The sequence below is a fragment of the Photorhabdus thracensis genome, from assembly GCF_001010285.1.
GTDB lineage: Bacteria > Pseudomonadota > Gammaproteobacteria > Enterobacterales > Enterobacteriaceae > Photorhabdus > Photorhabdus temperata.
The window spans coordinates 3744380-3802050 of record NZ_CP011104.1; the positions used below are offsets into that span (position 1 = coordinate 3744380).

Below are 57671 nucleotides of genomic sequence, written 5' to 3' on the forward strand. Positions count from 1 at the left end.
TCTTTCTTTGCCACAATCTGTTTCTCTGTCTTATCAGGTAGTCATTACTACTCATTGCCAAGGTATAATATTTTTACCAAGTTACAAAAAACATTGTCTCAGATTTCCTCAGGTAAATCTTTACCGAATGCATTAATAGAAGAGCCTAAAGAATAAAATATCAGAAAAGGAAAAACGAGAAAATATTATATTTACAACAACTAATTTATGAAAGCCATTCATTTTAATCAGTTTTTAACTTGTATTCGCATAATAACAATCCCTCTCATCAAAATATCGATTACTTATATTTCCGTTAATCTTGGATGTTCAGATCGCAAAAATTGGACTGAGTTCCCTCCAGATGATCTATTATCTTGAAATCCATAGGGTATAGAGATTTATTTTGCAGGACGTTGTTGACGTGATAATAATTTATTCTATTTTTTCCGACTAAATCTAGCCATGCCCGGCTTTTATGGATTGGAAACGAATCCGGGATTTTCTGCGCCTGGTTTCCAGCTCACTTTCATTAATCTGAACCCGATAGAAAGGCTGTGGAAGGTGATGAATGAACAAGTCAGAAATAACCATTATTTCGCCTCGACGACCTTGTTCAGGCAGGCAATACATCGCTTTTTTACGGAAATATTACCGGAACTTGCTGGCAACTTGTCGTGTCGTATTAATGACGACTTCCAGGTTCTGAATCCTGCATCTTCAAGTTAAGCGGGTATACACGTGATGGTCAAACTACCCTTAGCTCAGTTAAATTGAGAAACACAGATCCATTAAACGTATATAATTTCGTGTTAGAAAAAACAGATGATAAAAGTGAATTGTTACCTGAAGATGCTTTACTTTTCGCTGGTGGCATTTTAGTCGGTGATAATAACCTGCAAAGAAAGCTATCGATATCAAATTGATATCTCAGACCGTTAATAAACCCTATTGAAAAGATAGGGTTTGTTTTTTAGTCATAGAAAATTTCAAACATCGTTTTTAGCAGTTGACGAGTTTCTGGTGGCTTCAAAATCCTGCTCAACGGTTTTTCCAGCATTAAGTTGGTGGATTTTATCTGCCGATAATAGGACAGTATCCCACCCCCATTATTTACCAAAATGTGATCTGTGACAGACATAGAACAACAGTAACGCTTAACAACAACCTCGCTAAATAAATTAAAAAAATTTATAAATAATCATTTCTAACTAATTGACAGAATAAAATACTTTGGTTTTTTAATGAGCTATATCATCAGTTTTAATCGATATTCACGATGAGAATTAATATACTTGATAGTTTTTAACGATCAATAGTGTGATTTTTGAACGTTTTAAACAATTTTATTTTTCAAATTATAACTTATAATATTAGTTTCAATTTGAAATATTACAATTTTATGAATATTTTTATATGTGTGATTATAACGTGTATATTTTATTTCTTTTTGTAAGCATGTGAGTTTTCAGTTTAGGCGGCAGTTCTGAAGTCGCGTGTTGGAGTGCGTCTATCATTTTGATTTTGGAGTTATCAGCATGAATAAGAAAGTCAGTGTGTTGCTCAGTGCCAGGCGTCAAGCGGGTTTTACTCTGATTGAAGCGTTGGTTGTGATGATTGTTGGTATTGTGATATTAGCCGCAGCCGCAGCGGGGATTGGTAAGTTGTTCCGGGCGTCGGAAATTTCAACAGAATCGTCGAATATTACTCAGATGGCAGCAAATTTGAAATCAATTAAAAACGGTGCCAAAGGTTATGACAGTTTGGATAACAAGATTGCCATCCATTATAAGGTTGTTCCGGCCAATATGACTCAGGATGGGACAAGCGGAATTATTTTTAATAGTTGGAATGGCAAGGTGCTTATTTCGCCGGGAGATGCTACCGCTCAGACGTTTAAGATTGAGTATCAAAATGTGCCTGATGAAGCTTGCCAGCAACTTTCGTTGAAGTTGCGGGTGGCGGGTTGGTCGAAAATGACCGTCGGTGGTGGCGGAAAAGGGCAACAGTCGGCGACGGAAATTAAGCCGGATTCGACTTTGGCTCAAATTAATACCGCATGTAATGCCAATGATGCCAATACCGTGACGTTTATTTCTGCCAGTTAGGTCGTTTATTGATTTTTTTATGTGGTGTGTAGCTTGGTTGTCTTGTTGAAGGCTTCTCAAGCTGCATTTCCTGTGGTGCAGGAGAATGGCCGGTCTGCTCTGGTTTTGTTGGTGTTTCCTCACTGCTTATTTTCCTTACTGAATGGGGCGCTTTTTGCGCTAAATGTGTCGGGAGATCATCATGGTAATGGAATGGCTGCAATCTTCTGCGGGGTGTTTGGTCCTGACGTCGGGGTTGCTGGGGCTGTGTGTCGGCAGTTTTTTGAATGTGGTGATCTGCCGTCTGCCGATCATGATTTTCTCTGAAATCAATAATGAGGCGGCTGGCTTTAATCTCTGTTTTCCCAGTTCACATTGTCCACGTTGCAGTCATGTGTTAGCGGTCCGCGATAACATTCCGCTGTTGAGCTATTTGTGGCAGAAAGGGCGCTGTCGATATTGTAACGGGATGATTTCAATACGCTATCCGTTAGTTGAAGGAATGGTAGCGGTGCTTTTCTCTTTGCTGGCTTTGGATATGGGCTGGAGTTACTCGTTGTTGGGGCTGTTGGTACTCAGTTCTTTGTTGGTGGCGCTGGCGGTAATTGATTTCGAATATTTGTTGCTGCCTGATCAACTGACACTTTCTTTGTTGTGGTTGGGGTTGCTGTTCAATCTGCAATCCGCCGGATTTGTGACACTACCTTTGGCCGTGAGTGGCGCGGTTTGTGGATATCTGTTTTTCAGGCTGGTTGAGTGGATCGCCCGGCGATTGACTCAGCGTGATGCATTGGGAATGGGGGATGCCAAATTCCTGGCGGCGCTGGGTGCCTGGTTGGGGGTGGAAGCGCTTCCAGCAGTGGTTTTGCTGGCGGCAGAGTTCACGCTGATAAGTTATCTGGCGATTCGGTGGCTACGCAGAGTTAAGACGGTACCACAGATACCTTTCGGGCCAGGTTTGGCGATGGCTGGGTTAGTTGTGGCGTTTTTCCATAGATAGCCGGATATGAGTGCAGCACGCTTGGGCGGAATTTTCTTTTGGGTAAATCTTTTGGGTAAAGAGTCCATCGGATGAAATAGATGTTGATACTTTTAAGAAGGGCTGTTTATGCATGATGAATCTGTGTCCATATTAACGATACGCCGCCGTAATGCCGGTTTCACTTTACTGGAAGTGACGGTTGCACTGATGGTGCTGACGTCAATGATGGTGGTTGGTGTGGTTTATCTGAACAGGCAGAGTGATATGCTGGTTAATCAGGTAGTTGCCGGGCAGATCCAGCATCTTGGCGATGCAGTGGCGGATTATGTGAATGATAATTACACCGCTTTAAGTCAGGGGCCCACGCCGACACCTATCAATTGGGCAGAGATGCTCCCCTATTTCCCCCCGGGACTGGACCAGAATACGGTCAATCCACTGGGTCAGAAATATGATGGCGTATTACGTGTCGTCATGTTGCCCAATGGCAAGAAACGCATTGATCCGTTGATTTACACCGTTCCAGCAATGGCTGACGGCAAGCCGCCGGATGTTGCTGGTCATTCGATGAAGATCGCGCAGTTGATTGGTGTTGGCGGTCTCTACCTGGATTACCGGAATCGTGACAGTAATAATCCAGCCACTTATTGGAACAGTTATGGTCAGGTCAATGCGCCTGAATCTTTTGCCGGTTTTTTCAATGAGCAACCTAATGAAATCGGACGCATTTTTTATGCTCCATTCATCCGGGACGCAGCAACCTATGGGCCAGGTACATTAGCCGGTGATTTGCTTCACCGGCAAAAAACAGACGGACATCCAGAGTGGAATAGGATGGAAACCAGCATCAATATGGGCGGCAATAGACTCGATCAGGTGGATACGTTGTCGATGAAAGGTGCCGGTGTTGTTGATGGTGTGAATAAGATGGCTTTCTCTTCCCGTTTTCAGGAAAAACAATCCTATGTCTCGCAAGGTGATGATGGGGAAATTGTTGTCAATCCGGCGCACGGTACGTTGTTTATCCTGGATGGTAATGCCAGTTTTAATAAGAAAGGTACCTTGGCCGTCGGTGATGTTCAGGCAGATAAGGATGTGGTGGTTGGCAACAATTTAGTGATAAATACCAAAACCGGCAGTTTTGCCGGTGGCAGTTGTCCGGCTTTGGGGAATGTCTCCATGAGTAAGCAGGGAGAACTGCTGGTGTGTCAGCACATAAGTGCCATTATTCCGGTTTTGCAATGGAAAGAGGCTACCGGAGGCGAGAGGTTGTTTGCGGGCAGTGGCTATTGGCCTGCGGCGGGGGGGAAACCTGAGTTGGCGGGGGCGATAACGACCTATTATGTCAGCAGTGGCGGTAAGGCAAACAGTCAGCCTTTCTTCAATAATTCAGATTCTCCGGTGTTGGTGACTGCGTCCACACCGCCGCTTTCCGATGGCTATCATATGCGTTGTGTGTTAGCGGTATATGAAGCGGATAAGAATGGTAACAACCGGGAATATGATTTACCGCTGGTTTTTCAGGGATCTGGACTGACCGATTATCTGGAAGGCAGTGCCAATATTAACCTACAGAATGCCGGGACTTGTGCGGTGACATTTATTGCCGGACCGCATCGCAAATATAACATTACCAGCGTGTTCCATTCTTCTAAAAACAACTCCCATATTCGGGAAGTGATAACTGATGATCAGGCGCATTCTGTGCATCTTGTTATTTGGAATTGATCAATCCGGTTTAGTGAATTTCTGCTGTCTTTAACTTGCAGGAGAACAAAAATGTGGTCATTAGCTATTGTTGGGATCGTCATTGTATTTTTCATGCAACTGATTTTCGGCGAGTTATTGCATGAAGTCCGTGTGCAATCGGTGCGGGCCAGAACAGATATAGCTGCGATGTTTCGTAGTTATGCTTCAGCCAGTGAGCAATTGCTTAATCGTCATGCTCAGGGAGAGATCAGGCGTCGGAAGATGCGGCAGGTATTGACTGCGATGCACATGGAGTGGGTAAACACTGATGCGTGGTGTGACAACGCTTCTGGCAAGTGTCTTTGGGGAGCATTTATCTCAGGGGCGCATGTCTATATTTTCCGCAAAAATATCAGCTACGGTGACAATGTGCTGCTGCATGGCGCCTTCGCCGAGTTGCTGAGATGGGGGGCGGAACCCGATCAGATCGGTTTCAAGAGCGGTTCCAGGCTGATCGACGGTCGGGGAAAACGAATAGGCAGCCCACTTGCCAGACAATTACCCGATGGTGTCCGGAAATTTGTGTCTGACGGCGCGCTGGTGGAAATACTGTAGTTACTGCTCGGCAAGTGGGTTTTTCTTTTGGGTAACTGGCTGCTTCTTTTTCTTTGGGAAGATCTCATGAACAAAATAATCGCATATATTTTTACGACACTCGTCTGCATATCAAATATCGCCGTTTACGCAATGCCTGTGCCAACACTGGTTCCTGTGGCGGCGGTGTGGACAGCAACTCCAGGGCAAACTCTGCGTGATGTTACGCAAGCATGGGCGAGCAAGTCCGGCTATGAAGTGGTATGGGATGCCTCCTATGATTTTCCGATCCGGGCAGGGCTGCGTTTCGATGGTACGTTTATTCAGGCGATGACCGGGTTGTTCAACGCCTATGCGATGGCACACCGTCCTTTCACCGTTGATATTTATCAGGAACAGCGGCTTGTCCATGTGCAGGCTCAGGGGTAATAACCATGTCTATTCAGTTTTTGACGTTTTCCAGATTGATATTGTTGTCCTGCATAGCTGCTGGTTTGCCAGGTTGTGCGGCAATCAACAAAGTCGATCATCAGGCGGATAATGAGATGACGAATGCGACCGAAATTATTAAGGGATTACGCAATAGCGCCGCTTCCACCGCGGTGCATGTTCATCAACATGGTTATTGGGTGTCAACCAAGGAGATCCCATCGAAGAAGGAGAGTGAAACAGTCTCCTGTAACTTGACTTTGCAGGAAGCAGAGCCGATGACGTTGAGTGAGTTTGCCGGCAAGATCAAACGTATTTGTGGTGTACCGGTAGTGATCAGTGCTGATGCGCGGCTAGCCACGTATCCCAGTTCGCCATCGGGTGAAAAAGGAGGTGAGCGAGGAGTGGTGGTTGTCAATTCAGGTTCGCAACCCGTATCTGAAAACGGTGAACCGGAAGTGTTGAAAATCAATGTGAATTGGCATGGATCACTGGCGGGTTTGCTCGATTCAGTCATTTTATCGTCAGGGTTGCATTGGAAAGTCCATAATGGCGCAGTGCATATTTTCAAAACAGAGACGCGGGTGTTTCAGATATATGCATTGCCGGGCACCGATGCGTTGTCTTCCAGCGTGACCGCGACGACCAGTGCGACGTTTGGCGGTGGCGCGGGTGGGGGCGATAGTGGTAACAGCGGTAATACGCAAACCCTTGCCACTTCTTTGACACGTTCGGTGATGGATGAGATCCAGAAAACGGTGTCAGGGATGCTGACGCCGGGTGAAGGTAAGTTAACCTTGTCGATGGCGACGGCATCATTGGCGGTAACCGACTCCCCTGAAATACTCGACAGAGTTAAGGATTATATTGATCAGCAGAATAAATTGCTGACCACGCAGGTGGTGCTAAATGTCAAGATCCTTAATCTGACGTTCGATCGGGATGATCAGTATGGCGTCGATTGGTCGTTGGCTTATAAAAGTGCTCATATAGGATTGGCTGATAAGAACTCGACTGTTATTGATGAGGGAGGTATCAATACCAATATCCACATTCTTAAAGGACCATTCAGTGACAGCACTTTGCTGATTAAGGCGTTATCGGCTCAGGGCAAAGTATCCATAGTGACGCAACCCTCTGTTACCACGTTGAATTTGCAGGCGGTACCGATGCAGGTGGCAACTCAGACCGGTTATGTTTCATCAATTTCTAACACGTTGACACCACAAATCGGTACTTCGGTGGGGATTGAGCCCGCGACAGTGACGACCGGTTTTAATATGTTGATGCTGCCTTATGCCATGGCTGATAAGCAAATATTGTTGCAATACAACATTAGTTTGAGCGATTTGAAGAAGCTGGCGAAATTTGGCAAGGAAGAGACCGGTCAGGTGCAATTGCCGACGATAGACTTGCGTGCGTTCAGCCAGAAAGTGCGGCTGCACTCAGGTGAAACTCTGGTGTTGTCGGGGTTTGAGCAACAGTCGGATACCAGTGAACGCAGTGGCTTGGGCAGCCCGGATAATCAGGTCCTGGGAGGAAGTCGCGAGGGTAAAACAAATCATAATGTGATCGTGGTCATGATTACCCCTATAGTGGTAGATTAAAAGATGATCCGGACCGGGACAGACGTGGAGCACGTCATGCAAATCAAGCTATATGGTAAAACTCTGGTGGCTGGCATCATCTGGCGACCACCGGTAACTGGGTTAGCGCGTTCTAACATGCGCAGAAATGGGATTGCGGCGGGGTTTACCCTGGCTGTCCGGCATCGTGTCGGGCAAGGTATTCAGATCGGTTACGTACCAAAGGAGGCTGGTGCGCAGGGTGATTATTCATTGGCCGCTGCCCTTGCCAAAGCGGTGGATAAACCTAACTGGATCGGCGCGTTTCGTTTGTCTGATGGGCATTATGCGTTAGTCGCGGTACATCAGGGCGCAATCATGGCTGGACGTGACGTGATCGGCGCCCGCGAAGAGATCGAGGCGAAGTTGCGTGATACTGTACAACTGGTAGAGGGCGCCAACGGGGTATGGAATGTGATTTATGCGCCGAAGGAGTTTGAATCGTTGTGGCCGGAGATGCCATTGGTGCAGTTGTTGCCGAAATCTGCATTGAAAAAATCTATCGGTCAGTTGGAAAGCTTAACGGGTGAAATGTCGAAGCATCAAATTAAGCTCTTTGGCATGAGCGCGGGTTTGGCCATTTTGCTGGCCGGTGGTTGGTGGGGGTGGCACATCTATAAGCAGAATACGGTATTGATCACACCGGATTTATCCAACGAAGTCGAGGAAATTCCGCCGCCGCATCCGTGGCTTGCACAACCGCAAATAGCATGGCAATTCTCCACATGGAACAGAGCGTTAGCCAGGATCCCTTTGTCCCTTGCGGGTTGGCAGGTTGACTCCATTCTCCTGGATGCTGATACGATTTCCGTGAGCTACCAGCGTCATGAAGGCATGCCGATCAATATTTTTCAGATTGCCGCTATCAATATATTCCAGTCTGACCCTGTGATTTCCAATGGGGGAGAGCAGGCACAGGTATTGATACCGTTCAATCAGCAAAGTGAGGATTTGCCGGAAGGCGACGACGACGTATTGCCGTCGTCAGATCAGGCGCTGATTGAGTTAACGTCTTATTTCCAGGCGCTGGATTTGCCGCCTCCGGTTTTGACTGAGAGCGCCTCTGTTCTGCCACCACCACCGCCTCCTACGGCAGAAGGGGAGACTCGCGTGTGGGCGAACCCTGACTGGCAGACTTATAGCTGGACGCTCTCTTCCCAATTACCTCCAGATGCCTTGTTTTCAGGTAAGCCGCTTCCTGGATTGAGGGTCACCAGTGCCAGAGTTGTGTTATCTGACGGTTTTCCTCAGTGGGAGCTTAGTGGAGTTTTCTATGCAAAAAATTAGTCAATTTATAATCAGTGTATTGGTGGTGTCGGTATTTTCCCTGGCATATGCACAAACATCACCTGCTGAGATCCCGGCGGTTCAGGCAAAACCTGTGGCGCAGAAACCGGCATTGCCGGCGGCAACGACTGACAGTGTTGCTGAACAATTGGCAAAGTTACAGACCGAGGTGATGTTACTTAAAGCTGAAACCGCCAGGGCAAATGCGCAGGCTGAACTCGATAAAATTTCCAGCGTCGTGAATAAAAGTGGCGCGATCAATAATGATCTGCCTTTAGTTAAGTCAATCTTTGGGCGCAACGGTGCGCTGATTGCCACGCTGCGGTTTCGTTCGGGTGGCATCATGGATGTGAAAGCCGGTGATCGGTTGCCGAATGGTTACAGAGTGGTTCGCATTAATAACGGTGTGGTCACTTTTACCAAACAGGGACGATTCTATGATGTAGGGCTGACTGCGACTAACGATGCATCGTTATTGGATAGCCTGGATTTAATGGTTGCACCGCCGTTGCCGTTAAGTCGTTAATTGCTGATAGGTGGAAATTCCTATGGTAATAACAAGTTCCGATCTGCTGTGTATGGTCAGGCAGGGGGCGAAAGTGTTATCCGTCCTGAGCGGCGCACTTGAAATAGAGTTGGCGAATCGCAGTTTGATATGTCTTATTGAGTTACCCCAGCAAAAAGGGCAATGCGTGCTTGCTGTGTCCGCTTCTCACCGGCTCGATCCCCATGTACTGGCCTATGAGGAAACGGTTAAAAGGCACGGTTTCATTTATCAGATTGTCACCTGTGGGATGGGGAACATATTGGAGTTGTACCGTCTCAGCAAGAGCCATCATCATCGTCATGGGCTGGGAGGCACTGAATCCGATGTTCAGCGTTATATCACTCGCTTAATCGGTGAAGCCACGCAGGAGCGTGCGTCGGATTTACATATCGTTGCCCGGCATAATTATTGTGAGATCCGTTGCCGTGTTGATGGTTATTTGCGGCCCGTGGAGCAGCTGCGTCCCGAAGAAGGATTACGACTGTGTGCGACGATTTACCAAAGTATGTGCGACGTGGCAGAGCCGACTTTTAAGCCGATGCAGGCACAGCGTGCGCGAATGAAGGATGAATTTCTTACCGAATGCGGGCTTTCCGGGGCGCGGATTAATACCCGCCCGCTTGATCGTGGCATGTTAATGGTACTGAGATTGTTGTATGCGGATAGCCCCGGTACGGTGTGCACCCTGAGTGATCTTGGCTATTTGCCGGAACAGTGTCAGATATTGGAAGAGCTGATGGACCACCGGGCCGGGGTCGTTCTTTTGTCCGGTGCGACCGGTAGCGGCAAGAGCACTACCCTGAAAGTTGTAATGCAGAAGCTGATAGCGGAACAAGCGGGTATTCATTTGCTCACGCTTGAAGATCCACCTGAATATGAGATTGAAGGCGCTAATCAGTCGCCCATAACCGGCGATCGTGGTGATAGCGTGGTTGTTGAACAAGAATGGGCAATGGCAATCGCTGATGCTATGCGGCTCGATCCTGATGTCATTATGGTCGGCGAGATACGTGATGCGGTTACCGCAAAGATGACGTTCCGCGCCGCAATGACAGGCCATCTTATTTGGACCACGATACATGCAAACGATGCTTTAGCGATCCTGCCCCGTTTGCAGGATGAGGCGGTAATGGGATCACTGTTGATGGATTCACGGTTAGTGATCGGTTTAGTCAGTCAATCGTTGGTTCAGGTGTTATGCCCTCATTGCAAAGTTCCCTTGCAAGGGCATGAGCAGGAAATTTCCGGGCGTCTGTTAAAACGGTTGAATCTTTATTGCCGGCCGGAATCGGTTTGTTTACAGGGAGAAGGCTGTGACTATTGCAAGCAGAGCGGCATCGTGGGCCGAACGGTAGTTGCTGAAGTGGTACGTACTTCTCCGGGTTTAATGCAAGCTTATCAAGCCGGTCATCATCACGGGGCAACCCGGTATTGGATGATGGAAATGGGCGGATTAAGCAAGATTGACGCACTTATTCACAAAATAAATGACGGAATCATCGATCCCCGTGCTGGAGAACGCGTCATGGGGCCGATTATCCCCACGATCCATCAAATAGAGTAAAACACCATGTTCCTGACCGATTTTGTTGAAAGACTGAACTATCGAATGGCGAAGATACAGTTCGGTAAGAAAGCGCGGATTCGTTTCTACGGGCATCTTATTATGATGCTGGAAAATCGTGTCATGCTGATTGATGCGTTACGTGAAATGTATAATGTCGCCAGCAATGAAGGCCAGAAACCCAACGGTGGTTATGCGTTGGTCTTGAGTCGTTGCTATGAATCTGTGAGCCAGGGCAGCACGTTGGCAGAGAGTTTGCAGCAATGGATTGGTCCTAATGAAGTCGCTGTGATTGCCGCGGGTGAGCGCTCCGGCGACATACATAGCGCTTTCATGGATGCGATTGCCATGATTGAGGCGGGTAGCAAGATCCGCAATGCGGTTGTCGGCGCCTCTATTTATCCGGCGGTGCTGATTGGCATGATATGCGTCTTGTTGCACATTGTGGCGGGTAGTTTGGTTCCCAAACTGGCGGCGGTTTCTAAGCCGGAAACCTGGGATGGCGCGGCTTATACCCTTTATGTGATGGGAACATTTGTTAATGACTATGGGCTGTATTCGCTGATATTCCTGGTGATATTGATCATTCTGTTGTCATTGTCGTTACCTTTTCTGGGCGGGCGGTTGCGAACCGTGCTTGACCGGTTTCCGCCGTGGTCACTGTACAGAACCATTCATGGCAGCATGTTCATACTGAATGTATCGTTGCTGATCCGCTCAGGGATGATGTTGCAATCGGCGCTGGAATTGCTGTTGGAACAGGCGGGTTCGCGTTGGTTGTATGTGCGTATCGCTGCCACGCTCGAACATATTTCAATGGGGGCTGGTTTTGGCGAGGCGCTGCGCGATACGGGTTATCGTTTTCCTGATAACGAGGCGATCAGTTATCTGAGGCTATTATCACGATTGCAGGGGTTTGATCAGTCAATGGCGAAGTTTGCACGACACTGGCTGGATGAAACGATAGTCAAAGTGCAGATAGTCACCCGTGGATTCCTGCTGGCTTCGATCCTGATGATTGGTGGCATGTTGATGCTGGTTGTTACGGCGGTGTCTGGTATTGAAAATGCCATTGAACAGTCGTTATCTCTGCCATCTGCTTAACGTTGAAATTAATGATGAAAACCAGACAGGACATTGAAATTGGAACCCGTGAAGTTCAGGGAACGGAGGGAATGGATAGTGCATGTCGTGAGGAAATGCTGGATGAGCTTAGACAAGCTTGTGGGCCTGTTATCCTCCAGGCGCTTGCTGATAAGAATGTGGTGGAAATCATCATTAATCCTGATGGAAAACTGTGGATTGAATCGCATAACCAGAACATGAATGAAGCTCAATCCGATTTTCCGGCAGAGGCGGCGGAGCGGATTTTGCTTATTTCTGCTTCATTGCAAAAATCGGACATTGGTACCGATGTGGGCCTGATTGAAGGTGAATTCCCGTTGGGGCGCGCCCGTATTGCCGGCGTACTGCCTCCGTTGGCAAATGCGCCTGCTATTGCCATTCGCAAACACTCTCCTATTGTATTATCGCTGTCTGATTACCGGAAAAGCGGCATTATTAAGCCGATAGGCGCTGCCGCTATGCGGCAGACTTCCGGGCTGGCGATCCACAAACGCAGCTTTGAGCACCCGATTGAGGCAATCCGTGAAGCAGTGGTTATGCGCAAGAATATCTTGATCGTTGGCGGTACTGGTAGCGGGAAAACGACGCTGACGAATACTATTTTGCATGAGATTAGCCTGCAATGCCCGTGTGACCGTATCGTGGCGATTGAAGATACGATGGAATTGCAGCTTAACAATGCTAACCGTGCACTGTTGCGAACCAGTAAAGATGTGGATATGCGCCGTTTACTGCGAACGACGATGCGTTTGCGTCCGGACCGTATCGTGGTAGGAGAGATTCGTGGTGGTGAAGCTTATACTTTGCTCAAAAGTTGGAACTCCGGGCACCCTGGAGGAGTAACGACAACGCATGCCAACTCATCTGAGGAGGGGTTGCAAAAATTGGCGCATTACATTTATGAAGATAAAGCCGCGCAGGGTTTTACTCCCGGGACGATTGGCTGGATGATCGCCAAGAGCGTGAATCTGGTGATCGTGATAGAAAAGATTGCAACGGAACCCGGGCGAATGGTGACGGAAATCTGTGAAGTTACTGGGTTTATGAATGATCGTTACAACATGAATGTCTTGTGCTTGCAGAGTAATGGACACTGTGAATTCAGGCCACGTATTTGAGGTTGGGTTTGATGTTACAGGTTTTTCAACGTACAGTTTTAAATAAAAGGTTTTAACTTTTTAAAAAGAGATTTGTTTTATATTTGGGATATTGGTTTAATGGTTTTTGTCTTGTCTTCATTAAAATGGCTATTTTAGCGTAATAAATGGTATGTGCATTTAGTACTACAGCCGTACTTACTTTTTTCAACAGAAAAGACACTCATAGAAAAGCTTAATTCATGCGGTTTCTCAGAGTTGTGAGCATCAAGGAAAATGCAACTTTCTGGTATCTACGGCTGTAGTACTAAATCAAGAAATTAAATCAAGCAAGGAGATAAATATGCATTTGAATAAGAAAATTTTCCTGATTTCCCCTTTCTTACTCGCTATGAGTAGTTTTAGTATGGCATGTATGAAAGATCCGGAGGTAATTAGGAATCAGGTAAAAGATGCAATAATTAAAAATGAATTGGAAAAAACTAAAGTGATGTCTATGTATGAAAATTGCAAACTTAGGGCAAATGTAAAAGATTTTGAAAAGAGAAATGATATTGAATTAAACAAAGTTAAAGATTCCCAGGATCCTGAAGATTCTAATATGGAAAATGCGAAGTATTGGTATAGGGGAATGGATCAATATGAATATAGATCATTGGATGACAAGAAGAAGAATAATTATGAAAGAGTCGTTTGTGTTACAGAAGAAAAAAGCTATTGTGGAATTACACCTCAGTTTACTTATGCGAAAATTTATCCGAAACCTTCTCCGGGTAAATCTAAGGACAGAATAAAACCAAAAATTACTATAAGATTTAATACTGAAGAACACGGTTGGCTGTATAATGATTTTAACGGTAAACATGGCTGTGAAGGTAAAACTGAAGCTGGAGAATCGTCGTACGGACTTGGTAAACAAGGAACATCGAAAAGTTGTGATGAGGAATATAAGAGACTTGGAATAGGAAATGTATTTAACAAATGGTTATCAGAAGGGAAAATACAAGCCGAAGTTTATTATGTACTATTGCCAAAAGATCCAAAAAAATAATTGTAACATTTTTTCTACAATTATGTAATCGTTAACCCTAAATTTGTGCAGATAAATGTAAACATGAAGTGCCGCATATCTGCGGCACAATTAAATTTTTCTGTAGCTTAATTTTCTGTAGTAACTTATGTTTTTACTTGGCAAACATAATTAGATTTCAATCAAACGGGTGAACAACAAATGCTGAATATCCTGCTTCTGGGCCATGATGACATGTGCTGAGATCTGATTAACATTATCTATTGAGTAAATAATTCGGTATCCACCTGATGTATTGCATTCACGGTATTTGCTGCAACCTAATTTCATGAGTTCGGCAGAAATAGGTGGCCCCTCAGGAAAAGAGCAAACTTTATTTTCAAATTCCTTCACTAGTTTTTGAATTATTGGCCTTGGGTCTATTTCCTTACTGCGCAAAAATTCTGAAATAATTTTTACGCTGGTTTTAGCTGTTTCTGTATATTGAACGGTAACATTATCTGACATTTTTGATGGCATTTAGCTCTCCGGTTATTAACAGCTCATATATTTGCCAATAACTGATCGCTGGTATAGATTCGCCCTTGTTCTTTATCTTTCTCAGAAAGTGTGAGTAATTTAAGCAAAGCTATTGCTTGATCTCGTTGTTTTCTTTCTGTAAATGATTCAATAACATAGGCTGGTACACCATTTTGTGTGACCAGAATTGGTTCAGATAATTCAAGAGCAGAGGCGTTCTTTTTTATAAAGCTGATCGTTTCAATTCTCATTGTGACCTTCTAATCATTTTTGTAATTAATAGTATGCTTCCTCAATCTGGTGTGTCAGCGCTTGTCACTACCGTCCATGATGTGATTAAGTTGGCTGATTGGTCTAAATATAGTTTTTATTTGGTCTGCTTGCAAATTTTTATCTCACTTTATTTTGCGCTATAGAATTACGTTGATGATAGTACGTTCTTGAAGATATCAGTTTGAATTGGAAGCGATTTAGTTTAATAGAGAAATAGGAGAGGTTAGTAAGGACTGAGTTTTGTGTGGAATTCAGTCCTTATATTAGTTTGATATGCCAGAAACGGTTACGCTTCTCCCTGTGCCGATTGAATCGCCGTCAGTGCAACAGTGTAAACAATATCGTCTACCAAAGCGCCACGGGATAAGTCGTTCACCGGTTTACGCATACCTTGCAGCATTGGCCCGATAGAAACCAGATCCGCAGAGCGTTGTACCGCTTTATAAGTGGTGTTGCCGGTGTTCAGATCAGGGAAGATGAACACGGTAGCTTGACCGGCAACTGGTGAGTTTGGTGCTTTGGATTTCGCCACATCTGCCATGATAGCGGCGTCATATTGCAATGGGCCATCAATGATCAGGTCCGGGCGTTTTTCCTGTGCCAGACGGGTTGCTTCACGTACTTTCTCAACATCACTGCCCGCACCGGAGTTACCGGTAGAGTAGGAGATCATAGCAACGCGTGGCTCGATACCAAATGCTTTAGCAGAATCCGCCGATTGAATAGCGATTTCAGACAGTTGTTCAGCTGTCGGATCCGGGTTGATCGCACAGTCACCGTAAACCAGAACTTGTTCTGGCAGTAGCATAAAGAATATGGATGATACCAGCGAGCTGCCAGGTGCGGTTTTGATTAACTGTAATGGTGGACGGATCGTGTTGGCTGTGGTGTGTACTGCACCGGAAACCAAGCCGTCAACTTCGCCCTGTTCCAGCATCAATGTACCCAGAACAACGTTGTCTTCCAGTTGTTCGCGTGCGACGACTTCGGTCATGCCTTTGTTTTTACGCAGTTCAACCAGGCGTGGGACATAGCGCTCACGTACAGCAACCGGATCAACAATTTCAATACCTGTACCCAGTTCTACTCCCTGAGCAGCTGCAACACGGCGGATCTCTTCTGGATCGCCCAGCAGCACACAGCGCGCAATACCTCGGTCAGCACAGATAGACGCCGCTTTCACGGTACGAGGTTCATCACCTTCAGGCAAAACAATGCGCTTACCTGCTTTGCGTGCCAGCTCAGTGAGTTGATAACGGAATGCCGGCGGTGACAGGCGGTGTGGACGTTCAGAGTTCGCTGTCAGCGAGTCAATCCACTCTTTGCTGATGTGTTGTGCGACGTAGTTTTGCAGTTTTTCGATACGTTCATGGTCATCTGCCGGTACTTCCAGGCTGAAACTTTGCAGGCTCAGGGAAGTCTGCCAGGTGTTGGTATCAACCATAAAGACGGGCAGGCCAGTACCGAAAGCACGTTCACACAGTTGCTTAATAGGTTCATCAATGGCATAGCCACCAGTCAGCAGAATCGCACCGATTTCAACACCGTTCATAGCCGCCAGACAAGCTGAAACCAGAACATCTGGACGATCAGCAGAAGTCACCAGCAGGGATCCTGGACGGAAGTGTTCCAGCATATGTGGAATACTGCGTGCACAGAAGGTCACGGATTTCACACGACGGGTTTTGATTGCGCCTTCGTTGATAATGCGGGCGTTCAGGTGTTTTGCCATATCGATTGCACGCGTCGCAATCAGATCAAAATTCCACGGAATGCAGCCAAGGATTGGCAATGGGCTATTTTTAGCCAGTTTGTTTGGATCGATGTTAGCTACGATGGCTTTTGAGGATTCGTCAAAGATCTCTGACAGATCAGGACGGGTACGACCTTGATCATCAACCGGCGCATTCAGTTTGTTAATGATAACACCGGTAATGTTCTGGTTTTTGCTGCCACCAAATTCAGCACGAGCCAGTTCAACGCGTTCTTTCAACTGCTCCTGGGAATCGTTACCCAGCGCCAGTACGAACACAATTTCAGCGTTCAGTGTCTTGGCGATTTCATAGTTCAGTGATTGAGAAAACGGATGTTTACGGGTTGGAACCAGACCTTCAATCAGGATAACTTCTGCGTTTTTGGTGTTTTCGTGGTAAAGGGCCACGATCTTTTCCATCAGGACATCTTTCTGATTCGTGGTCAGTAAAGACTCCACATAGGCCATGTCCAGTGGTTCAGCGGTTTTAATGCTGGAATGAGAACGGATGATGGCAGTGGTCTGATCTTGTGCGCCACAGCAACGGGATTGGGCGATGGGTTTGAAAACACTCAGGCTGACGCCTTTCTGCTCCATTGAGCGGATAACACCCAAACTAACACTGGTCAGGCCGACGCTGGTGCTGGTAGGGATTAACATAATTGTGCGGGACACGGAAACCTCTTTACGGTTGCTCGTTGGTCAAAATAGTACCGCCAGCAGTTGCTGGCGGTGTGCAAAGTATTACGCGGTCAGGCGCGCAGCGTCTTGAGCGATGACTAATTCTTCATTCGTCGGGATCACCAGAGCAGGGCGGCTGTTGTCAGTCGTGATAGTGCCGGATTTACCGAAACGGGCAGCCAGGTTGCGTTCGTGATCATATTCAAAGCCTAACAGAGCCAGTTTTTTCAGTACCAGTTCACGCACCAGTGAGGAGTTTTCACCGATACCACCGGTAAAGATAATGGCATCCAGACGGCCTTCCATCAGGGCAGAGTACGAACCAACGTATTTAGCCAGACGATGGCAGTAAACATCCATAGCACGTTTAGCATCGGCTTTGGTTTCGTAGTTATCTTCTATATAACGGCAGTCGCTGGTGACTTCTGTCAGACCCAGCAGGCCAGATTCTTTAGTTAGCAGTTTGTTGATCTGTTCAACGCTCATGCCCAGAGCATCATGCAGGTGGAAAATGATAGCAGGATCGATATCACCGCTGCGGGTACCCATGACCAGACCTTCCAATGGTGTCAATCCCATGGAAGTGTCAACACACTGACCATTAACGATAGCGGAGATAGAACCGCCATTACCCAGATGGCAAACGATAACATTCAGCTCTTCAACCGGTTTGTTCAGCATTTTCGCTGTTTCACGGGAAACGAAGAAGTGGCTGGTTCCGTGTGCGCCATAGCGACGGATACCATGCTCTTTATACAGGTTGTATGGCAATGCATACAGGTAAGCTTCTTCCGGCATAGTCTGATGGAAAGCGGTATCGAAAACGGCAACGTTTTTGTCCGCCAGATGTGGGAAGCCTTTTTTCGCTTCTTCAATACCAATCAGGTGAGCAGGATTGTGCAGTGGCGCGAATGGAACCGCATCTTTAATGCCCTGAATAACGTCATCATTGATGGTAACAGAAGCGGTGAACTTTTCACCGCCGTGAACAATACGGTGACCGATGGCGGCGATTTGAGCAGAAAGTTCTGGTTTTTCCGCCAGAATAGTATTAACAATAAAGTTCAATGCTTCACTGTGGGCTGCACCAGCACCTAAAGCGGCTTCATGTTTTGTGCCATCCATTTTCCACTTAATACGGGCTTCAGGCAGGTTAAAACACTCAGCTAGACCAGAAAGATATTCTTCACCGTTAGTAGGATCGATGATAGCAAATTTCAGAGAAGAGCTACCGCAATTGAGAACCAGTACCAGCTTACTTGACATGGAAATACCTATATCTTGTTTGTCATTATGTCTTACAGATAAGACATGTGATTAATAGAACGTCAATTACTCATCAGCATAGCGCATAGCAGTGATGACGTTAAATGATTAACATCATGCCAGGTGTAAAGAGCATGATGATAAGGTTTACATTTTTTTAAGAACCTTTTTTACCCACATGGTGTTAAATCATAGGGTGATTTGTTAACAAAATGAGCCTAAATGCAATAAAAAAAAAGTAAAATATGCTGCTTTACTGCTATGGACAGTATAAAAGTGGGTGTAGGATACCGATAGCCAGCAGTAAAGACAAAATATACTTAATCCTACAAAAAATATTTTATCACTTACAGGCTTTTTTTAAAAATTATGTTTTTAATTGATCGAGGTCATGATGAGCACAATGCCTCCTGCCAGTAGCGGATGGATAAGAAAGATGCGACTGGGACAGCAATATATGAAGACTTGGCCGATTGAGAAACAACTTGCGCCCATGTTTCCTGAAAACCGGATTATTAAAGCAACCCGTTTTGGTATCCGGTTTATGCCACCGTTGGCTATTTTTACGCTGACGTGGCAAATCGCACTGGGTGGTCAACTGGGCCCGGCTGTTGCGACTGCGCTGTTTGCGTGTAGTTTACCTATGCAAGGATTATGGTGGTTGGGGAAACGGGCATCAACACCTTTGCCTGCGACGTTGCTGAAATGGTTTCATGAGATCCGCGATAAATTTGCCGAAGCCGGTATCGCAATGGCGCCGGTGCGACAAACGCCGACTTATCAATCTCTCGCAGAACTGCTGAAACGGGCGTTTAAACAACTCGATCGGTCGTTTCTTGATGATATTTAACCGGAAAAAATTGAAAAAACAGATGCATTGTTGATCGCAACTGGAGATTTTCCCTCAATAAAATGGTCTACTAATCACGTTTTCGACACCATATCTTCTTTATTTGTTGATAGAGGCCATTTTGAATAGCGAACTCTTGTGGGTGCTGACCCTGTTATTGATAGCTATCGTTCTTTTCACTACCAATAAACTTCGTATGGATATTGTCGCGTTATTGGTGATTATCGCATTTGTCATGAGTGGAACCTTGACGCTGGGTGAAGCAACCAGTGGTTTCAGTGATCCCAATGTTTTGTTGATAGCAGCCTTGTTTGTTATTGGTGAAGGGCTGGTGAGAACCGGTGTCGCTTATCAAATGGGGGACTGGCTGGTAAGGGTTGCCGGAAACAGTGAAACCAAGATGTTGGCGTTATTGATGATGACAGTTGCTGGTCTTGGTGCTTTTATGAGCTCCACGGGGGTGGTGGCGATTTTCATTCCGGTGGTGCTGAGTGTTGCGGCCAGAATGAAAATTTCACCGGGGCGGTTGATGATGCCTCTGAGTTTTGCCGGGCTTATTAGTGGAATGATGACGTTGGTCGCGACGCCGCCTAATATGGTCGTTAACAGTGAGTTGATAAGGGAAGGGCTGCCCGGTTTCAAATTCTTCTCCATTACCCCTATTGGTGTTTTGATTCTGTTTGCTGGCATTGGCTATATGCTGGTCACGCGTCACTGGCTGGCAAGAAACCAGTCTAATAGTGGTGATGATAAATGGAACCGCCGCACTTTCCGTGACCTTATCCGCGACTATAAATTATCAGGTCGTGCCCGTCGCCTGGCAATCCGGCCAGGTTCCCCACTGATTGGCCTCTCTCTTGATGAATCGAATTTGCGTGCCCGCTATGGGGCTAATGTCGTTGGTATTGAGCGCTGGCGGCGTTTCCGGCGTGTTATGGTCAGCGCGGTTGGCAATACGGAATTGAGAGAGCGGGATGTCTTGCTGATTGATATGTCGGACAGTGAGGTGGATCTGCGTGAATTTTGCAGCGAACAATTGTTGGAGCCGATGGTGTTGCGCGGGGAATATTTCTCCGAACAATCCCGTAATGTGGGTATGGCCGAAGTCTCTTTGATTCCAGAGTCAGATTTATTGGGTAAGTCCCTGCGGGAAATAGGTTTTCGTACCTGCTACAGTTTAAATGTTGTCGGCATTCGGCGTGATGGTGAACCGTTGTTGGGTAAACTGGTAGATGAACCACTGCAACTTGGGGATATTTTACTGGTTATTGGTGACTGGAAACTGATCCGCGTTCTGCAAACTAAAATGCGCGATTTTATTGTTCTCAATTTGCCCGTTGAGATTGAGGAAGTCGCGCCGGCAACATCTCAGGCTCCCCATGCACTTTTTAGCCTGGCGCTGATGGTTGCCATGATGCTTACCGATGAAGTACCCAATGTGATTGCTGCGTTGATAGCTTGTCTGTTGATGGGGAAATTCCGCTGTATTGATATGGAAAGCGCTTACCGTTCTATTCATTGGCCCAGTATTATCCTGATTGTCGGGATGATGCCGTTTGCACTGGCATTACAGAAAACCGGCGGGATTGATTTGATTGTCCGCGGCCTGATGGATATTGCGGGTGATATGGGGCCGAGGGTAATGCTGTTATGTCTGTTCGTACTGTGTGCCGTAATCGGTTTGTTTATTTCCAACACGGCAACGGCGGTATTAATGGCGCCGATAGCCATTGCTGCGGCGCGTGAAATGGCAGTATCGCCTATGCCATTCGCCATGATTATTGGTGTGGCCGCTTCTGCCGCATTTATGACCCCGGTTTCATCACCGGTGAATACGCTGGTTCTTGGTCCAGGCGGTTATAAGTTCTCTGATTTTGTCCGTTTGGGCGTGCCGTTTACCATTTTAGTGATGGTGATTAGTGTGCTGATTATCCCTTGGTTGTTTCCATTCTAATCTGGGATGTCGAGGCTAATCTCGTCCAGTGACAGGCTGAACCCCGGCACAAAAACTGTCATAAAGTAATCCATCTCTTGGCTGTGGCGGGCAGCCAGGGTTTTTTCAAGCCGGGCTTTCGCCAGATTGAATTCACTGTTACCTGCTGATAGCTCTTCCAGACATTTGAGATAAGCGCACAGGGCATCAGCCTGTTTAACAATAGAAATTTCTTCTTCTGTATGCTGGCTGTCATCCAATATCGGACGAAAATCTTCTTGCAACTCTGCCGGCAGCATTTCCAGTAATTTTTTCTGCGCGATTTTTTCTATCTTTTTATATTCCCGTGCAATATGCGGGTTATGATATTTGATAGGGGTGGGTAAATCCCCGGTGATAACTTCGCTGGCATCGTGATACATCGCCAGCAGCGCAATACGTTCAGCATTCACATTGCCGCTGAATTTGCGGTTTTTGATAATCGCTAAAGCGTGTGCGACAAAGGCCACTTGCAGGCTGTGTTCAGAAACATTTTCTGTACGCACATTGCGCATAAGAGGCCAACGATTAATCAGTTTCAGACGGGAAAGGTGGGCAAAAAAATGGCTCATACTCATTCTCTTACAGTGGGAAATTGCTTTTATTGTGATCGGTTGGCTGGGATAAGTAAACTTTAAAGTCATTTCTTAATTTTTATCCCTTGGTTGTAGAGGTAAGATGCTGTTTATCCGGCACATTAACCCTATTTTGCCAACGGGAACTCAGATCGTATAACGCCAGTGATATGACCGACTAATTTACATTTACTATTAGCTGGCAATGTTATAATCGTAATGGATATATTTTTTTGAGAAATTTATTTTCCCACTCCGTTTTATATACAATTTGCATACAAAAATTTCATATAATTTACAATAGTTCATTATTCCTTCAAGCGAGCTACTTTATCAAGTTTAATAAATGCGATGTTTAATTCTTTTCTATCCCGCCAATGCCTTATATAATCACCATAAACTCCCTGGTGAAAATAAAAAAACGGGTTTGTGTTACCGGTAAAAAATGAAAATTGACTGACCTTACTTTGTAAAGTGTCGTCATTTGATATCGATAAAGAAAGTAATGGAAATGGTTACTAGGGATTTTTCTGGCTGACAGGTGACGTTTTCACCAGTGAAGACAAATCGGGCAGAGTAATTTATCGGTATGATCGGTATGATCGGTGTAATCGGTATAGAAGAAAGTCGGTTTTCTTCTATACCGGTAGAACTCATGGTATGAATAATGTCTGTTATCAGTAATATTCGCTTATCGAATGGTTCTTATTTTTACTGATGATATTTGCCAATAAATCGGGCGAATTTCTGAATAGCCATCTCCAGTTCATCAAGCCTTGGCAGTGTTACGATGCGGAAATGATCGGGTTCCGGCCAGTTAAATGCAGTTCCCTGCACGAGCAGGACCTTCTCCTGTAATAAGAGATCAAGCACCATCTTCTGATCATCATGAACGTTAAAACGCTTCGCATCAATTTTCGGGAACATATATAAAGCTCCCTTAGGTTTCACACAGGAAACGCCAGGGATTTGATTAATTAATTCCCATGCACGGTTGCGTTGTTCATACAAACGACCACCAGGTAAAATGAATTCACTGATACTCTGGTAACCGCCTAACGCGGTTTGAATAGCGTGTTGCATTGGCACATTGGCGCATAAACGCATTGATGCCAGCATTTCCAAACCTTCAATATAGCTCTTGGCGTGCTTCTTCGGACCGTTTAGTACCATCCAGCCCTGACGAAAACCAGCAACCCGATATGTTTTAGATAATCCGTTAAATGTTACCGTTAACAGATCAGGGGCAAGTGCGGCAATGGAATGATGCTCTGCATCGTCATATAAGATTTTGTCGTAAATCTCATCAGCAAAAATAATCAAATTATGCTGACGGGCTATTTCAACAATTTCCAATAACAGCGCCTTACTATATACAGCACCCGTTGGATTATTGGGGTTAATAATCACAATCCCGCGCGTGCGAGGGGTAATTTTGTTACGGATATCATCTAAGTCAGGAAACCAATCTGACCCTTCATCACACATATAATGTACGGCTTTACCGCTGGAAAGTGAAACCGCTGCGGTCCAGAGAGGATAATCGGGGGCAGGAACCAGCATTTCATCACCGGTATTCAGTAATGCCTGCATTGCCTGAACGATTAATTCAGAAACACCATTGCCGATATAAATATCTTCAACACTCACATCCAGCATATTCCGGGCTTGATAATGTTGCATGATCGCTTTACGTGCAGAATACAGACCTTTTGAATCTGAATAACCCTGTGCTGTTGGTAAGTTGCGGATAACATCTACCAGGATTTCATCGGGTGCTTCAAAACCAAAAGGGGCTGGATTACCGATATTTAATTTGAGGACTTTGTTACCTTCTTCTTCAAGGCGTTTAGCTTCCTTGAGTACGGGGCCGCGGATGTCGTAACAAACATTATCCAACTTGCTGGATTTTTTAACTGCTAGCATAGAGAGTCTTACCTTAATCTTGGTAAAAAGGGGTGCCTGGCATATAGCGTCTGACATTTAATGTACTCTTCCCTCCAGGTGTTTTGAAGATGCATTGATATATTTGGTTAAAATGGTTGTTTTAGTAAGGATGTTGTTATTCTAGTATCTTTTTATGCAAATTATGTCAGTGTTAAATTCTAAATTTAACCATGATGTTGAATTTATAATCTTAATTGTTCTTGTTTTTTAGTGTGGATATGAGGCATTTTTAACGTCGCAGCGGCGTGGTCGCGTGGTTGTGGGGGGAAAATGAGCGCAGTTCAATTTGCCAATAAAAGTTATTGTGTTTTTATAATTTATTCTTATGTATAAGATTTGGCTTGAATTGGCAATTTAGGACTATATATTTTAGAAAGATCGAACAATATTTTTGAGCATTTCTGGAAACTAGTTGTAAATTTATCTGAATAGGATTATCAAACATTAGTAATATTGTAGATTTTTACTTTATATTTAGTTTTTCTGATATAACTTATGTTATTCTTTGACGTGAGTCAGAAAACAAAATAACCAAACTAGAAATCACATATAGGGTGTTGTAAATAGGGATTGTCCTTAGTTTATTTAGGAATCCGAGTAACTTTTGCTAAGAGAGAGGAGAAAATAAAACCCACTATGGGTTCAATAGGTAAAAAAACAGCAGTAAATCTTTGCCCTATTTAATAGAGTAGAGTACTGTCTAATCGATGTTATTTAATTTGATAGTGCTTACGTAAAAACACCAGGTTAGTTAGTAATTAAAATCAAAAAAAAGTGATGAATAAACAATGATAAATGCAAATCGTCCGATAATGAATCTCGATCTCGATCTGCTAAGAACTTTTGTTGCTGTTGCTGATTTAAATACGTTCGCAGCAGCAGCAGCAGCAGTCTGCAGAACGCAATCGGCTGTAAGTCAGCAAATGCAACGTTTGGAGCAGTTGGTGGGCAGAGAGTTGTTTGCCCGTCACGGCCGTAATAAGCTTCTTACAGAGCATGGTCTTCAACTTCTTGGCTATGCAAGACAGATCCTGCGCGCTAATGATGATGCCAGTGCATCATTAACCTATAGCGATGCAGAAGGCGAGTTAAGAATCGGTACATCCGATGATACTGTGGATACACTGCTCCCTTTTTTGTTAAATCGCATCGCTTCGGTTTATCCGCGGATGGCAATAGATGTTCGTATAAAGCGAACTCAATTTATTGAAAGTATGCTGGATAACCATGAGATCGATTTGGCGCTAACAACGGCAAAGATCAGTCATCATCCACGGACTGTTCTGCGCTCGACGCCGGTATTATGGCATTGCGCTCCTGATTTTCAGCTACAGCCAAACGAGCCTGTGCCGCTGGTTGTGATGGATGAAACGAACCCATTCCGTCAGCTGGCGCTGGATACGCTGGATGAGGCTGGGGTATCGTGGCGTATTGCTTATGAGGCTGCTTCTCTGTCGGCTGTTCGCACGGCAGTGAATGCAGAAGTCGGTATTACTGCCCGTCCTTTGGAAATGCAAAATGCTGATCTGCGTATTTTAGGCGAGAGTGAAGGGCTTCCTCGTTTGCCTGAAACCCAGTTCTCTCTATATAGACATAGTAATGAACAGAATGAATCTGTTCTGACTGTTTTTAGTGCGATAGAGAATAAGAAAACCCCATACACTATATCGGTGGTTTCTGAAGAACCGCTTTCCGATGATGGCGACATTATTGAAGAGTAATATCTGAAGCACTTAATCTTTTGCTAATACCTCCATTATGGATGAAAGGAGGTATTAGCTTTCCGGATATATTTATAAGTAATCATCAACTAAATTCACCTTATTTTGCCGTTATCATGATCATTGAATATACGGTGGCTTTTTTCCTAACCCCTTCCTGATTTGGTTAACAAATTGTTATATTGTTAACAAAGTAATAATTTGCAGAATTGATAAAATAAGAGTTTCTGTAGTTAACCGTGATTTTTTTCTTATCTCACGGATGAAAAATATAATTTCCTCAGATTTGAATGAATTATCATCAGCGTTAACATTTTTTTCTGCCGAATTGTGTACTTGATCAAAGAAATACCCCCTATGAAACAGTGGAAAGGCCGGTTTTTCCTGAGATAATGATGTAGTAAAAGCGAGTTATCGGTTAAACTAGATTCCGATACTGTTTGCATGTCAAGTGACTGACACGTTTTAGCAGTGTGGTAGCACGATCCGTTAAGATTAAGTTTGTTGTTTGTAAATAAATGTTAGATTAATTTTGTCATAACAGACAAAATATTGTTGAGAGGAGTAAAAACCAAAAAGATTCACTCCATCAATCATTGATTAGCAGTGTTTCAGATTTGGTTGTTACCCCTTCCCTTGAATCGATGTGGTGCAACACTGCCAGACAAAAGAGCAGACACTTTTGACACCACTTTTGATGAGTAAGCAATGAGTATGTCAACATCCACTGAACTCTTTGCCCATCACTGGGCATTCGCGGTATTTCTTTTAGGTGCTTTCGGTCTGTGTGCTTTGATGCTGTTAGGGGCGTTTTTTCTGGGCGGGAGAGCTAAAGCCCGGGCAAAACATATCCCTTATGAATCAGGTATTGATTCTGTCGGCAGTGCTCGTCTCCGTATGTCGGCCAAGTTCTATCTGGTCGCCATGTTCTTTGTCATCTTCGATGTCGAAGCCCTATTTCTATATGCATGGTCAGTCTCTATTAAAGAGAGTGGCTGGTTAGGCTTTATCGAAGCAAGTATTTTCATTTTGGTGTTATTGGCAGGCTTGTTTTACCTGGTGCGTATTGGTGCGCTGAATTGGACGCCATCCCGATCAAGTCGTCAGGTGAGTAAACCAAGCGTTGTGATTAACATTAACAATAGTCATCCGCAGTAATAGCGAGGCATAAAGATGGATTATACGCTCACCCGCATAGATCCGAACGGTGAGAATGACCGTTATCCCCTGCAAAAACAGGAAATTGTCGCTGACCCACTGGAGCAACACGTCCACCGCAGTGTTTACATGGGCAAACTGGAACACGCTCTGCATGATTTGGTGAACTGGGGGCGTAAAAACTCCCTGTGGCCTTATAACTTTGGTCTTTCCTGTTGTTATGTGGAAATGGCGACATCATTTACTGCCGTTCATGATGTCGCCCGTTTTGGGGCTGAAGTTTTGCGTGCGTCACCCCGTCAGGCGGATTTTATGGTGGTCGCTGGAACCTGTTTTACCAAAATGGCTCCGGTTATTCAGCGCCTTTATGACCAGATGCTTGAGCCGAAATGGGTTATCTCAATGGGAGCCTGTGCCAACTCTGGTGGTATGTACGATATCTACTCTGTGGTTCAGGGGGTTGATAAGTTTATCCCCGTTGATGTTTATATCCCTGGTTGTCCTCCCCGTCCTGAAGCTTATATGCAGGCTCTGATGTTGTTGCAGGAGTCGATCGGCAAAGAGCGTCGCCCGTTGTCCTGGGTTGTGGGCGATCAAGGGGTTTACCGTGCCAATATGCAGTCAGAAAGAGAACGTAAGCACGGGGAACGTATCGCAGTGAAAAATCTGCGTACACCAGACGAAGTTTAGGGCTTTTAGCCGTACAGCGTAACCAGAGCAATGTGTTGCGATAACAATACCTGATCAAAACAAACACTGATCAAAGCGTTGTGGTGAAGAATGATGATAGATCAGATAGCGCAAGAAAGCGCCCGGCCTGCGTGGCAAACTCATGACCATCTTGATGATCCGGTCGTGAGTGAACTGCGTAACCACTTTGGCCCGGATGCCTTTACTGTTCAGCCAACCCGCACCGGTATACCGGTGGTCTGGGTGAAGCGTGAACAATTACTGGAAGTAATCACTTTTCTGAAAAAACTGCCTAAGCCTTATGTCATGCTATTTGATTTGCATGGCATGGATGAACGCCAGCGTACTCACCGCCAGGGGCTGCCTGACGCGGATTTTTCTGTGTTTTATCATTTGCTTTCTATTGAACGTAACCGCGACATTATGTTGAAGGTTGCGCTCAGTGAGAAAGATTTGCATCTCCCGACGGCAACACTCCTATTTCCAAATGCCAACTGGTATGAACGCGAAACATGGGAGATGTTCGGGATTGTCTTTAACGGTCATCCGAATCTGCGCCGCATTATGTTGCCGCCGACCTGGGAAGGGCATCCGCTGCGTAAGGACTATCCGGCCCGTGCGACAGAGTTCGATCCTTTCGAGCTAACCCGGCAGAAAGAAGATCTGGAAATGGAAGCGTTGACTTTCAAGCCGGAAGAGTGGGGAATGAAACGGGGTACCGATAATGAGGACTTTATGTTCCTTAACCTTGGTCCTAACCATCCTTCTTCTCATGGCGCATTCCGTATCATTCTTCAATTGGATGGTGAAGAGATTGTCGATTGTGTACCGGATGTCGGCTATCACCATCGCGGTGCGGAAAAAATGGGTGAGCGCCAGTCCTGGCACAGCTATATTCCTTATACAGACCGTATTGAGTACCTTGGTGGTTGCGTCAACGAAATGCCTTATGTGCTGGCGGTGGAAAAACTGGCGGCTATTGAGGTGCCTGACCGGGTGAAAACCATTCGTGTCATGTTGTCGGAATTGTTCCGGATTAATAGTCACCTGTTGTATATCTCGACCTTTATTCAGGACGTCGGTGGGATGACACCGGTGTTCTTCGCCTTTACTGATCGCCAAAAAATTTATGATCTGGTGGAAGCGATAACCGGTTTCCGTATGCATCCGGCTTGGTTCCGTATTGGCGGTGTGGCGCATGATCTGCCGCGTGGTTGGGATAAATTGCTGAGTAATTTCTTGGACTGGATGCCGAAACGCCTTGATTCCTATGTGAAAGCGGCGCTGAAAAACAGCATCCTGAAAGGCCGTTCTATTGGCGTTGCCGCCTATAATTCCAAACAAGCTCTTGACTGGGGCACGACCGGAGCCGGTTTGCGGGCGACGGGTGTTGCATTTGATGTGCGTAAATGGCGCCCATACTCTGGTTATGAAAATTTTGAGTTCGACGTGCCGATTGGTAATAACGGCGACTGTTATGACCGTGTGATGCTGAAAGTTGAAGAAGTGCGCCAAAGCATGCGGATCCTGAAACAGTGTCTGAAAAATATGCCTGAAGGCCCATTCAAGGCCGATCACCCACTGACGACACCGCCACCGAAAGAACGTACTTTGCAGCATATTGAAACCATGATTAACCATTTCCTGCAAGTGTCATGGGGACCGGTAATGCCGGCAAATGAGTCTTTTCAGATGATTGAAGCAACTAAGGGTATCAACAGTTACTATCTGACCAGTGACGGCAGTACCATGAGTTATCGTACCCGTGTCCGTACACCGAGTTTTCCTCATTTACAGCAGATTCCTTCGGTGATCCGCGGTAGCTTGGTTTCTGACCTGATCGTGTATCTGGGCAGTATTGATTTTGTTATGTCTGATGTGGATCGCTAACTATGCAAAGTGAAATTAACGCGAATGCTCAACAGGCGCGCCTTGATGTGGTTAACGTGACAGAGTCTCAGGCAAAAGCAGATTTTGTACTGAGCACCGAAGAGCACGATGCGATTGAGCATGAAAAACACCACTATGAAGACCCGCGTGCTGCTTCTATCGAAGCATTGAAAATTGTGCAGAAGCATCGTGGTTGGGTACCGGATGGCGCCATTTACGCGATTGCTGATGTTCTTGGTATTCCCGCCAGTGATGTGGAAGGTGTGGCGACGTTCTACAGCCAGATTTACCGCCAGCCAGTGGGCCGCCATATTATCCGTTACTGTGACAGCGTGGTTTGCCACATTACCGGTTATCAGGATGTCCAGGCCGCTATTGAAAGGCATTTGAAAATCTGTCCGGGCCAGACGACGCAAGACGGGCGTTTTACGCTGCTGCCAACCTGTTGTCTGGGTAACTGTGATAAAGGTCCGACCATGATGATCGATGACGATACTCACAGTTCTGTCAAACCTGAAGAGATTGAGAAGTTACTGGAGCAGTATCCATGACAGCACATTCAGGAATAAAAGAAATTATCCGTACTGAGGAAACCCACCCTCTTACCTGGCGCCTGCGTGATGACAAACAGCCGGTATGGTTGGATGAGTATCGCAGCAAAAGTGGTTACCGCGGCGCTGAAAAAGCGCTGAAAGGCATGGCTCCGGCGGAAGTGGTTTCTCTGGTAAAAGACGCTGGGCTGAAAGGCCGTGGAGGCGCCGGTTTCTCCACCGGTCTGAAATGGAGTCTGATGCCAAAAGACGAAAGCATGAATATCCGTTATCTGCTGTGTAACGCAGATGAAATGGAGCCGGGTACTTACAAAGATCGCCTGTTAATGGAGCAACTTCCTCACCTGTTGGTGGAAGGGATGCTGATCAGTGCGTTTGCCCTGAAAGCCTATCGTGGCTATATCTTCCTGCGTGGTGAATATGTAGAAGCAGCGGTGCATCTGCGTAAAGCCATTGAAGAAGCTAAAGCGGCAGGTTTGCTGGGTAAAAACATTATGGGCAGCGGCTTTGATTTTGAGCTGTTTGTTCATACTGGCGCAGGGCGTTATATCTGTGGTGAAGAGACCGCGCTGATTAATTCCCTGGAAGGCCGCCGGGCTAACCCTCGTTCAAAACCGCCATTTCCAGCCACTTCCGGCGCATGGGGCAAACCGACTTGTGTCAATAACGTTGAAACCTTATGCAACGTTCCCTCAATTCTTGAATTCGGTAAAGAGTGGTATATCGGCCTGAGTGCGGGCAAGAGTAAAGATGCCGGTACTAAACTGATGGGATTCTCCGGTCGGGTGAAAAACCCGGGGTTGTGGGAATTGCCATTCGGTGTGACTGCTCGTGAAATTCTTGAAGATTATGCTGGTGGCATGCGTGACGGCCTGAAATTCAAAGCGTGGCAACCGGGTGGCGCAGGAACAGACTTCCTGACCGCTGAACATCTGGATCTGCCAATGGATTTCGAAAATATCGCTAAAGCGGGCAGCCGTCTGGGCACTGCATTGGCAATGGCGGTTGACCACGAAATCAACATGGTTTCTCTGACCCGTAACCTTGAAGAGTTCTTTTCCCGTGAATCCTGTGGTTGGTGTACGCCGTGCCGTGACGGATTGCCGTGGAGTGTGAAAATTCTGCGTGCAATAGAACGTGGGGAAGGCCAGCCAGGGGATATCGAAACGCTGGAACAGCTCTGCCGCTTCCTTGGGCCGGGGAATACATTCTGTGCTCATGCACCCGGGGCGGTGGAACCCTTACAGAGTGCCATCAAATATTTCCGTGATGAATTCGAAGCTGGAATTGTGACCAAAAACTATGGGAATTCCCACCTGATTGCGGGTATCCAGCCAAACCTGTTAAAGCAGCGTTGGTAATGGATTCTTCACGAAATTAGCAGAATTTTTGATTAACACTTGCTGAAAAGCAGGTCACTTGGAAGCATGCTGACTATGGCTACGATACATGTAGACGGCAAAAAATATGATGTAGACGGGGCTGATAACCTGTTACAAGCTTGCCTCTCTTTAGGGCTAGATATTCCTTATTTTTGCTGGCATCCAGCGCTGGGAAGCGTTGGCGCTTGCCGCCAATGTGCGGTAAAGCAATATCAAAACGCGGATGATACGCGCGGTCGTCTGATTATGTCCTGTATGACTCCGGCAACGGATGGCACTTTTATCGCTATTGATGATGAAGAGGCCAAACAATTCCGTGCGAGTGTGGTTGAGTGGCTGATGACCAACCATCCGCATGATTGTCCCGTGTGTGAAGAAGGGGGCAACTGTCATTTGCAGGATATGACCGTGATGACCGGCCATACATTCCGTAAATACCGTTTCACTAAGCGAACTCATAATAACCAGGAATTGGGGCCGTTTATTTCTCATGAAATGAACCGCTGTATTGCCTGTTATCGTTGTGTGCGCTACTACAAAGACTACGCTGACGGCACGGATTTTGGTGTCTATGGCGCTCACGATAATATCTATTTCGGTCGTCCTGAAAGCGGCACGCTGGAAAGCGAGTTCTCCGGTAATTTGGTCGAAATCTGCCCGACCGGGGTATTCACGGACAAAACCCATTCTGAACGTTATAACCGTAAATGGGACATGCAGTTTGCGCCAAGCATCTGCCAGCAGTGCAGTATTGGCTGTAACACCAGCCCGGGGGAGCGTTATGGTGAATTACGCCGTATTGAAAACCGTTATAACGGTACGGTAAACCACTACTTTATGTGTGACCGCGGTCGTTTTGGTTACGGTTATGTCAACCGTAAAGACCGCCCTCGTCAACCCCAGCAACTGCGCGGTGATCATTGGATCTCGCTTAACGCTGAACAGGCCATGCAGGGTGGGGCGGATATTTTGCGTCAGGCCAAAAATGCTATTGGTATCGGTTCACCACGCGCCAGCCTGGAAAGCAACTTTGCCTTGCGTGAACTGGTGGGTGCGGAAAACTTTTATAGTGGGATTGCTGCTGCTGAACAGCAACGTCTTGATATGATGCTGGAAATTCTCCAGCAGGGTGGCGTTTATACTCCGTCGCTGCGTGAAATTGAAAGCTATGATGCAGTGCTGATTTTAGGTGAAGACCTGACTCAGACCGGCGCCCGTATGGCACTGGCCGTTCGTCAGGCGGTGAAAGGCAAAGCCCGCGAAATGGCCGCTGCTCAGAAAGTCGCTGACTGGCAGATTGCCGCGGTGATGAATATCGGCCAGCGTGCTAAATATCCCCTGTTTGTGACTAACGTGGATGATACCCGATTGGATGATATCGCGGCGTGGAATTATCGTGCGCCGGTTGATGATCAGGCTCGTTTTGGTTTCGCCGTCGCTCATGCATTGGATAACACTGCGCCGGCGGTTGAAAATTTACCTGACGAACTGAAAGCGAAAGTGGAAATGGTTGCGCAGGCACTGATTGGCGCGAAGAAACCCCTGATTATCAGCGGCAGTAACGTGGGTAGTGATGCGATCATTCAGGCGGCAGCCAATGTTGCCTGGGCATTGAAAGATAAAGGCTCAGATGTCGGTCTATCGTTTGTCGCGATCTATGCGAACAGCATTGGACTGGGAATGATGGAGGCTCAACCACTGGATGTTGCTTTGCAACGTATCAGCAGTGGTCAATCTGATACGGCTATCGTGATGGAAAATGATCTCTATCGACATGCGGCAGCCGATAAGGTCGATGAGGCACTGAGCAAGCTGAAAAACCTGATTGTGGTTGACCATCAGCGCACTGCCATCATGGATAAAGCCCATCTGATTCTTCCGGCTGCCAGCTTTGCAGAAAGTGACGGCACGCTGGTAAATCAGGAAGGCCGGGCGCAGCGTTATTTTCAGGTTTTCCAGCCCTCTTTCTACGACAAATCTGTGGTGATGCTGGAAAGCTGGCGTTGGCTGCACTCCCTGCACATGACTTATACCGAACGTCATTTGGACTGGACTCAGCTTGACCATATTATTGATGCTTGTGTTGAAGAGCTGCCACAGCTTAAGGGCATTGTTAACGCCGCGCCTGATGCTACATTTCGTATTCATGGTCAGAAATTGGCGCGTTCGCCGCACCGTTACAGTGGTCGTACTGCGATGCTGGCAAATCTCAGTGTTCATGAACAGCGTCAGCCTCAGGATATTGACTCACCGTTTGCTTTTTCAATGGAAGGCTACAATAGCCCTGATGCCTGTCGTCAGCAGATTCCGTTTGCCTGGGCGCCGGGTTGGAACTCACCGCAGGCGTGGAATAAATTCCAGGCGGAGGTCGGTGGTCATTTGCGCTTTGGTGATCCCGGGGTACGTTTGATTGAAACAACTGACGGTGGTCTGAACTACTTTGATCAGATTCCGGCGGAATTTTCTGTACAGGATAACCAATGGGTCGTCGCTCCTTACCACCACCTGTTTGGTAGTGAAGAATTAACCCAGCGTTCCGATGTGATTCAGGAACGTATGCCGGAGCCTTATGTGATGCTCAATAACAAAGATGCGGATCAACTGGGTGTGAAAACAGGTTCTGTTCTGGAGTTTGATTGTTTTGGTCAGCAACTGCGTTTGGCAGTCCGTCTGAGTGAAAAGCTCGCTCAAGGTCAGATTGGCTTGCCAATGGGAATGCCGGGTATTCCTCCGGTCATGGCGGGTGTTTCAGTAAATAATCTGCGGGAGGCGGCACAATGAGTTGGTTAACCCCCGACGTTATTGATGTACTGATCGCTATTCTGAAATCGGTGGTGATCTTGGTGGTAGTGGTTGCCTGCGGAGCGTTGATGAGTTTTGGTGAGCGACGTTTGCTGGCGCTGTTCCAGAACCGTTATGGGCCAAACCGTGTCGGTTGGGGCGGATCATTACAGATCGTGGCCGACATGATTAAAATGTTCTTCAAAGAGGACTGGGTACCGCGTTTTGCTGACCGGTTGATCTTTACCTTAGCGCCTGTTATTGGTTTTTGTTCTCTGTTGCTTGCCTTTGCCATTGTGCCGATCACGCCGAACTGGATGGCTGCGGATCTCAACATCGGTATTTTGTTCTTCATGATGATGGCGGGTCTGGCTGTCTATGCGGTCCTGTTTGCCGGATGGTCAAGTAACAACAAATACTCCCTGCTGGGGGCGATGCGTGCTTCTGCACAGACACTGAGTTATGAGGTGTTTCTCGGCCTCTCTTTTATGGGGGTTGTTGCTCAGGCCGATTCCTTCAATATGGTGGATATCGTCAATGCACAGGAACACATGTGGAATATCATTCCTCAATTCTTTGGCTTCCTGACTTTTGCTATCGCGGGTGTGGCCGTGTGTCACCGTCACCCATTTGACCAGCCGGAAGCAGAACAGGAACTGGCTGATGGTTACCACATTGAATACTCTGGTATGAAATTTGGTCTGTTCTTCGTAGGTGAATATATCGGTATTGTCACGGTTTCTGCCCTGATTGTGACAATGTTCTTTGGTGGTTGGCATGGTCCATTCCTGCCGCCGTTTGTCTGGTTTGCGCTGAAAACTGCGTTCTTCATGGTGATGTTTATCCTGATACGTGCCTCTTTACCGCGCCCGCGTTATGACCAGGTAATGGCATTTGGCTGGAAAATTTGTTTGCCGCTGACCTTACTAAACCTGCTGGCGACTGCGGCAGTGATTTTGTACAACGCTCAATAAGGGGGGAATGAACCATGACATTAAAAGAGTTAGCGGTTGGTTTCGCCACCCAGGTACGCAGTATTTGGATGATTGGCTTACATGCCTTTCATAAGCGCGAAACCCAAATGTATCCTGAAGAACCGGTTTATCTGCCACCCCGTTACCGTGGCCGTATTGTGTTGACACGTGATCCGGACGGCGAAGAGCGTTGTGTTGCCTGTAACCTGTGTGCGGCAGTTTGCCCGGTTGGCTGTATTTCATTGCAAAAGGCCGAGCATAAAGATGGTCGCTGGTATCCGGAGTTTTTCCGCATTAACTTCTCACGCTGCATTTTCTGCGGTCTGTGTGAAGAGGCTTGCCCGACTACCGCAATCCAGTTAACACCGGATTTCGAAATGGGGGAGTTTAAGCGCCAGGATCTGGTGTATGAAAAAGATGACCTGACGATATCAGGGCCAGGTAAATATCCTGATTATAACTTTTACCGTAAGACAGGTATGGCGATTGGTGGCAAATCAAAAGGTGAAGCCGACGACGAAGCAAAACCTATCGACGTTAAAAGCTTGTTGCCGTAAGGAGCGATATTCATGGAGTTTACGTTTTATACCGCCGGGCTGGTTGCGATATTGGCAACCATCAGGGTGATTACACACACCAATCCGATACACGCGCTTTTGTATTTGATTGTTTCTCTGCTGGCGCTTTCAGCGGTGTTTTTTTCGCTGGGTGCTTATTTTGCCGCGGCGCTGGAGATCATCGTTTACGCCGGCGCCATTATGGTGCTGTTCGTTTTCGTGGTGATGATGCTTAACCTTGGCAGATCGGTTGTTGAACAGGAGCGTATTTGGCTGAAACCGCGAACCTGGGTTGGTCCGGGTCTGCTGTCAGCGGTGTTGCTTATCGTGCTGGTGTATACCATTGTCAACGTTTCTCATGGTGATATTGCCGACAATATCTCGGGTGAAGTTGTCAGCGCCAAAGAAGTGGGCATCAGCCTGTTTGGCCCATATGTGCTGGCCGTTGAACTGGCTTCTCTGTTGTTACTGGCCGGTATGGTAGTGGCTTATCACATTGGCCGTGAACACAAACAGGGTGAAGTGCTCAGCAACCGAAACGCGGAGGAACAACCATGATACCTCTTCAACATGGACTGATTTTGGCGGCAATCCTATTTGTCTTGGGCCTGACAGGGCTCATCATCCGTCGTAATCTGTTGTTTATGTTAATTAGCCTTGAAGTGATGATTAATGCTGCGGCCCTGGCTTTTGTGGTGGTAGGCAGCTATTGGGGGCAGCCGGATGGTCAGGTGATGTTCATTCTGGCGATTAGTTTGGCGGCAGCAGAGGCGAGTATTGGCCTGGCGTTGTTATTGCAGCTTTATCGTCGTCGCCAGAGTCTGAATATTGATACAGTCAGTGAGATGCGCGGATGAACTTACTCTATTTAACAATTCTGCTGCCACTGCTGGGATTTTTGCTGTTGGCATTTTCCCGTGGCCGCTGGTCTGAAAACACATCAGCCACCATCGGGATTGGTTCTGTTGGTCTGGCTGCGCTGGTGACTTTATGGGTTGCTATTGATTTCAACAGCCAGAATGTGGCGGGTGATCTGGTTTACAGTCAAAACCTGTGGAACTGGATGGAGGTTGGGGATTTCAGTATTCCTTTCACGCTGGTTCTTGATGGTTTGTCTCTGACCATGCTGAGTGTGGTCACCGGTGTCGGTTTCCTAATCCATATGTATGCCTCATGGTATATGCGCGGTGAAGAGGGTTATTCCCGTTTCTTCGCTTATACCAACCTGTTTATCGCCAGCATGGTGATACTGGTTCTGGCAGATAACATGATGCTGATGTATCTCGGCTGGGAAGGGGTGGGGCTGTGCAGTTATCTGCTGATTGGCTTCTACTATACCAACCCGGCAAATGGTGCTGCGGCAATGAAAGCCTTTGTCGTTACCCGTGTGGGTGACGTCTTCCTGGCTATCGGCATGTTTATTCTGTATGACAATCTGGGAACCCTGAACTTCCGTGAGTTAGCGGTTTTGGCTCCGCAACATCTGGAAGCCGGTTCTTCGGTGATTACCTGGGCGACCCTGATGATATTAGGGGGAGCAGTCGGTAAATCAGCTCAATTGCCGTTACAAACCTGGTTGGCTGATGCGATGGCTGGCCCGACGCCGGTTTCTGCGCTTATTCATGCCGCAACGATGGTAACCGCAGGGGTTTATCTGGTTGCCCGCAGCCACGGTCTGTTCTTGATGGCCCCGGAAATCCTGCAATTGGTTGGGACTATTGGCGCTGTTACTCTGGTGTTGGCTGGTTTTGCTGCGTTGGTGCAAACCGATATTAAACGTGTACTGGCTTACTCAACAATGAGTCAGATTGGCTACATGTTCCTGGCGTTGGGGGTTCAGGCGTGGGATGCAGCAGTCTTCCACTTGATGACGCACGCATTCTTCAAGGCGCTGTTGTTCCTGGCATCGGGTTCCGTCATCCTGGCCTGTCATCACGAACAGAATATTTTCAAAATGGGTGGATTGCGTAAATCCATACCGTTGGTTTATGTCTGCTTCCTGGTCGGTGGCGCGGCGCTATCGGCGTTGCCGATCGTTACTGCCGGTTTCTACAGTAAAGATGAAATTCTGTGGGGGGCAATGTCACATGGTCATATCAATCTGATGCTGGCGGGTTTGGCAGGGGCGTTTATGACATCTTTGTATACCTTCCGTATGATTTTTATCGTATTCCACGGTGAGGCGAAAACCAAAGCGCACTCTGTTAAAGGGATTACCCATCACCTGCCATTACTGGTATTGCTGGTGCTTTCCACCTTTGTGGGCGCACTGATTGCGCCACCACTGGCGGGTGTGTTGCCGGCAGACCATGCAACGGGCGACACAGGTAAAATGATGCTGGAAGTGGTTTCTGGTGTGGTTGCGGTTGCAGGTATTTTGCTAGCGATGGCACTGTATTTAGGTAAACGTCAGTTGGTGAATAGCGTGGCGCAAAGTGCTCCGGGACGCTTCTTTTCCGTATGGTGGTTTAATGCCTGGGGCTTTGATGTTCTGTATGACTGGGTATTTGTTAAGCCATTCAAGAGCATTACCCGTGTGTTACAAAACGATCCACTGAATTCACTGATGAATATTCCGGCGGTGTTATCACGCTGGAGTAACAAAGGTCTTAGCCTGAGTGAAAACGGACAAATCCGTTGGTACGTTGCCTCTATGGGGTTGGGTGCAGTGCTGGTTTTAGCTCTGCTGCTACTGGTTTAATTTAAGGGACACATTGCGCCATGCTATTACCTTGGCTAATTCTTTTGCCCTTCATCGGAGGTTTGCTGAGTTGGCAGACTGAACGCTTTGGTACCCGTGTACCACGTTGGATCGCGTTAATTTCGATGGGGTTGACTCTGGTGCTCTCACTGCAATTGTGGTTGCAGGGGGGCTATACCTTGGCTAATCCGCAGGGGATCCCTCAATGGCAATCAGAATTTTTGATGCCGTGGATCCCACGTTTTGGTATCAGTATTCACCTTGCACTGGATGGCTTATCCCTGCTGATGGTCGTGTTGACTGCACTGCTGGGGCTGATGGCTATTCTCTGTTCATGGACGGAAAATCAACCGTATCAGGGCTTTTTCCACTTGAACCTGCTGTGGATCCTGGGTGGTGTGATGGGGGTGTTCCTCGCTATCGACATGTTCCTGTTCTTCTTTTTCTGGGAAATGATGTTGGTGCCGATGTACTTCCTGATTGCATTGTGGGGACACAGAGGATCAGGCGGTAAGACCCGTATCACCGCGGCGACCAAGTTTTTCATTTATACCCAGGCGAGCGGTCTGGTGATGCTGATTGCGATTATGGCGCTGGTACTGGTGCACTATAACGCGACGGGCGAATGGACATTCAGCTATGAAAAACTGCTGAATACGCCGATGTCACATACCGTTCAATACCTGCTGATGTTGGGTTTCTTCATCGCCTTTGCGGTAAAAATGCCGGTTGTGCCTTTGCATGGATGGTTACCGGATGCTCACAGCCAGGCGCCAACCGCGGGTTCTGTTGACCTGGCGGGGATCTTGCTGAAAACGGCGGGTTATGGTCTGTTGCGTTTTGGCTTGCCACTGTTCCCGGAGGCTTCTCACGAGTTCACCCCAATCGCGATGTGGCTGGGTGTGCTTGGGATCTTCTATGGTGCATGGATGGCATTCAGCCAGACAGATATCAAACGCCTGATTGCTTATACCAGTATCTCGCATATGGGATTTGTGTTGATAGCGATTTACTCTGGCAGCCAGCTTGCTTACCAGGGGGCGATTATCCAGATGATTGCTCATGGTTTATCAGCCGCGGGCCTGTTTATTCTCTGTGGTCAGCTTTATGAGCGCTTGCATACCCGTGATATGAATTTAATGGGTGGTTTGTGGCGACGTGTGCAGTTTTTGCCTGCGTTGTCGCTGTGCTTTGCTGTTGCGACACTGGGGATGCCGGGAACCGGTAACTTTGTCGGTGAGTTTATGATTCTGTTTGGCAGTTTTAGTGAATACACGTTAATTATAACGATTTCTGTGTTCGGCCTGGTTTTCGCTTCTGTATATGCCTTGTATATGATGCAACGTGCTTATTACGGAGCGCCAAAATCAGATGAGCCACTAAGACGGATGGATATGCGGGAAATATCTATTGTCATGTTGCTGTTGATATTACTGGTGGTGATGGGATTCTACCCACAACCTATCCTTGATACTTCAGCGGCAGCGATGGATAACATCCAGACCTGGTATTCAGCTTCAATTTCAACTACAAGGCCGTAATTCGCCATGACAATAACTCCTCAACAACTGATCGCGCTGTTACCGCTGTTGATCGTCGGATTGACGGTAGTGGTTGTGATGCTGTCCATTGCGTGGCGACGCGATCACTTTATCAATACCACGCTGACCGTAGTAGGTTTGAATCTGGCTCTGTTGTCCCTCTACTTTGTTGGGCAACAGGACGCGATGGATGTCACCCCACTGGTTCATGTGGACGGCTACGCTATGCTCTATATCGGCCTGGTGCTGGTTGCGAGCCTGGCAACTTCTACTTTCGCCTATTCTTGGCTGGAAAATTATCCGGATAACAAAGAAGAGTTCTACCTGCTGGTGCTGATTGCGACCGTGGGTGGTATTCTCCTGGCTTGTGCAAACCATCTGGCATCATTGTTTATCGGTATTGAACTGCTTACTTTGCCGCTGTTTGGTTTGATTGGTTATGCATATCGTCAAAGACGCTCTCTGGAAGCGGCGATTAAGTACATGTTGTTGTCCGCGGCAGCATCGTCTTTCATGCTGTTTGGTATGGCGTTGCTGTATGCGGAATCAGGCGATCTCTCTTTTGCTGCGCTGGGGCATCGTTTGTCTGACAGCTATATCTACCAACCTTTAATACTGGCAGGTCTGGGTATGATGGTTGTTGGCATTGGCTTCAAACTGTCACTGGTTCCCTTCCATCTTTGGACGCCGGATGTTTATCAGGGGGCGCCTGCACCTGTTTCTACCTTTCTGGCAACAGCCAGTAAGATAGCGATTTTCGCAGTAGTGATGCGTTTGTTCGTTGAAGCGCCTATGGCGGACAATGAAGCGCTGCGCACGGTATTAACCGTTATTGCGATTGCTTCTATGTTGTTTGGTAACTTGATGGCGCTGACTCAGACAAATATCAAACGCCTGCTTGGTTACTCTTCTATTGCTCACTTGGGTTATCTGTTAGTGGCGCTGGTAGCGGTACAAAACCATCAGCTTTCAGAAGAAACCGTGGGTATCTATCTGGCGGGTTATCTGTTTAGCAGCATTGGTGCGTTTGGTGTCGTTAGCCTGATGTCCAGCCCATATAAAGGACCGGATGCGGATTCTCTCTACTCATACCGTGGCCTGTTTTGGCATAAACCGATTTTGTCTGCGGTCATGACGGTGATGATGTTATCACTGGCGGGTATCCCAATGACGCTAGGCTTTATTGGTAAGTTCTATGTGATTGTCGTGGGTGTGCAATCTGAACTGTGGTGGCTGGCTGCGGCGGTGGTTCTTGGCAGTGCTATCGGCCTTTATTACTATCTGAGAGTGATGGTGAGTCTGTACTTACATGCGCCGAAAGCTCTTAACCGTGATACACCGAGGAATTGGGCCTTAACTGCCGGCGGGATGGTCGTTCTGATTTCTGCATTATTGGTACTGGCGCTGGGTATTTGGCCTCAGCCACTGATTGATGTGGTGCAACAAGCGAAAATCATTCTCTAAATAGTCAGTCGGTTGTGATGAATTATTTAGAATAATCGAAACCCGGTAAGGTTGTCCTTACCGGGTTAGTTTTGAAAAGATTTGGGTTATAAAAATAAAATCTTTTATTTATTAAAATAGTCTCGCCACATGATTTTAGATTTTCTCTTAAAACCATGTCTATTTAAATGATATTTAAATAAATCAGTAAATTTATTTAATAATGTTTTATTACAGGAAAATTAATCAGCCAGAAAGGTTATAATGATTAAATGGATATTTAAACGTTAACAGAGTGCGAAAATAGCTTTGAAAAATAACGATATAAATTTATTATAGCGTTAAATTACATTAAAGGTATAAAAATAGGTATGATTTAAATGAAACCGTAGAAAAGCAATGTCATTGGCTAGGGTGAAAATAGTGTAAAACAAGTTTAAAAGGGCATGTTTAATGTGTCGCGGTGTCGCATAATAAATACAACATAATAATGATAAAAGTAATCCAGTTCGTATTTGATTAAATTATTTATTTGCGGATTTTGTCATTCAGATTTTTTATAAACGATTATTTAACTGGCTGATAAAAAAGTTTAATCCCCAGTTGAAAACGTTATTAAATAACGTTTCATAATTCTGCTACACATGGCCGTCTTCAAGTCATTGTTATATATAGAATTATGAGTAGTATAAGATGTAGCACTATTTTGGGATCTTATTTAAAATCGGTTTGTTTTTTAAATATATTGCCTTGTTAACCTATTTTATATTCTTATTTGCCTTTTTTACTGGGTATATAATCATTAATAAAGCCAATTCTTTTTCTCATTTTCCACTGATGGTTCTATGGTGAGCAGGTTTTGAACGGTTATTAAAAGCCATTTTTTTAACCTCTGGTTTTAATCATTGTTTTTACTTTTAATACCTGATTTCTATTAAATTTAATCAACGTTAATCATACTTGCTTTTTATCTTTGTTGATGCTGTTTTAATGGCAACTTTTAACAGTTTTCATGATGTTACCCTCTTTTTTTTTATCTTTATAAATCAAGTGGTAAATAGCTTGATGATATAAATATGCTCCTTTATTTTTTTCGGAAAATATTATTTTTTCTGATTTATTTTCAATTTTTTGTTAATGGTTAATGGGTTTCGATTAAGTTTGATTAACGTCTTTTTAAAAACTGTACTTATAGTTAAATCTGTCTTTTATATAAAAGCTTTAATATCTCTGTTTTTGTGTTTTTAAATGGTCATGGCAGGTTAGGTAAATGTAAAATAAGCCGAAGATAATATCGTCGATGAATACATTAAACATGACAGGGAATAAGCCGTTTTTAGTCACTCTGTACCTTTTAAAAATCTGGCGTTAATGGATGCCTGTTTTTTTTACCCTTAGCGAACTAATCACTGAAAAAGAAAACAGCTTGTCGATCACCCAAAAATGAAAGAATTTATGGTCACCCTGTTAGCGTACCGCTTGTCGGGTGACCACCTCATTAAAGCCCTAAAGAGGCTTATACCCTTCATCTTTCAAGTTGCTGCTTTGTTGCGCTTATTGACTGATTTTCTTTTTTTACTTTTCATTGCATTGCTGTGAGTTTCAGTAAGAATCCGCTTTTTCTCACAATTAGCAAAGCGATTTAAAACTTGTCTGATTAGTGGCTGATAACCTAAGCTATTAAGGTCAGCTATCATTTTCAAGTCTTCTATCAGAGACTTATTTAATCTGATTGATATTAGCTGTAACTCCAACGCTTCATTAATCAGATCTTCTGTTATATCATCAGATACTTTAACGTGAGCCTCACTGCAACCGAGCTCACGGTTATCCCATGCTTCATCAGTGGAAGCTATCAGGTTATTTGTTCGCTTATCAGTTTGTTTGCTCATTTTTCTGTTCCTAGACCGTATTTTTCGTAAATTCTCAATTCATCTTCATTAGGTGAGTAAGCTGTCCTTATAGCAACCCCTTTTTCTGGGTAATAGATAAAGACTATCTTTAACTTAACACCATAATCAGTTTCAGATATAAACCACTTAGTTGGCGGGTCAGTTTTGTTGTCTTCTCTTGTGTCCTCAAGAAAACGCCCGACCCGATTACAAAAACACTGGAGTACATCCTCTTCATTAACCGGTGGGATTTTACCTGCTAATTTCAACCTGATTTTTGATGATATCAAGAGCTTCATGTGTTTCGGTGTCTTTAACTCATGGTTAATTTGTATATACAAAATGATATGGCTAACCAACAAACCTATGTTCCCCCTTTTTTTGCGACACCGATTTTGATGTATGGTGGGCTCGCTTAAATCTATCTGGCGTCTGTTGGGAACCTGTTCCCGCGCCACGATGGGTTTTGATGGTCGCCGATTTGCTCTCGACTAATTGGTTTTTATTTTCCTGCTCATCTTTCTGCACTTGTAAATCCAATCTGGTGAATAGTGTTGTGGTGAATAGATCCCTAGATTGGTCAATAACCCGGTAAGGTTGCCCTTACCGGGTTATTATGAGTTGTTGATAACGCTTTCTTCCCCCTGAACTGCACTTCACACAAGTTTCATTAACTTATTATGCTTATGCTTTGTATTACCTGGTGAAAGCCCGGGGGCAGTTGTGTTTAGCTCAACAGGAGCGCACTGTATTGCGACTCCAGATTATTAAGGAAGTCCAACTGTTTATGTATGAATTTGGTCAGATCTTGCTGGCCGGTTTTGCTGTCTATTGTCTCCTGTAATTGATTGGCAAATAGACTCCATACTTGTTCCAGTGTTGTTGCCTGGCTCAGTAGTGTGGTGCGCTCTGTCTCGATTTGCTGTGCAGCGCCGATACCGGTAATCCGCTTTTCTGTCTCTTTCAACTGAGTTTTCAGGTTATCGGACACCTTATTCAATTGAGTGATTTGCTCATCCAGTTTGGATCTGGCAACGGCTAATTCTATATATTTCAGACCCTTAGAAATATTTTCGAGCGTCTTTTTGGCGATTTCAATTCCTTGCTTAAGTGCCTGCTTGATGGCTTCTTTTTTCGGGTTGCTTATGTCCAGTTTGTCCACTTCGCTGGCATTGGGAATGTAGTCCTTGAACATATCAGCCAGATTGTATTGGCGAATGACATCTTGGCTTTCGATGATTTTGTCGCGGTCTTCGGCCAGTTTGGTTTTTTTCTGCTCTTTCTGGGCAATATCGGCTTGCAGTTCCACTTTCCGTGCTTGTTCTTCTTCCAGGACACCTCCCAAACGTTCTGAAATCACAACGTTACGCACATCGGCAATTTTGTTGGCCAACTGGTTAGCTTCATTGTGTAAGCTGAGAATGACGTTTTTGACATCTTTATTCAGGCTGCGGATCTGCTCTGAACGTGCTTCTAACAGCGTATCCCGGGTTTCATCGTCCAGATCAGGATTTTCCAGCTCTGCATCAATTTCGAGGATGGTCTGAAAGTATTCTTGAGGAGGGAGCTGCCTCAGTGCGGTTTGCAGGTGAGGTACAGAAATACGTACCGTTTCGTCAAGATCACGGCTGTATACGCCGACCCGCAGAGTTTTTTCCCGGATTATTTCAATGCCTGAAGTTTGCTGTTGCACCAGACGCCAGATGTTTTTCACCGCTTGATTCAAGGCTTTTATGTTGATTTCTGGATAAGCAGCAGAGTTTTGTGGAAAAGTGATAATTTCAGTCATTTTAATGCTCCTTTTTTTCTATTTCCTATGTAATACAAGGGGGAATGTGATTAGTTATAGCGCTGTTTGTACTCTTTCAACGCTTCATCGAAAACTTTGACCAATTGTTTAGCGGAACCTTCTACTTCTTTCCAAGGACTTATCACTTGCTGGAATTTAGTGATAAAAGAGGTCAGTTTCAGTGCATCGTTAATTTCAGCGAATTTATCTCTGGAGGCATTGATCTGAGTTAGCATGGATTGCCACATGTAATCCAGGTGGTTCAGTGCGACTTCTGCGTCCAGCAAACGGGTATCAATGTCGCTAAAATCAAGAGACAAATTAGTCATGGATTCTTGCAATGCGCGTTTACCTTTGATGCTTTCTTCCAGGCCGCGCACTTCTTCGATCAATGCGTTTTTCCGTTTACGTACTTCCTCTGCCTTAGCACCAAAAATGCCACCTGTAATAGCAAGGCCGATAAGCCCCGCAGCGATGCCGGAGAAAGCCAGGCCCACGAATTTGTCGTAGTCTTTCTTAAGCTGAGTGATTTCTGCTTTTTTCTCGATAATTTTTTCATCCAGATCTTTGATGCCAACTGACATCTTATTGTCTTTCATCAGCTTTTTCTTATTTTCTACCTGTGGCTGTAAACCAAATGCAATGCCGCCATTTGAGAGTCTGCCGCCGATCAGTTTTAGTTTGAAATCAGATACTTCGGTTTTGACCTTTTCGGTTTTCTGCTGCTGTTTTTGAATATCGTTCTTCATGTTATCCAGGATTTCTTCCAGTGCGTGCGACACCTCTTTATCTTCATTGGTGTAGGTGATACTGGCTAATTGTCTATCCGATAACTCTCCCAGTTTCTTCTTTATACGTTCAATAATTGGCATCTCATTAATGATGCTGATGATATTCCCTCCGGTCTCGGTAATTTGTTTACCGACAATTTCCAGATCGATACTCTGTTGCATAATATCGTTTTCCACTCCGCTCCAGCTAAGTGAGTGAATGCGGATTTCTTCAAATAAAGTATGAATATCTTCTGGTTCCAGTCCAGGAATATCGACCTTTTGGTAGCCTAGATAGTTTTTCACTTCCTCCAGATTAAAAGGCAGTGAAAGACCTTTCTTAACATACAATTTGATATTAATAAGGTCTTCTTTGGTAAATATTCCGCCCGGGCGGGCAACACCGGCTTGTTTACCTGTCAGTAATTGCAAGGTAGCCGAGGGAATATCTGTTTCATTCAGTGTTTTTTCCGCTGGAAGTTGAGCTAATAACATATATTTCTCCATTAGTGGTTATTGCTTCATTGAAAAAATTATTAAATACATCAAGGCACAACCGGATGTCATAATACCCATGTTGTTGAATTTGCGTTGTATTTTTTATTGAATAATCTTAATTAAAAATACATTGATTGGCGTGATTATTTGTTGAAAAAACAGTTTAACTCATAATTTTTGTTAAACATTTGCCTGCATTTTCATCGAAATTAAATTTAGGTATTTTTAATATATAAATATAAAATTTATGGAATTAAATATTGTTGATTTTTGTATGATTGATAGTTAAGTTTGAAAATAATACTTTAGTTTGCTTGTTTATTTGTTCTGAGTTTTTGTGTTCTTTCTTGATGTTAGCATGAAAAATATGTAATATTTAAATACTGTTTATGTGAAAATGTATTTTAAAAAAAATAATTACATTTGTGTTGCTATATGATGGTTATATAATTTCTTCCTTTTTGATTTAAAAGGCAGGTAATACGGTCTTTTTATAAAGAATAAGCTGGATGTTTTTTGATTTACCATTTATGGCGTGCTTAAAAAGTGGATAAGATTGCACCCTATTTATTTTGTGTCATGGAATAAAGATTCATATCCATATTTTAACTAAAATCTTAATTGTTCATATAATGACCGGGGTTAACAAGTAAGGGGGGTGTTTTTATAATTCTATTTTACTATTGTGTAAATAAGATATGTTTTTTAGAGAAAGGATTTTATTCGGAGAATAAAGGTTTATTTTATTCCCTGGCTTATAATAACGGTCTTTATTTAGTAAATTTTTAGCAGTAAGTGAAAGCGTCGCTTTGTTGAAAATCATATAGTGAAAATTGATCATATTAATGAACTTAATATTTGTTATCGGAAGAGCAAAACGTCTGATTTATCCTGTTTCAGCATTGGAGAGAGAGTCTTCGCCGCTAATGGAATTGAACACGTATAACTACACAAATAATCAGGGCTTTAATTATTATTAATGCTCCGTATAATCCTACTTTTTATTATGTCTTTTGGGGAAAAGACTGGAGAAGGTAGTGATAGAGCAAGATTCAATTGACACTGGGTGAATCCTTATCTGCTGTACCGCTTATGGCCGCAAGTTGTCAGATAAAGCACCGTAGTCGGCGAAAACAAGTCTTCGATTAAATGGCAATTCATTGAACTAGGATAAAGAAAAAATTATCCGTGTCGTTAGGCTGACAGAGAGCTTTTATCAATGTTTTTTTGAGTAAAATATGTCAAACAGCGCATTTAACCGCCGCTGGGCGGAACTTTTATTGGAAGCACTTACCCGCCACGGATTACGTCATGTTTGCATTGCGCCAGGGTCACGTTCCACACCTTTAACAGTGGCTGCGGCGGAAAATAACAAACTGATTTGTCATACCCATTTTGATGAACGCGGGTTAGGCCATCTGGCACTGGGATTAGCCAAAGCAAGTAAAAAGCCGGTTGGGATTATCGTCACTTCCGGGACGGCGGTGGCAAACCTCTATCCTTCATTAATCGAAGCTGGCTTAACGGGGGAACGCATGGTTTTCCTGACTGCCGATCGGCCACCGGAATTGATAGATTGTGGTGCGAATCAAGCTATTCATCAGCAGGATATTTTTGCTTCTCATCCATCTCAGACAATTTCTTTGCCAAGACCAACAGACGATATCGCTGCAAGCTGGCTGGTTTCTGTCATAGATAATGGTATGGCGAACTTGCAACACGGGGCCTTGCACATTAATTGCCCATTTGCTGAACCGTTATATGGTAATGAAGAGCCTTCTTATTATGAGTGGCAGCAACAGTTAGGCAACTGGTGGAAAAGTAATAAGCCCTGGTTAAGTCAGCCGGCGATCTGTGCGGTGGCAGAAGTGCCTGATTGGCGCTATTGGCAACGGAAACAAGGGGTTGTACTGGCTGGACGAATAAGTGCTGAAGAGGGGATTTATGTTGCCGAATGGGCAAAAACATTAGGCTGGCCGCTGATTGGCAATGCGCTTTCACAAACGGGGCAACCATTGCCTTGTGCCGATTTATGGTTGGATAATCCTCACGCACAGGCAATTTTGGCGCAAGCGCAACTGGTGGTCCAGTTTGGTTCCAGTCTGATGGGAAAACGTCTGTTACAGTGGCAGGCTAAATGCCAGCCGGAGGAGTTTTGGATTATTGATCCCATTCCTGGCCGGCTTGATCCCGCCAATCATCGTGGCAGAAAATTAACCTGTAATATTGCTGACTGGTTACTGGCTCATCCGGCACAATCGCGTACATCGTGGGCAGAAGAGCTCATAATCTGGTCAGAGAAAGCAGTTAACTGCGTCAGAACAGAATTAGCAGGGAAGTTCAGTGAAGCTGCCGTAGCTTATCAATTAGATGAATTACTGCCTGAATATGGACAGTTATTTGTGGGTAACAGCCTGATTGTTCGTTTGATCGATGCACTTGGGCAATTACCGGCAGGGTATCCGGTCTACAGTAACCGGGGGGCAAGTGGTATTGATGGATTGATTTCCACTGCGGCAGGCGTGCAACGGGCAACGGCAAAGCCAACTCTGGCGATTATCGGTGATTTATCCACACTTTATGATCTGAATGGCCTGGCATTGCTGCGTCATCCTTCCGCGCCAACCGTATTAATCGTGGTAAATAATAATGGCGGACAAATTTTCTCTTTACTGCCTACGCCGGAAGAAGAAAGGCAACGTTTTTACTGTATGCCTCAGCATGTTAATTTTGATCATGCGGCGGCGATGTTTGGTTTGAATTATGCCTGTCCACAAAGCTGGGCTGAATTACGGCAATGTACTGAGCAGGCATGGCAACAAAATGAAACCACGTTGATTGAACTGAAAGTGCCAGGTAGAGAAGGGGCTGAGTGTTTGCAACAGCTTTTAAAACAGGTGGCTATGTTGTGAGTTTGGCTTGTCGTAAGTTCAACAGTTACAATGACCGTCCCTGGCTGGTTTGGTTACATGGATTATTGGGTAGTGGCGATGAATGGTTGCCACTAGTGAATCTGTGCGCTCATTATCCCTCATTGGTAATCGATCTGCCTGGTCATGGTGATTCCAGGGATGTTCAGGTAAAAGATTTCACCGATATGAGTCGTCTGCTGTCTGAAACGTTAACAGAACAGCAAATTAATAAATACTGGCTGATTGGCTACTCGTTAGGGGGCCGTATTGCCATGAATCATGTCTGTTATGGTGATATTCAGGGATTGTGTGGGTTGCTGGTTGAAGGAGGAAACCCTGGTTTGTTTTCCCAACAGGAAAGGGATGCCCGTCTTGAACATGATAGGCGCTGGGCCAGACGTTTTCGTTCTCAGCCGATTGAACAGGTTTTGTCCGATTGGTATCAGCAGGCGGTTTTTTCTGATCTATTACCTGAACAGCGCCGGCAACTGATCAACTTACGCAGTCATAATCATGGCGGTAGTGTGGCTGATATGCTGGAAAATACCTCGCTTGGATACCAACCCTGGCTGGTGCCTGAACTGCAACAACTGGCGTTGCCTTTTGCTTATCTGTGTGGCGAAAAAGACGAAAAATTTCAGCAATTAGCAAAGTACTGCGCTTTACCACTGCAAACCATTGCGCATGTTGGGCATAATGCTCACCGATCGAACGCGGCGGCGTTTGCTGCGGCAGTAAACCATTTTTTATCACTCTCTGATTGAAGGAATACGAATATGATTTACCCGAGCGAAGAAGAGCTGTATGTCCCGATTGAATGGCTGGACTGCTCTGAAGAATTTGAAGATATTCTTTATCACAAATCCACCGATGGCATGGCTAAAATCACCATCAATCGCCCGCAAGTACGTAATGCGTTCCGTCCATTGACTGTTCAAGAGATGATGCAAGCGCTGGATGATGCCCGTTATGATGACACCATCGGTGTGATTATCCTGACCGGTATGGGTGAAAAAGCCTTTTGTGCTGGTGGCGATCAAAAAGTCCGGGGTGACTACGGCGGTTATCAAGATGCCAGAGGCACCCATCACCTGAATGTGCTGGATTTCCAGCGTCAGATCCGTACTTGTCCAAAACCCGTCGTTGCTATGGTATCCGGATATGCGATTGGGGGCGGTCATGTATTGCATTTGGTGTGTGACCTGACTATCGCCGCTGATAACGCTATTTTTGGTCAGACTGGCCCTAAAGTCGGTTCTTTTGACGGCGGTTGGGGGGCATCTTATATGGCTCGGGTTGTCGGTCAGAAAAAAGCCCGCGAAATCTGGTTCCTGTGTCGTCAATATGATGCGAAACAAGCACTGGATATGGGGCTGGTTAACACCGTTGTACCTTATGCAGATCTGGAAAAAGAGACGGTCCGCTGGTGCCGTGAAATGCTGGAAAATAGCCCAATAGCCTTGCGTTGTCTGAAAGCTGCTCTGAATGCTGACTGTGACGGCCAGGCTGGATTGCAGGAGCTGGCCGGTAACGCCACTATGCTTTTCTACATGACAGAAGAAGGCCAGGAAGGGCGTAACGCCTTTAATGAGAAACGCCAACCTGATTTCAGCAAATTTAAACGTAACCCATAATGCGTACTGCGACTTTATACCGGTTCAGACTGCCGATGGAGGCAGGTGTTATCCTGCGATATCAGCGGCTTAAAACCCGTGATGGCTTGCTGGTTCACTTGCAGGAAAATGGTCAACAGGGATGGGGCGAGATTTCACCTCTGCCGGAATTCAGCAAAGAAACTGTTGAGCAGGCTGGAGACGCTACGGTGGAATGGCTTAAACAGTGGTGCCTTGGTGATGAACCGGGCGAAAGTGAACTGCCTTCTGTCGCATTTGGGGTTAGCTGCGCATTAGCTGAATTACGGGGTGAATTGCTGGAAGAAGCTGATTACCGGAAAGCGCCACTGTGTAACGGTGATCCTGATGAACTGATTGTTCGTCTGAGTGAAATGAGTGGGCAGAAGGTTGCTAAAGTGAAAGTCGGGCTGTATGAAGCGGTGCGTGACGGTATGGTGGTTAATATTCTGCTGGAAGCGGTACCGGATTTATCTTTGCGACTGGATGCTAACCGTAGTTGGAGCCGTGCTAAAGCGGACGGTTTTGCTAAATATGTCGATCCTGATTACCGCCACCGGATTGCCTTTTTGGAAGAGCCTTGTCAAACCCCGGCGGAATCTCTCGCTTTTGCCCGTGATACTGGGATCGCCATTGCCTGGGATGAAAGTCTCCGTGATGAAGGTTTCAGCGTGGAGGCCCAGGAAGGTGTTGCTGCTATTGTCATCAAACCCACCTTGACAGGAAGCCTTGCCCGTTGTCGTCAGTTGATTTCAACAGCGCGCAATGCCGGGTTGGAAACGGTGATCAGCTCCAGTATTGAAACCAGTTTTGGTTTGACTCAACTTGCTCGCATTGCTCATTGGCTGACGCCTGCTACCATTCCAGGGTTGGATACGCTGGAACTTATTCAGTCTCAGTTAGTGCGCTGCTGGCCGGATAGTACGATTCCAGTGACCGGATTGGATGAATTGGAAATCGCATGGCGCAGTTAAATCCATTTACCCAGTGGCCGTGGCGCTACTGGGCATCTTTTAGCCCCGAAAATATTGCCATTCGGTTGTGTGATCGCGTTTTAAACTGGCATCAGTTGGTTGCTGCTTTGGATGCGATCGCGGCAAATTTCCGCCAACAGGGGGTAATTGAAGGAAGTGGCGTAATGTTGCGGGGGAAAAATAGCGAACAGATGTTGCTGGGTTATCTCGCAGCACTACAGTGTGGTGCACGGGTGTTGCCACTGAATCCTCAATTACCTGAAGTACTTCTGTCTGAATTACTGCCCCATCTGGATATTGATTTTGTTGCTGATTTCTGTGGTGACGATTTGCCCGTTATAGATGCCAGATCCCTTGATTGGCAAAGTGAGCCACTGAATTCTGATGATAACTCAGCAGCATGGGACGCAATGCGTCCAGCCAGTATGATTTTGACTTCCGGCTCTTCCGGGTTACCTAAAGCTGCCGTTCACTCAATTCATGCGCATCTTTCCAGTGCGCGGGATGTCCTTTCTGTGATGAATTTTCAGCAGCAAGATAGCTGGTTGCTCTCATTGCCGTTGTTTCATGTCTCTGGTCAGGGGATTATTTGGCGTTGGTTAATGAAAGGGGCTTCTCTGGTATTGAGAAATATCAATCCACTGGAGCATGCTTTAGCCGATTGTACTCATGCTTCATTGGTTCCGACTCAGCTCTGGCGGTTACTGGCGCAGTCGCAAAATCAGCCACCGAATTTAAAAGAGGTGCTGCTGGGTGGGGCGATGATCCCGGTTGAATTAACTCAAAGGGCAGAGCAGCAAGGTATTCGTTGTTGGTGTAGTTATGGTTTAACCGAACTGGCTTCAACGGTATGTGTTAAACGGGCAGATGAGTTTCCCGGTGTGGGAAATCCATTACCGGGCAAGGAAGTTCGGTTGATCAAGGAGGAGATTCAAATTCGTTCTGACAGCCTTGCCTGTGGATACTGGCTGGATGGAAAATTACAACCGTTGGTTGATCATGACGGTTGGTTTCATACCCGTGATCGGGGCGTGATACAACAGGGTGAATTACGAATACTTGGCCGGGTGGATAATCAGTTTTTCAGCGGTGGAGAAGGCATTCAACCGGAAGAGATTGAACGAATGATTAACACCTATCCGCAGGTAGAACAAAGTTTTGCTGTTCCTGTGCCCGATCCTGAATTTGGTTATCGCCCTGTCGTTGTCATTGATAGTAACTCGCCTGAAATTATTGATTTATTACCTGAATGGTTGGTTGATAAACTGGCCGCTTTTCAGCGTCCGGCAGCTTACTATCTCTTACCTCAGCAGTTTAAAAATAACGGTATTAAAATTTCCCGTCAGCAGATCAAAAAATGGGTATTGGATTTACCCGGTTGCTCTTGAGCTATTTTGATTTGCTTTCGTACTGCCCATTATCACTAATGGAGTCATGGGCAGAGATAATGAATGATACGGTGTTGTTAGCAATCAGCTTTTAATTTTTGCAGCGCTTTTTCGACACCAGCGCCATATTCTGGGTGAACTTTTCTAAATAGCTCAACTTGACGGCGTTGAGTCTCTTCATGTGCTTGTGACAGTTCACTGGCGATACGGTCGAACATACGCTGATGCTCTTTACTGCTGATTAAGTTAAACAGTGCGCGGGGCTGACTGAAATAATCTTCATCTTTACGGTGGTTCCAGTGGTCAGCGTCTCCTTCTAAAGACAATGATGGGTGTTTGAATTCAGGTTGTTCTTGGAACAACCCGGCGTTGTTTGGTTCATAAGTCACCGTGTTTCCGCTGTTGCCATCCACGCGCATTGCACCATCACGGTGGTAATTGTGGAACGGACAACGAGGTGTATTAACCGGAATTTGATGGTGGTTAACACCGAGACGATAACGTTGAGCATCACCATAGGAGAACAGGCGGCCCTGTAACATCTTATCAGGGGAGAAACTGATACCTGGCACGACATTAGCAGGGTTGAAAGCGGCTTGTTCGACTTCGGAGAAATAATTCTCAGGGTTACGGGTCAGCTCGAAATAACCGACATCAAGCATTGGGTAATCGCCATGAGGCCATACTTTTGTCAAATCAAACGGATTGTACGGCGTCTGAGAAGCTTCTTTCTCTGGCATAATCTGAACTTTTAATTTCCAGCGTGGATAATCTCCTTGCTTAATTGCGGTAAACAAGTCACGCTGAGAGCTCTCGCGATCTTTACCGACCAGCGCTTCCACTTCATCATCCAACAGATTTTTAATGCCTTGCTGACAACGGAAATGGAATTTCACCCAGAAACGTTCATTATCTGAGTTGATAAAGCTGAATGCATGGCTACCAAAACCGTGCATATGGCGGAAAGATCTCGGTATACCACGGTCACTGAAATCAATAGTTAATTGATGTAGTGATTCAGGTTGATGAGAGAAGAAATCCCATTTATAGGCAGGATTTCGCAGGTTGGTATGCGGATCACGTTTAACTACATGGTTAAGATCTGGGAATTTCAAGGGATCACGAAGATAGAATATTGGGGTATTGTTACCGACTAAATCCCAATTACCTTCTTCAGTATAGAACTTAAGCGCAAAACCACGAATATCACGTTCCGCATCTGCTGCCCCGCGTTCACCGGCGACGGTTGAGAAACGGGCAAACATTTCTGTTTTTTTGCCTATTTCAGAGAAAATCTTAGCGCTGGTGTACTTAGTGATATCGTGAGTAACGACAAAGGTCCCATAAGCTCCAGAGCCTTTGGCGTGCATACGACGCTCTGGAATAACTTCACGGTCAAAATGGGCAAGTTTTTCTAAGAACCAAACATCTTGTAACAACATAGGACCACGTTGGCCTGCGGTTATGACATTATTATTGTCAACGACAGGGGCTCCGGCATTCGTTGTAAGTCCTCTCTTTTTCATCACACTTCTCCTGTTTTACATGAAAAAAAACAGCGTAATCGCTGATTAAAAAAAACAGTTCTGGTCAAATGTTAAAATTCAAATGTTGTATTTTTTCTATAAGTTATTTATTGTTTTCTTCTTTACTGTTTAATATAAAATTATTTATATAGTTAATTATTAAGTAAATGAAATGAAAAATTCACACATATTTAGTAAGTATAGATGATTCATTTCCTTTTGTTGTCTACAGGTTTAATTGTATTTAAGTAATATGCTTAACATTAAGTAAATAAAGAGGAAATATTATGAAGGCTTATCTTGCCGCAGCAGCAACCAGTTTATTGTTCATTGCCGGGACAGCGAATGCGATTTCGGTGAATGTTCAGGCTGGTCGCCATTTCACCAATACTTCAGCTGCAATTGGTGATAACGGTGCTGGATTATCTTTTAACGGTAACTGGGCACGCAGTGATCATAATGGGCAACTGGGAAGTTTGGGAACGGCCTTCAGTCTGCCCGTCGGCCCATTGACCGCTAGCATTGGCGGTAAGGTTTTTATTTGTCACCTGAAGATGGGAAAAATGGTGAGGCATTGGCAGGCGGTGTGTCCGCATCATTATCTGATGCGGACAACTTCAACTTCGGATTAACCCACTTCTGGCAGCAATCCGCTGACAATACCAATCTGGATAGCAATAACTGCGATTCCACAGAGAAATACCAGCACCAACGCGGGCTTTCCGCCTATTACCCGATAAGCTGTTTGTTCAATTTGGCGGCTGCGCCATGCCAGCATTGAAGGCAGCAGCAGAGCAAGAATAGACAGTGCTACCGCGGCGAAAGTCAGAGCCATAACAAAGTTTGGATAGTACAACGCGCAAAGCAATGGTGGAACAAAAGTAATCACCCCTGTTTGCAGGCGGCCTGTCGCATTGTTACGGCGTTTGAACAGATCCGCCATGTAATCAAATAGACCTAAAGAGACACCAAGAAATGAGGTTGCCAGTGCCAGGTCAGCAAACAGACGGACAGCAAGCTCTACACGAGGAGTAGCAACGACGTCTCTCACTGCCTGTAACAGCCCATTCAGCCCCGCCTGTTCTGCCAGAATGCCGACAAAAGTATGGGAAGAAATCGCTCCCAGTGTTGCTAACTGCCACAGAATATAGGCCGTCAATGGGATAGCACTGCCGATAACAAATATTTTGCGTAACTTGTCGGTATCGCCGCCCATATAACTCACGATGCTTGGCACGCTGCCGTGAAAGCCAAAAGAGGTGAATACTACGGGAATTGCTGATAATACCAGACCTTGCTCCAGGGGCATGGAGAGCAGGTTAGTGTTTTTGATATGAGGCATCATGACTGCCAGCATAATCACCAGGAAGATGATTTTTGCAGTAAACAGCAAGCGGTTAATCATATCGACAGATTGAGTACCGATAGTGACAACACAACCTGCGACAATGGTGAAAATCAGTATCCCGAATGAGATCGGAACAGGTTTATCCAGCCATGAAGACAGGCTGCCTGCAAGCAATTCACCGGCACCGCTGATATAAGCGGTGGTCAGGGCATACATCAGGAATAACATACTGAAACCGGTAAGCCATTGACCACTACGTCCCAGATAACGTTTTGCCACGGTTCCTAAACCGGTATCTGCTGGGCTGTACTGATAAACTTCCACCAGCAATAAAGCGGTGTAGCTCATCAAAACCCAAAGAGCGACTAACATCACGAAGGTTGTCCCAAAACCAACACCGGCCGCAGCCAGTGGCATAGCCAGCATCCCTGCACCAATTGTCGTCCCGGCGACGATAAAAATACTGCCAATAGTGCGATTCTTCACGCTTTCCTCTGCTTCTGAACTGATTGAAATAGTTATAGAAAGGGAGGCTAAAGGATTAAGTTATTTCTGTCAAATAAAGGTTACAGTATGTGTAAATAAATAATTACATTGTGTGTGTTTGTATTATTTTGGATTATGCATTTCGTTAAGTATAGAAAGTTACTGATTCTATTAAGTGTTAATAAGTTAGGTTATTGATCACATTTAAAAGTTATATTTATTATTATTGTCTGAATAGGCGGGTAAGATAAGACATTATTAATTCTTTTAACAATTAGCTTATTGTAAAATGAAATTTATCAATGGAAAGAATATTTGTTTGTCTTAGAAGATTCTTTGTATCTGTTGTGTTAGCTATATCAGGGGAGGCTTATGCTTCAGAGTTCATTAGCCCCGCAGATCAGGAGATTATCACTCAACAACAGAAGGCATTGTTGCAGCAAGCTCAACAGCAGCGTGATGCTATACGTAATAACATTACCTTATCTCCATCTTTAGAGCCCAAGCCTGATGGAGTTGAATCTATTTGCCATACCATTCACCGTATTCAATTTGACGGTGTTAAAAGCCTTTCCCGATCAGTGCGGGAAGGTTTAACACAGACTTATTTATCCCGTTGTTTAACCTTGCAGGATATTAATGGGCTGGTGCGTAAAGTATCGAATGCCTATATCGAACGGGGTTATGTCACTTCCCGTGCTGGACTCAGGGCGCAGGATTTATCTACCGGTATCCTCATTATTACCGTGAGCGAAGGTAAAGTTGAATCAATCAGCCTTGACGATGAAACACCGCTCTCATTGAAAATGGCCTTTCCAGGAATAGTCGGTAATACATTGAATCTACGGGATATTGAACAGGGGATGGAACAACTTAACCGGCTTCTTTCCCAACAGATGACGATTGATATTCAGCCGGGAAAGCAACCCGGTTATTCTGCGGTTATTTTGAAACGAATATCACATCGTGTGCCGGTCAGTACCAGCTTTGGTGCGGATAACAGTGGTCAAAAAGGTACGGGCACTGGGCAAATCAATGTCAGTGTGAGTTTGGATAATCCGTTACATTTTGCTGATCAGTGGTCATTATCAGCTAGTCGTAATAGTGACTTTCGTAATAACCACCAGAGCCGGAGCCTCTCTTCCCATGTGACAGTTCCTTATGGTTACTGGCTGTTTAGTTATCAATATGCGTGGA

Annotated in this window: 48 protein-coding genes and 2 pseudogenes (2 of these 50 running past the window's edge); 36 read left to right on the plus strand and 14 right to left on the minus strand. The window is 45.5% G+C overall.

The genetic code is table 11. The features are described 5' to 3' along the window. Positions 1 to 14, minus strand: the 5' end (the start) of a protein-coding gene (locus tag VY86_RS16100) for an Rpn family recombination-promoting nuclease/putative transposase (protein WP_046975721.1). The gene continues 913 nt to the left of window position 1, outside the view; the window shows 14 of its 927 coding nt (coding positions 1-14); its start codon is at positions 12 to 14; its stop codon lies beyond the left edge, outside the window. Positions 15 to 513: 499 nt separating this feature from the next. On the opposite strand from VY86_RS16100, the pseudogene VY86_RS24905 reads away from it, so the two are divergent. The 13 genes and pseudogenes from VY86_RS24905 to VY86_RS16160 form a co-directional block, all read left to right on the plus strand. After that, positions 514 to 708: pseudogene (locus VY86_RS24905) on the plus strand (IS630 family transposase); the annotation flags it as partial. An 809-nt stretch (positions 709 to 1517) separates the two neighbouring features. Continuing rightward, positions 1518 to 2087 carry a type 4 pilus major pilin gene (locus VY86_RS16105; protein ID WP_046975722.1) on the plus strand — a complete coding sequence of 190 codons (570 nt, stop codon included), beginning with the start codon at positions 1518 to 1520 and terminating at the stop codon, positions 2085 to 2087. A 181-nt stretch (positions 2088 to 2268) separates the two neighbouring features. Then, positions 2269 to 3066: a prepilin peptidase gene (locus VY86_RS16110; protein ID WP_046975723.1), complete on the plus strand. Its 798-nt coding sequence runs from the start codon at positions 2269 to 2271 to the stop codon at positions 3064 to 3066. Between the two features lie 108 nt (positions 3067 to 3174). Next, positions 3175 to 4776, plus strand: coding sequence for a shufflon system plasmid conjugative transfer pilus tip adhesin PilV (pilV, locus tag VY86_RS16115; RefSeq protein ID WP_046975724.1), 1602 nt, complete (start codon positions 3175 to 3177; stop codon positions 4774 to 4776). Positions 4777 to 4827: 51 nt separating this feature from the next. After that, positions 4828 to 5352 (plus strand): hypothetical protein, encoded by a 525-nt coding sequence (locus VY86_RS16120; protein ID WP_046975725.1) that lies wholly within the window; start codon positions 4828 to 4830, stop codon positions 5350 to 5352. Between the two features lie 66 nt (positions 5353 to 5418). After that, complete coding sequence (locus VY86_RS16125) at positions 5419 to 5760, plus strand: toxin co-regulated pilus biosynthesis Q family protein (RefSeq protein WP_046975726.1); 342 nt, start codon at positions 5419 to 5421, stop codon at positions 5758 to 5760. Positions 5761 to 5765: 5 nt separating this feature from the next. After that, entirely contained in the window at positions 5766 to 7367 is a 1602-nt protein-coding gene (pilN, locus tag VY86_RS16130; protein WP_046975727.1) for a PilN family type IVB pilus formation outer membrane protein, read from the plus strand. A gap of 36 nt (positions 7368 to 7403) precedes the next feature. Further along, positions 7404 to 8672, plus strand: coding sequence for a type IV pilus inner membrane component PilO (pilO2, locus tag VY86_RS16135; RefSeq protein WP_228939563.1), 1269 nt, complete (start codon positions 7404 to 7406; stop codon positions 8670 to 8672). After that, a complete protein-coding gene (pilP, locus tag VY86_RS16140; RefSeq protein ID WP_046975729.1) occupies positions 8659 to 9198 on the plus strand; it encodes a type IV pilus biogenesis protein PilP in 540 nt (179 codons plus the stop codon). Before pilO2 ends, pilP begins: the two co-directional genes overlap by 14 nt. Positions 9199 to 9220: 22 nt before the next feature. Then, a complete protein-coding gene (locus tag VY86_RS16145; RefSeq protein WP_046975730.1) occupies positions 9221 to 10783 on the plus strand; it encodes a GspE/PulE family protein in 1563 nt (520 codons plus the stop codon). A gap of 6 nt (positions 10784 to 10789) precedes the next feature. Next, entirely contained in the window at positions 10790 to 11887 is a 1098-nt protein-coding gene (locus VY86_RS16150) for a type II secretion system F family protein (protein WP_046975731.1), read from the plus strand. An 11-nt stretch (positions 11888 to 11898) separates the two neighbouring features. Continuing rightward, positions 11899 to 13026 carry an ATPase, T2SS/T4P/T4SS family gene (locus VY86_RS16155; protein ID WP_082111250.1) on the plus strand — a complete coding sequence of 376 codons (1128 nt, stop codon included), beginning with the start codon at positions 11899 to 11901 and terminating at the stop codon, positions 13024 to 13026. A 322-nt stretch (positions 13027 to 13348) separates the two neighbouring features. After that, positions 13349 to 14056 (plus strand): hypothetical protein, encoded by a 708-nt coding sequence (locus VY86_RS16160; RefSeq protein WP_046975732.1) that lies wholly within the window; start codon positions 13349 to 13351, stop codon positions 14054 to 14056. 150 nt (positions 14057 to 14206) lie between these two features. On the opposite strand, the gene VY86_RS16165 is transcribed toward VY86_RS16160, so the two are convergent. The 4 genes from VY86_RS16165 to ackA form a co-directional block, all read right to left on the minus strand. Beyond that, on the minus strand, positions 14207 to 14554 hold the full coding sequence (locus VY86_RS16165) for a type II toxin-antitoxin system RelE family toxin (protein ID WP_046975733.1): 348 nt from the start codon (positions 14552 to 14554) through the stop codon (positions 14207 to 14209). 23 nt (positions 14555 to 14577) lie between these two features. After that, entirely contained in the window at positions 14578 to 14805 is a 228-nt protein-coding gene (locus tag VY86_RS16170) for a prevent-host-death protein (RefSeq protein ID WP_046975734.1), read from the minus strand. A gap of 308 nt (positions 14806 to 15113) precedes the next feature. Continuing rightward, positions 15114 to 17240: a phosphate acetyltransferase gene (gene pta, locus VY86_RS16175; RefSeq protein ID WP_193386988.1), complete on the minus strand. Its 2127-nt coding sequence runs from the start codon at positions 17238 to 17240 to the stop codon at positions 15114 to 15116. A gap of 84 nt (positions 17241 to 17324) precedes the next feature. After that, positions 17325 to 18527 carry an acetate kinase gene (gene ackA / locus VY86_RS16180; protein WP_046975736.1) on the minus strand — a complete coding sequence of 401 codons (1203 nt, stop codon included), beginning with the start codon at positions 18525 to 18527 and terminating at the stop codon, positions 17325 to 17327. A gap of 394 nt (positions 18528 to 18921) precedes the next feature. On the opposite strand from ackA, the gene yfbV reads away from it, so the two are divergent. Together yfbV and VY86_RS16190 are read left to right on the plus strand one after the other, a co-directional pair. After that, positions 18922 to 19377 carry a terminus macrodomain insulation protein YfbV gene (yfbV, locus tag VY86_RS16185; protein WP_046976922.1) on the plus strand — a complete coding sequence of 152 codons (456 nt, stop codon included), beginning with the start codon at positions 18922 to 18924 and terminating at the stop codon, positions 19375 to 19377. Positions 19378 to 19498: 121 nt separating this feature from the next. Then, entirely contained in the window at positions 19499 to 21331 is a 1833-nt protein-coding gene (locus VY86_RS16190; protein WP_046975737.1) for an SLC13 family permease, read from the plus strand. Here VY86_RS16190 and yfbR read toward each other — a convergent pair. Together yfbR and VY86_RS16200 are read right to left on the minus strand one after the other, a co-directional pair. Further along, the gene (gene yfbR, locus VY86_RS16195) at positions 21328 to 21927 is read right to left on the minus strand and encodes a 5'-deoxynucleotidase (RefSeq protein WP_071789529.1); all 600 of its coding nucleotides are present in this window, start codon (positions 21925 to 21927) and stop codon (positions 21328 to 21330) included. The two genes, VY86_RS16190 and yfbR, sit on opposite strands and share 4 nt — an antisense overlap. Positions 21928 to 22635: 708 nt before the next feature. Next, complete coding sequence (locus VY86_RS16200; RefSeq protein ID WP_021325725.1) at positions 22636 to 23850, minus strand: pyridoxal phosphate-dependent aminotransferase; 1215 nt, start codon at positions 23848 to 23850, stop codon at positions 22636 to 22638. An 809-nt stretch (positions 23851 to 24659) separates the two neighbouring features. On the opposite strand from VY86_RS16200, the gene hexA reads away from it, so the two are divergent. The 14 genes from hexA (at position 24660) to nuoN (ending at position 41281) form a co-directional block, all read left to right on the plus strand. Beyond that, a complete protein-coding gene (gene hexA, locus VY86_RS16205) occupies positions 24660 to 25592 on the plus strand; it encodes a transcriptional regulator HexA (RefSeq protein ID WP_046975738.1) in 933 nt (310 codons plus the stop codon). Between the two features lie 708 nt (positions 25593 to 26300). Then, on the plus strand, positions 26301 to 26750 hold the full coding sequence (locus tag VY86_RS16210; RefSeq protein ID WP_023045489.1) for an NADH-quinone oxidoreductase subunit A: 450 nt from the start codon (positions 26301 to 26303) through the stop codon (positions 26748 to 26750). A 15-nt stretch (positions 26751 to 26765) separates the two neighbouring features. Next, positions 26766 to 27440, plus strand: a complete 675-nt coding sequence (locus tag VY86_RS16215; RefSeq protein ID WP_021325722.1) for a NuoB/complex I 20 kDa subunit family protein — start codon at positions 26766 to 26768, stop codon at positions 27438 to 27440. 90 nt (positions 27441 to 27530) lie between these two features. Then, the gene (nuoC, locus tag VY86_RS16220) at positions 27531 to 29330 is read left to right on the plus strand and encodes an NADH-quinone oxidoreductase subunit C/D (RefSeq protein ID WP_193386955.1); all 1800 of its coding nucleotides are present in this window, start codon (positions 27531 to 27533) and stop codon (positions 29328 to 29330) included. Positions 29331 to 29332: 2 nt separating this feature from the next. Then, on the plus strand, positions 29333 to 29881 hold the full coding sequence (gene nuoE, locus VY86_RS16225; protein ID WP_046975740.1) for an NADH-quinone oxidoreductase subunit NuoE: 549 nt from the start codon (positions 29333 to 29335) through the stop codon (positions 29879 to 29881). Beyond that, positions 29878 to 31242, plus strand: coding sequence for an NADH-quinone oxidoreductase subunit NuoF (gene nuoF, locus VY86_RS16230; RefSeq protein ID WP_046975741.1), 1365 nt, complete (start codon positions 29878 to 29880; stop codon positions 31240 to 31242). The genes nuoE and nuoF overlap by 4 nt, the downstream gene beginning before the upstream one ends. 75 nt (positions 31243 to 31317) lie before the next feature. After that, a complete protein-coding gene (gene nuoG / locus VY86_RS16235) occupies positions 31318 to 34044 on the plus strand; it encodes an NADH-quinone oxidoreductase subunit NuoG (RefSeq protein WP_158019976.1) in 2727 nt (908 codons plus the stop codon). Further along, positions 34041 to 35018 carry an NADH-quinone oxidoreductase subunit NuoH gene (gene nuoH, locus VY86_RS16240; RefSeq protein WP_046975743.1) on the plus strand — a complete coding sequence of 326 codons (978 nt, stop codon included), beginning with the start codon at positions 34041 to 34043 and terminating at the stop codon, positions 35016 to 35018. Before nuoG ends, nuoH begins: the two co-directional genes overlap by 4 nt. Positions 35019 to 35032: 14 nt before the next feature. Further along, entirely contained in the window at positions 35033 to 35575 is a 543-nt protein-coding gene (gene nuoI / locus VY86_RS16245; protein WP_046975744.1) for an NADH-quinone oxidoreductase subunit NuoI, read from the plus strand. A 12-nt stretch (positions 35576 to 35587) separates the two neighbouring features. Further along, entirely contained in the window at positions 35588 to 36133 is a 546-nt protein-coding gene (gene nuoJ, locus VY86_RS16250; protein ID WP_023045486.1) for an NADH-quinone oxidoreductase subunit J, read from the plus strand. Continuing rightward, positions 36130 to 36432 carry an NADH-quinone oxidoreductase subunit NuoK gene (gene nuoK / locus VY86_RS16255; RefSeq protein ID WP_046975745.1) on the plus strand — a complete coding sequence of 101 codons (303 nt, stop codon included), beginning with the start codon at positions 36130 to 36132 and terminating at the stop codon, positions 36430 to 36432. The genes nuoJ and nuoK overlap by 4 nt, the downstream gene beginning before the upstream one ends. Next, the gene (nuoL, locus tag VY86_RS16260) at positions 36429 to 38276 is read left to right on the plus strand and encodes an NADH-quinone oxidoreductase subunit L (RefSeq protein ID WP_046975746.1); all 1848 of its coding nucleotides are present in this window, start codon (positions 36429 to 36431) and stop codon (positions 38274 to 38276) included. The genes nuoK and nuoL overlap by 4 nt, the downstream gene beginning before the upstream one ends. 20 nt (positions 38277 to 38296) lie before the next feature. Further along, on the plus strand, positions 38297 to 39817 hold the full coding sequence (gene nuoM / locus VY86_RS16265) for an NADH-quinone oxidoreductase subunit M (protein WP_046975747.1): 1521 nt from the start codon (positions 38297 to 38299) through the stop codon (positions 39815 to 39817). Positions 39818 to 39823: 6 nt separating this feature from the next. After that, positions 39824 to 41281, plus strand: coding sequence for an NADH-quinone oxidoreductase subunit NuoN (gene nuoN, locus VY86_RS16270; protein WP_046975748.1), 1458 nt, complete (start codon positions 39824 to 39826; stop codon positions 41279 to 41281). A 1511-nt stretch (positions 41282 to 42792) separates the two neighbouring features. Here nuoN and VY86_RS16275 read toward each other — a convergent pair. From VY86_RS16275 to VY86_RS16290, 5 genes are all read right to left on the minus strand, one after another. Further along, positions 42793 to 43152, minus strand: a complete 360-nt coding sequence (locus VY86_RS16275; RefSeq protein ID WP_046975749.1) for a hypothetical protein — start codon at positions 43150 to 43152, stop codon at positions 42793 to 42795. Then, positions 43149 to 43451 carry a hypothetical protein gene (locus VY86_RS16280; protein ID WP_021325310.1) on the minus strand — a complete coding sequence of 101 codons (303 nt, stop codon included), beginning with the start codon at positions 43449 to 43451 and terminating at the stop codon, positions 43149 to 43151. Before VY86_RS16280 ends, VY86_RS16275 begins: the two co-directional genes overlap by 4 nt. A gap of 52 nt (positions 43452 to 43503) precedes the next feature. Next, a complete protein-coding gene (locus VY86_RS24910; RefSeq protein WP_158019977.1) occupies positions 43504 to 43680 on the minus strand; it encodes a hypothetical protein in 177 nt (58 codons plus the stop codon). 199 nt (positions 43681 to 43879) lie between these two features. Continuing rightward, positions 43880 to 44941 carry an alpha-xenorhabdolysin family binary toxin subunit B gene (locus VY86_RS16285; RefSeq protein WP_046975750.1) on the minus strand — a complete coding sequence of 354 codons (1062 nt, stop codon included), beginning with the start codon at positions 44939 to 44941 and terminating at the stop codon, positions 43880 to 43882. Between the two features lie 50 nt (positions 44942 to 44991). Continuing rightward, positions 44992 to 46218, minus strand: coding sequence for an alpha-xenorhabdolysin family binary toxin subunit A (locus tag VY86_RS16290; RefSeq protein WP_046975751.1), 1227 nt, complete (start codon positions 46216 to 46218; stop codon positions 44992 to 44994). Positions 46219 to 47447: 1229 nt separating this feature from the next. On the opposite strand from VY86_RS16290, the gene menD reads away from it, so the two are divergent. The 5 genes from menD to menE are packed head-to-tail and all read left to right on the plus strand — an operon-like array spanning position 47448 to position 53114. Next, a complete protein-coding gene (gene menD / locus VY86_RS16295; protein ID WP_046975752.1) occupies positions 47448 to 49121 on the plus strand; it encodes a 2-succinyl-5-enolpyruvyl-6-hydroxy-3-cyclohexene-1-carboxylic-acid synthase in 1674 nt (557 codons plus the stop codon). After that, complete coding sequence (menH, locus tag VY86_RS16300; RefSeq protein ID WP_046976923.1) at positions 49118 to 49885, plus strand: 2-succinyl-6-hydroxy-2,4-cyclohexadiene-1-carboxylate synthase; 768 nt, start codon at positions 49118 to 49120, stop codon at positions 49883 to 49885. The genes menD and menH overlap by 4 nt, the downstream gene beginning before the upstream one ends. Positions 49886 to 49897: 12 nt before the next feature. Further along, positions 49898 to 50755, plus strand: a complete 858-nt coding sequence (gene menB / locus VY86_RS16305; protein ID WP_046975753.1) for a 1,4-dihydroxy-2-naphthoyl-CoA synthase — start codon at positions 49898 to 49900, stop codon at positions 50753 to 50755. Continuing rightward, on the plus strand, positions 50755 to 51726 hold the full coding sequence (gene menC, locus VY86_RS16310) for an o-succinylbenzoate synthase (protein ID WP_046975754.1): 972 nt from the start codon (positions 50755 to 50757) through the stop codon (positions 51724 to 51726). Before menB ends, menC begins: the two co-directional genes overlap by 1 nt. Continuing rightward, on the plus strand, positions 51714 to 53114 hold the full coding sequence (gene menE / locus VY86_RS16315; protein WP_046975755.1) for an o-succinylbenzoate--CoA ligase: 1401 nt from the start codon (positions 51714 to 51716) through the stop codon (positions 53112 to 53114). The genes menC and menE overlap by 13 nt, the downstream gene beginning before the upstream one ends. 77 nt (positions 53115 to 53191) lie before the next feature. Here the strand turns inward: menE and VY86_RS16320 are convergent, their stop codons facing one another. After that, positions 53192 to 54640, minus strand: a complete 1449-nt coding sequence (locus tag VY86_RS16320) for a catalase (protein ID WP_046975756.1) — start codon at positions 54638 to 54640, stop codon at positions 53192 to 53194. Between the two features lie 287 nt (positions 54641 to 54927). Here VY86_RS16320 and VY86_RS16325 point away from each other — a divergent pair. After that, a pseudogene (locus tag VY86_RS16325) lies at positions 54928 to 55229 on the plus strand (YfaZ family outer membrane protein); the annotation flags it as partial. Between the two features lie 39 nt (positions 55230 to 55268). On the opposite strand, the gene tyrP reads toward VY86_RS16325, so the two are convergent. Then, complete coding sequence (tyrP, locus tag VY86_RS16330) at positions 55269 to 56474, minus strand: tyrosine transporter TyrP (protein WP_046975757.1); 1206 nt, start codon at positions 56472 to 56474, stop codon at positions 55269 to 55271. Positions 56475 to 56776: 302 nt separating this feature from the next. Here tyrP and VY86_RS16335 point away from each other — a divergent pair, with 302 nt between their 5' ends. Further along, positions 56777 to 57671, plus strand: partial view of a ShlB/FhaC/HecB family hemolysin secretion/activation protein gene (locus VY86_RS16335; RefSeq protein WP_052760860.1) — the 5' portion only. The gene runs 785 nt beyond the window's last position; the window shows 895 of its 1680 coding nt (coding positions 1-895); the start codon lies at positions 56777 to 56779; the stop codon falls past the right edge of the window.

Bases quoted from the DNA above. Each gene is read 5' to 3' on its own strand.
- VY86_RS16105 (WP_046975722.1), top strand. From the start codon at position 1,518: ATGAATAAGAAAGTCAGTGTGTTGCTCAGTGCCAGGCGTCAAGCGGGT.
- VY86_RS16110 (WP_046975723.1), top strand. From the start codon at position 2,269: ATGGTAATGGAATGGCTGCAATCTTCTGCGGGGTGTTTGGTCCTGACG.
- pilV (WP_046975724.1), top strand. From the start codon at position 3,175: ATGCATGATGAATCTGTGTCCATATTAACGATACGCCGCCGTAATGCC.
- VY86_RS16120 (WP_046975725.1), top strand. From the start codon at position 4,828: ATGTGGTCATTAGCTATTGTTGGGATCGTCATTGTATTTTTCATGCAA.
- VY86_RS16125 (WP_046975726.1), top strand. From the start codon at position 5,419: ATGAACAAAATAATCGCATATATTTTTACGACACTCGTCTGCATATCA.
- pilN (WP_046975727.1), top strand. From the start codon at position 5,766: ATGTCTATTCAGTTTTTGACGTTTTCCAGATTGATATTGTTGTCCTGC.
- pilO2 (WP_228939563.1), top strand. From the start codon at position 7,404: ATGCAAATCAAGCTATATGGTAAAACTCTGGTGGCTGGCATCATCTGG.
- pilP (WP_046975729.1), top strand. From the start codon at position 8,659: ATGCAAAAAATTAGTCAATTTATAATCAGTGTATTGGTGGTGTCGGTA.
- VY86_RS16145 (WP_046975730.1), top strand. From the start codon at position 9,221: ATGGTAATAACAAGTTCCGATCTGCTGTGTATGGTCAGGCAGGGGGCG.
- VY86_RS16150 (WP_046975731.1), top strand. From the start codon at position 10,790: ATGTTCCTGACCGATTTTGTTGAAAGACTGAACTATCGAATGGCGAAG.
- VY86_RS16155 (WP_082111250.1), top strand. From the start codon at position 11,899: ATGATGAAAACCAGACAGGACATTGAAATTGGAACCCGTGAAGTTCAG.
- VY86_RS16160 (WP_046975732.1), top strand. From the start codon at position 13,349: ATGCATTTGAATAAGAAAATTTTCCTGATTTCCCCTTTCTTACTCGCT.
- VY86_RS16165 (WP_046975733.1), bottom strand. From the start codon at position 14,554: ATGCCATCAAAAATGTCAGATAATGTTACCGTTCAATATACAGAAACA.
- VY86_RS16170 (WP_046975734.1), bottom strand. From the start codon at position 14,805: ATGAGAATTGAAACGATCAGCTTTATAAAAAAGAACGCCTCTGCTCTT.
- pta (WP_193386988.1), bottom strand. From the start codon at position 17,240: ATGTTAATCCCTACCAGCACCAGCGTCGGCCTGACCAGTGTTAGTTTG.
- ackA (WP_046975736.1), bottom strand. From the start codon at position 18,527: ATGTCAAGTAAGCTGGTACTGGTTCTCAATTGCGGTAGCTCTTCTCTG.
- yfbV (WP_046976922.1), top strand. From the start codon at position 18,922: ATGAGCACAATGCCTCCTGCCAGTAGCGGATGGATAAGAAAGATGCGA.
- yfbR (WP_071789529.1), bottom strand. From the start codon at position 21,927: ATGAGTATGAGCCATTTTTTTGCCCACCTTTCCCGTCTGAAACTGATT.
- VY86_RS16200 (WP_021325725.1), bottom strand. From the start codon at position 23,850: ATGCTAGCAGTTAAAAAATCCAGCAAGTTGGATAATGTTTGTTACGAC.
- hexA (WP_046975738.1), top strand. From the start codon at position 24,660: ATGATAAATGCAAATCGTCCGATAATGAATCTCGATCTCGATCTGCTA.
- VY86_RS16210 (WP_023045489.1), top strand. From the start codon at position 26,301: ATGAGTATGTCAACATCCACTGAACTCTTTGCCCATCACTGGGCATTC.
- VY86_RS16215 (WP_021325722.1), top strand. From the start codon at position 26,766: ATGGATTATACGCTCACCCGCATAGATCCGAACGGTGAGAATGACCGT.
- nuoC (WP_193386955.1), top strand. From the start codon at position 27,531: ATGATGATAGATCAGATAGCGCAAGAAAGCGCCCGGCCTGCGTGGCAA.
- nuoE (WP_046975740.1), top strand. From the start codon at position 29,333: ATGCAAAGTGAAATTAACGCGAATGCTCAACAGGCGCGCCTTGATGTG.
- nuoF (WP_046975741.1), top strand. From the start codon at position 29,878: ATGACAGCACATTCAGGAATAAAAGAAATTATCCGTACTGAGGAAACC.
- nuoG (WP_158019976.1), top strand. From the start codon at position 31,318: ATGGCTACGATACATGTAGACGGCAAAAAATATGATGTAGACGGGGCT.
- nuoH (WP_046975743.1), top strand. From the start codon at position 34,041: ATGAGTTGGTTAACCCCCGACGTTATTGATGTACTGATCGCTATTCTG.
- nuoI (WP_046975744.1), top strand. From the start codon at position 35,033: ATGACATTAAAAGAGTTAGCGGTTGGTTTCGCCACCCAGGTACGCAGT.
- nuoJ (WP_023045486.1), top strand. From the start codon at position 35,588: ATGGAGTTTACGTTTTATACCGCCGGGCTGGTTGCGATATTGGCAACC.
- nuoK (WP_046975745.1), top strand. From the start codon at position 36,130: ATGATACCTCTTCAACATGGACTGATTTTGGCGGCAATCCTATTTGTC.
- nuoL (WP_046975746.1), top strand. From the start codon at position 36,429: ATGAACTTACTCTATTTAACAATTCTGCTGCCACTGCTGGGATTTTTG.
- nuoM (WP_046975747.1), top strand. From the start codon at position 38,297: ATGCTATTACCTTGGCTAATTCTTTTGCCCTTCATCGGAGGTTTGCTG.
- nuoN (WP_046975748.1), top strand. From the start codon at position 39,824: ATGACAATAACTCCTCAACAACTGATCGCGCTGTTACCGCTGTTGATC.
- VY86_RS16275 (WP_046975749.1), bottom strand. From the start codon at position 43,152: ATGAGCAAACAAACTGATAAGCGAACAAATAACCTGATAGCTTCCACT.
- VY86_RS16280 (WP_021325310.1), bottom strand. From the start codon at position 43,451: ATGAAGCTCTTGATATCATCAAAAATCAGGTTGAAATTAGCAGGTAAA.
- VY86_RS16285 (WP_046975750.1), bottom strand. From the start codon at position 44,941: ATGACTGAAATTATCACTTTTCCACAAAACTCTGCTGCTTATCCAGAA.
- VY86_RS16290 (WP_046975751.1), bottom strand. From the start codon at position 46,218: ATGGAGAAATATATGTTATTAGCTCAACTTCCAGCGGAAAAAACACTG.
- menD (WP_046975752.1), top strand. From the start codon at position 47,448: ATGTCAAACAGCGCATTTAACCGCCGCTGGGCGGAACTTTTATTGGAA.
- menB (WP_046975753.1), top strand. From the start codon at position 49,898: ATGATTTACCCGAGCGAAGAAGAGCTGTATGTCCCGATTGAATGGCTG.
- menC (WP_046975754.1), top strand. From the start codon at position 50,755: ATGCGTACTGCGACTTTATACCGGTTCAGACTGCCGATGGAGGCAGGT.
- menE (WP_046975755.1), top strand. From the start codon at position 51,714: ATGGCGCAGTTAAATCCATTTACCCAGTGGCCGTGGCGCTACTGGGCA.
- VY86_RS16320 (WP_046975756.1), bottom strand. From the start codon at position 54,640: ATGAAAAAGAGAGGACTTACAACGAATGCCGGAGCCCCTGTCGTTGAC.